The 57671-nt window shown below is 48.4% G+C and carries 58 protein-coding genes (2 of these 58 only partly in view); 24 read left to right on the top strand and 34 right to left on the bottom strand.

The window, feature by feature from the left end:
* Positions 1-388, top strand: the end of a protein-coding gene (gene trmA / locus CEQ48_RS19480; protein ID WP_089072323.1) for a tRNA (uridine(54)-C5)-methyltransferase TrmA. The gene continues 722 nt to the left of window position 1, outside the view; only the last 388 of its 1110 coding nucleotides appear in the window; the start codon falls outside the window, past its left edge; it ends in the stop codon at positions 386-388.
* Positions 389-424: 36 nt separating this feature from the next.
* Here trmA and CEQ48_RS19475 read toward each other — a convergent pair whose 3' ends face one another.
* Both CEQ48_RS19475 and fabR read right to left on the bottom strand, forming a co-directional pair.
* Entirely contained in the window at positions 425-796 is a 372-nt protein-coding gene (locus CEQ48_RS19475; RefSeq protein WP_089072322.1) for a YijD family membrane protein, read from the bottom strand.
* A gap of 39 nt (positions 797-835) precedes the next feature.
* The gene (fabR, locus tag CEQ48_RS19470) at positions 836-1477 is read right to left on the bottom strand and encodes an HTH-type transcriptional repressor FabR (RefSeq protein WP_000838364.1); all 642 of its coding nucleotides are present in this window, start codon (positions 1475-1477) and stop codon (positions 836-838) included.
* Between the two features lie 307 nt (positions 1478-1784).
* Between fabR and sthA the strand changes: the two genes are divergently transcribed.
* On the top strand, positions 1785-3185 hold the full coding sequence (gene sthA / locus CEQ48_RS19465; protein WP_089072321.1) for a Si-specific NAD(P)(+) transhydrogenase: 1401 nt from the start codon (positions 1785-1787) through the stop codon (positions 3183-3185).
* Positions 3186-3395: 210 nt separating this feature from the next.
* Here sthA and rpoH read toward each other — a convergent pair whose 3' ends face one another.
* The 4 genes from rpoH to ftsY form a co-directional block, all read right to left on the bottom strand.
* Positions 3396-4256 (bottom strand): RNA polymerase sigma factor RpoH, encoded by an 861-nt coding sequence (rpoH, locus tag CEQ48_RS19460; RefSeq protein WP_089072320.1) that lies wholly within the window; start codon positions 4254-4256, stop codon positions 3396-3398.
* 169 nt (positions 4257-4425) lie between these two features.
* Positions 4426-5418, bottom strand: a complete 993-nt coding sequence (gene ftsX, locus CEQ48_RS19455; RefSeq protein ID WP_089072319.1) for a permease-like cell division protein FtsX — start codon at positions 5416-5418, stop codon at positions 4426-4428.
* Positions 5408-6082 (bottom strand): cell division ATP-binding protein FtsE, encoded by a 675-nt coding sequence (gene ftsE, locus CEQ48_RS19450; RefSeq protein WP_000617864.1) that lies wholly within the window; start codon positions 6080-6082, stop codon positions 5408-5410. The genes ftsX and ftsE overlap by 11 nt, the downstream gene beginning before the upstream one ends.
* A 48-nt stretch (positions 6083-6130) precedes the next feature.
* Positions 6131-7306: a signal recognition particle-docking protein FtsY gene (ftsY, locus tag CEQ48_RS19445; RefSeq protein ID WP_089072318.1), complete on the bottom strand. Its 1176-nt coding sequence runs from the start codon at positions 7304-7306 to the stop codon at positions 6131-6133.
* Positions 7307-7509: 203 nt separating this feature from the next.
* On the opposite strand from ftsY, the gene rsmD reads away from it, so the two are divergent.
* Both rsmD and CEQ48_RS19435 read left to right on the top strand, forming a co-directional pair.
* Positions 7510-8109, top strand: a complete 600-nt coding sequence (gene rsmD, locus CEQ48_RS19440; protein ID WP_089072317.1) for a 16S rRNA (guanine(966)-N(2))-methyltransferase RsmD — start codon at positions 7510-7512, stop codon at positions 8107-8109.
* Positions 8106-8372 (top strand): DUF1145 domain-containing protein, encoded by a 267-nt coding sequence (locus tag CEQ48_RS19435; RefSeq protein ID WP_000645840.1) that lies wholly within the window; start codon positions 8106-8108, stop codon positions 8370-8372. The genes rsmD and CEQ48_RS19435 overlap by 4 nt, the downstream gene beginning before the upstream one ends.
* Before the next feature lie 48 nt (positions 8373-8420).
* Here CEQ48_RS19435 and CEQ48_RS19430 read toward each other — a convergent pair whose 3' ends face one another.
* The gene (locus CEQ48_RS19430) at positions 8421-9050 is read right to left on the bottom strand and encodes a lysoplasmalogenase (protein WP_089072316.1); all 630 of its coding nucleotides are present in this window, start codon (positions 9048-9050) and stop codon (positions 8421-8423) included.
* A gap of 878 nt (positions 9051-9928) precedes the next feature.
* On the bottom strand, positions 9929-10297 hold the full coding sequence (locus CEQ48_RS19415) for a DUF4145 domain-containing protein (RefSeq protein ID WP_089072315.1): 369 nt from the start codon (positions 10295-10297) through the stop codon (positions 9929-9931).
* A gap of 204 nt (positions 10298-10501) precedes the next feature.
* Between CEQ48_RS19415 and CEQ48_RS19410 the strand changes: the two genes are divergently transcribed.
* Positions 10502-10831 (top strand): DUF2500 domain-containing protein, encoded by a 330-nt coding sequence (locus tag CEQ48_RS19410; protein WP_001117042.1) that lies wholly within the window; start codon positions 10502-10504, stop codon positions 10829-10831.
* A 169-nt stretch (positions 10832-11000) separates the two neighbouring features.
* Entirely contained in the window at positions 11001-11471 is a 471-nt protein-coding gene (locus CEQ48_RS19405; RefSeq protein WP_000224703.1) for a Dps family protein, read from the top strand.
* 179 nt (positions 11472-11650) lie between these two features.
* Here the strand turns inward: CEQ48_RS19405 and CEQ48_RS19400 are convergent, their stop codons facing one another.
* The gene (locus CEQ48_RS19400; RefSeq protein WP_089072314.1) at positions 11651-12877 is read right to left on the bottom strand and encodes an EAL and HDOD domain-containing protein; all 1227 of its coding nucleotides are present in this window, start codon (positions 12875-12877) and stop codon (positions 11651-11653) included.
* 19 nt (positions 12878-12896) lie between these two features.
* Positions 12897-13514: a homoserine/homoserine lactone efflux protein gene (gene rhtB / locus CEQ48_RS19395; protein ID WP_089072313.1), complete on the bottom strand. Its 618-nt coding sequence runs from the start codon at positions 13512-13514 to the stop codon at positions 12897-12899.
* 74 nt (positions 13515-13588) lie between these two features.
* Here rhtB and CEQ48_RS19390 point away from each other — a divergent pair, with 74 nt between their 5' ends.
* The 4 genes from CEQ48_RS19390 (at position 13589) to CEQ48_RS19370 (ending at position 17967) form a co-directional block, all read left to right on the top strand.
* Entirely contained in the window at positions 13589-14605 is a 1017-nt protein-coding gene (locus tag CEQ48_RS19390; RefSeq protein ID WP_089072312.1) for an alpha/beta fold hydrolase, read from the top strand.
* Between the two features lie 114 nt (positions 14606-14719).
* Positions 14720-15547 (top strand): Cof-type HAD-IIB family hydrolase, encoded by an 828-nt coding sequence (locus CEQ48_RS19385; RefSeq protein WP_000213461.1) that lies wholly within the window; start codon positions 14720-14722, stop codon positions 15545-15547.
* A 282-nt stretch (positions 15548-15829) separates the two neighbouring features.
* The gene (locus CEQ48_RS19375; protein WP_089072311.1) at positions 15830-17374 is read left to right on the top strand and encodes a COG3650 family protein; all 1545 of its coding nucleotides are present in this window, start codon (positions 15830-15832) and stop codon (positions 17372-17374) included.
* Entirely contained in the window at positions 17371-17967 is a 597-nt protein-coding gene (locus CEQ48_RS19370; protein ID WP_089072310.1) for a tRNA-uridine aminocarboxypropyltransferase, read from the top strand. Before CEQ48_RS19375 ends, CEQ48_RS19370 begins: the two co-directional genes overlap by 4 nt.
* A 32-nt stretch (positions 17968-17999) precedes the next feature.
* On the opposite strand, the gene cdpA is transcribed toward CEQ48_RS19370, so the two are convergent.
* The 7 genes from cdpA to lptM form a co-directional block, all read right to left on the bottom strand.
* Complete coding sequence (cdpA, locus tag CEQ48_RS19365; protein WP_089072309.1) at positions 18000-20489, bottom strand: cyclic di-GMP phosphodiesterase CdpA; 2490 nt, start codon at positions 20487-20489, stop codon at positions 18000-18002.
* A gap of 109 nt (positions 20490-20598) precedes the next feature.
* Positions 20599-21318, bottom strand: coding sequence for a 5-amino-6-(5-phospho-D-ribitylamino)uracil phosphatase YigB (gene yigB / locus CEQ48_RS19360; protein ID WP_089072308.1), 720 nt, complete (start codon positions 21316-21318; stop codon positions 20599-20601).
* Positions 21319-21320: 2 nt separating this feature from the next.
* On the bottom strand, positions 21321-22256 hold the full coding sequence (gene xerC, locus CEQ48_RS19355; RefSeq protein WP_000786729.1) for a tyrosine recombinase XerC: 936 nt from the start codon (positions 22254-22256) through the stop codon (positions 21321-21323).
* The gene (locus tag CEQ48_RS19350) at positions 22225-22923 is read right to left on the bottom strand and encodes a DUF484 family protein (RefSeq protein WP_089072307.1); all 699 of its coding nucleotides are present in this window, start codon (positions 22921-22923) and stop codon (positions 22225-22227) included. The genes xerC and CEQ48_RS19350 overlap by 32 nt, the downstream gene beginning before the upstream one ends.
* Before the next feature lie 13 nt (positions 22924-22936).
* Entirely contained in the window at positions 22937-23767 is an 831-nt protein-coding gene (gene dapF / locus CEQ48_RS19345) for a diaminopimelate epimerase (protein ID WP_000545404.1), read from the bottom strand.
* Positions 23768-23778: 11 nt separating this feature from the next.
* On the bottom strand, positions 23779-25032 hold the full coding sequence (gene lysA / locus CEQ48_RS19340) for a diaminopimelate decarboxylase (RefSeq protein WP_089072306.1): 1254 nt from the start codon (positions 25030-25032) through the stop codon (positions 23779-23781).
* Positions 25033-25064: 32 nt separating this feature from the next.
* Positions 25065-25181, bottom strand: coding sequence for an LPS translocon maturation chaperone LptM (gene lptM, locus CEQ48_RS20640; protein WP_000726424.1), 117 nt, complete (start codon positions 25179-25181; stop codon positions 25065-25067).
* A 75-nt stretch (positions 25182-25256) separates the two neighbouring features.
* Between lptM and cyaY the strand changes: the two genes are divergently transcribed.
* Positions 25257-25571: an iron donor protein CyaY gene (gene cyaY, locus CEQ48_RS19330; RefSeq protein ID WP_001005953.1), complete on the top strand. Its 315-nt coding sequence runs from the start codon at positions 25257-25259 to the stop codon at positions 25569-25571.
* 105 nt (positions 25572-25676) lie between these two features.
* Here the strand turns inward: cyaY and CEQ48_RS19325 are convergent, their stop codons facing one another.
* Complete coding sequence (locus CEQ48_RS19325) at positions 25677-28214, bottom strand: class I adenylate cyclase (protein WP_089072305.1); 2538 nt, start codon at positions 28212-28214, stop codon at positions 25677-25679.
* A gap of 356 nt (positions 28215-28570) precedes the next feature.
* On the opposite strand from CEQ48_RS19325, the gene hemC reads away from it, so the two are divergent.
* From hemC to CEQ48_RS19300, 4 genes are all read left to right on the top strand, one after another.
* Positions 28571-29506: a hydroxymethylbilane synthase gene (hemC, locus tag CEQ48_RS19315; protein WP_157724708.1), complete on the top strand. Its 936-nt coding sequence runs from the start codon at positions 28571-28573 to the stop codon at positions 29504-29506.
* 76 nt (positions 29507-29582) lie between these two features.
* Complete coding sequence (locus CEQ48_RS19310; protein WP_198301213.1) at positions 29583-30350, top strand: uroporphyrinogen-III synthase; 768 nt, start codon at positions 29583-29585, stop codon at positions 30348-30350.
* The gene (locus tag CEQ48_RS19305; RefSeq protein ID WP_089072301.1) at positions 30334-31533 is read left to right on the top strand and encodes a uroporphyrinogen-III C-methyltransferase; all 1200 of its coding nucleotides are present in this window, start codon (positions 30334-30336) and stop codon (positions 31531-31533) included. Before CEQ48_RS19310 ends, CEQ48_RS19305 begins: the two co-directional genes overlap by 17 nt.
* On the top strand, positions 31530-32726 hold the full coding sequence (locus CEQ48_RS19300) for a heme biosynthesis protein HemY (RefSeq protein WP_055032081.1): 1197 nt from the start codon (positions 31530-31532) through the stop codon (positions 32724-32726). Before CEQ48_RS19305 ends, CEQ48_RS19300 begins: the two co-directional genes overlap by 4 nt.
* A gap of 63 nt (positions 32727-32789) precedes the next feature.
* Here the strand turns inward: CEQ48_RS19300 and hemN are convergent, their stop codons facing one another.
* The 5 genes from hemN to CEQ48_RS19275 form a co-directional block, all read right to left on the bottom strand.
* Positions 32790-34178, bottom strand: coding sequence for an oxygen-independent coproporphyrinogen III oxidase (gene hemN, locus CEQ48_RS19295; protein ID WP_089072300.1), 1389 nt, complete (start codon positions 34176-34178; stop codon positions 32790-32792).
* A 138-nt stretch (positions 34179-34316) separates the two neighbouring features.
* Positions 34317-34805 (bottom strand): DUF2489 domain-containing protein, encoded by a 489-nt coding sequence (locus tag CEQ48_RS19290; RefSeq protein ID WP_055033080.1) that lies wholly within the window; start codon positions 34803-34805, stop codon positions 34317-34319.
* A gap of 9 nt (positions 34806-34814) precedes the next feature.
* A complete protein-coding gene (gene yihI, locus CEQ48_RS19285; protein ID WP_089072299.1) occupies positions 34815-35363 on the bottom strand; it encodes a Der GTPase-activating protein YihI in 549 nt (182 codons plus the stop codon).
* Positions 35363-36001, bottom strand: coding sequence for a class I SAM-dependent methyltransferase (locus CEQ48_RS19280; protein WP_000555165.1), 639 nt, complete (start codon positions 35999-36001; stop codon positions 35363-35365). The genes yihI and CEQ48_RS19280 overlap by 1 nt, the downstream gene beginning before the upstream one ends.
* 203 nt (positions 36002-36204) lie before the next feature.
* Positions 36205-36822 carry a c-type cytochrome gene (locus CEQ48_RS19275; protein ID WP_089072298.1) on the bottom strand — a complete coding sequence of 206 codons (618 nt, stop codon included), beginning with the start codon at positions 36820-36822 and terminating at the stop codon, positions 36205-36207.
* A 151-nt stretch (positions 36823-36973) separates the two neighbouring features.
* Between CEQ48_RS19275 and yihA the strand changes: the two genes are divergently transcribed.
* Positions 36974-37636, top strand: coding sequence for a ribosome biogenesis GTP-binding protein YihA/YsxC (gene yihA, locus CEQ48_RS19270; RefSeq protein WP_000111629.1), 663 nt, complete (start codon positions 36974-36976; stop codon positions 37634-37636).
* Positions 37637-38142: 506 nt separating this feature from the next.
* On the opposite strand, the gene spfP is transcribed toward yihA, so the two are convergent.
* The 4 genes from spfP to hemB all read right to left on the bottom strand — a co-directional run bounded on the left by spfP (position 38143) and on the right by hemB (position 43463).
* The gene (spfP, locus tag CEQ48_RS20635; RefSeq protein ID WP_438356636.1) at positions 38143-38190 is read right to left on the bottom strand and encodes a small protein SpfP; all 48 of its coding nucleotides are present in this window, start codon (positions 38188-38190) and stop codon (positions 38143-38145) included.
* A gap of 193 nt (positions 38191-38383) precedes the next feature.
* Positions 38384-41188, bottom strand: coding sequence for a DNA polymerase I (polA, locus tag CEQ48_RS19265; protein WP_089072297.1), 2805 nt, complete (start codon positions 41186-41188; stop codon positions 38384-38386).
* Positions 41189-41884: 696 nt separating this feature from the next.
* The gene (locus CEQ48_RS19255) at positions 41885-42313 is read right to left on the bottom strand and encodes a GNAT family N-acetyltransferase (RefSeq protein WP_198301309.1); all 429 of its coding nucleotides are present in this window, start codon (positions 42311-42313) and stop codon (positions 41885-41887) included.
* Positions 42314-42419: 106 nt separating this feature from the next.
* Positions 42420-43463, bottom strand: a complete 1044-nt coding sequence (gene hemB / locus CEQ48_RS19250; protein WP_089072294.1) for a porphobilinogen synthase — start codon at positions 43461-43463, stop codon at positions 42420-42422.
* 176 nt (positions 43464-43639) lie between these two features.
* On the opposite strand from hemB, the gene CEQ48_RS19245 reads away from it, so the two are divergent.
* From CEQ48_RS19245 to glpG, 3 genes are all read left to right on the top strand, one after another.
* Positions 43640-44407: a TatD family hydrolase gene (locus CEQ48_RS19245; RefSeq protein ID WP_089072293.1), complete on the top strand. Its 768-nt coding sequence runs from the start codon at positions 43640-43642 to the stop codon at positions 44405-44407.
* 763 nt (positions 44408-45170) lie between these two features.
* On the top strand, positions 45171-45491 hold the full coding sequence (gene glpE / locus CEQ48_RS19235) for a thiosulfate sulfurtransferase GlpE (protein WP_089072291.1): 321 nt from the start codon (positions 45171-45173) through the stop codon (positions 45489-45491).
* Positions 45492-45497: 6 nt separating this feature from the next.
* Positions 45498-46331 (top strand): rhomboid family intramembrane serine protease GlpG, encoded by an 834-nt coding sequence (gene glpG, locus CEQ48_RS19230; protein WP_089072290.1) that lies wholly within the window; start codon positions 45498-45500, stop codon positions 46329-46331.
* 77 nt (positions 46332-46408) lie between these two features.
* Here glpG and CEQ48_RS19225 read toward each other — a convergent pair whose 3' ends face one another.
* Positions 46409-46819: a flagellar basal body-associated protein FliL gene (locus CEQ48_RS19225; protein ID WP_055032076.1), complete on the bottom strand. Its 411-nt coding sequence runs from the start codon at positions 46817-46819 to the stop codon at positions 46409-46411.
* A 203-nt stretch (positions 46820-47022) separates the two neighbouring features.
* On the opposite strand from CEQ48_RS19225, the gene CEQ48_RS19215 reads away from it, so the two are divergent.
* Positions 47023-47562: a chorismate lyase gene (locus CEQ48_RS19215; RefSeq protein ID WP_055032075.1), complete on the top strand. Its 540-nt coding sequence runs from the start codon at positions 47023-47025 to the stop codon at positions 47560-47562.
* Positions 47563-48417, top strand: a complete 855-nt coding sequence (gene ubiA, locus CEQ48_RS19210; protein WP_089072288.1) for a 4-hydroxybenzoate octaprenyltransferase — start codon at positions 47563-47565, stop codon at positions 48415-48417.
* Positions 48418-48493: 76 nt separating this feature from the next.
* Here ubiA and plsB read toward each other — a convergent pair whose 3' ends face one another.
* A complete protein-coding gene (gene plsB, locus CEQ48_RS19205) occupies positions 48494-50920 on the bottom strand; it encodes a glycerol-3-phosphate 1-O-acyltransferase PlsB (RefSeq protein WP_089072287.1) in 2427 nt (808 codons plus the stop codon).
* A gap of 319 nt (positions 50921-51239) precedes the next feature.
* Between plsB and lexA the strand changes: the two genes are divergently transcribed.
* The 3 genes from lexA to dinF all read left to right on the top strand — a co-directional run bounded on the left by lexA (position 51240) and on the right by dinF (position 54201).
* Positions 51240-51869 carry a transcriptional repressor LexA gene (gene lexA / locus CEQ48_RS19195; RefSeq protein ID WP_000803693.1) on the top strand — a complete coding sequence of 210 codons (630 nt, stop codon included), beginning with the start codon at positions 51240-51242 and terminating at the stop codon, positions 51867-51869.
* 84 nt (positions 51870-51953) lie between these two features.
* Positions 51954-52766 carry a class I SAM-dependent methyltransferase gene (locus CEQ48_RS19190; protein ID WP_001216392.1) on the top strand — a complete coding sequence of 271 codons (813 nt, stop codon included), beginning with the start codon at positions 51954-51956 and terminating at the stop codon, positions 52764-52766.
* Between the two features lie 79 nt (positions 52767-52845).
* Positions 52846-54201, top strand: a complete 1356-nt coding sequence (gene dinF, locus CEQ48_RS19185; protein WP_089072285.1) for an MATE family efflux transporter DinF — start codon at positions 52846-52848, stop codon at positions 54199-54201.
* Positions 54202-54306: 105 nt separating this feature from the next.
* Here the strand turns inward: dinF and CEQ48_RS19180 are convergent, their stop codons facing one another.
* The 5 genes from CEQ48_RS19180 to ubiB all read right to left on the bottom strand — a co-directional run.
* On the bottom strand, positions 54307-55308 hold the full coding sequence (locus CEQ48_RS19180) for a cytochrome-c peroxidase (RefSeq protein ID WP_000869717.1): 1002 nt from the start codon (positions 55306-55308) through the stop codon (positions 54307-54309).
* A gap of 311 nt (positions 55309-55619) precedes the next feature.
* Entirely contained in the window at positions 55620-56372 is a 753-nt protein-coding gene (gene tatC / locus CEQ48_RS19175) for a twin-arginine translocase subunit TatC (RefSeq protein WP_000099888.1), read from the bottom strand.
* Between the two features lie 89 nt (positions 56373-56461).
* Entirely contained in the window at positions 56462-56863 is a 402-nt protein-coding gene (gene tatB, locus CEQ48_RS19170) for a Sec-independent protein translocase protein TatB (protein ID WP_001963422.1), read from the bottom strand.
* A 3-nt stretch (positions 56864-56866) separates the two neighbouring features.
* Positions 56867-57115, bottom strand: coding sequence for a Sec-independent protein translocase subunit TatA (tatA, locus tag CEQ48_RS19165; protein WP_042989710.1), 249 nt, complete (start codon positions 57113-57115; stop codon positions 56867-56869).
* A 59-nt stretch (positions 57116-57174) separates the two neighbouring features.
* Positions 57175-57671 carry the 3' portion of a ubiquinone biosynthesis regulatory protein kinase UbiB gene (ubiB, locus tag CEQ48_RS19160; protein WP_000801146.1) on the bottom strand. Its footprint extends 1138 nt past the window's final position, so the window shows 497 of its 1635 coding nt (coding positions 1139-1635); its start codon lies off the right edge, out of view; it ends in the stop codon at positions 57175-57177.

The following is a 57671-nucleotide window of genomic DNA, read 5'->3' as shown; positions in this document are numbered from 1 at the left end:
CAAACCGTCTGTAGAAGCCGCGCAATTTAATATTGCCGCCAACCAAATAGACAACGTGCAGATCATCCGCATGTCGGCCGAAGAGTTTACTCAAGCCATGGAAGGTAAGCGCGAATTCAACCGTTTGAAAGATGCCGGTGTCGATTTACAAAGCTACCGCTGCAACACCATTTTTGTCGACCCACCACGCTCAGGCATGGATATCGACACCTGTAAGATGGTGCAAGGTTATGAGCGCATACTGTACATCTCTTGTAACCCAGAAACGCTGCAAGACAACCTGCAAATACTGGGTGAAACCCATCAAGTGGTACGCTTTGCCCTCTTCGACCAATTTCCTTACACCCACCACATGGAAGCGGGCGTGATGTTAGAGCGCAAAAAGTAACCGTATAAAAAACGAGCCAGAGGGCTCGTTTTTTGTTTAGCGTGGCTTACCGATGTAACCGAGCTTACGCCCAATCCAAAAGATCAGGATCAGCACCATGACGATGGAGAAAAAGTTTGACCCTTCTTGCGGGTACTGGGCTTTGATAAAAGCTGAGTGACCAAAGGCCCCGACGAAGAAACAAGCCAGACCGACTAATGGCACCTCTTCCGCCACCGGATGAGCCAAATACTCTTGATAAAGCATCTGAGCTGAGAGTACTAAAGCTATCAAAGCAAACAGAGAAAATGGCACTGAACTCATGGTGAGCCATGACAGCAAAGCATCACTGCACATTCCCGCGACCAGCGCCAGTATTAATGTTTTACGCTCTGCGCGAGTGGACTGAACATTGTTTTCTCTCGACATCTCTCTTTCCTTTTTCCTCTTTTATTTTGGATATTGCACTTATTCCAACGCGCCTTTCAGGCGATGACGTTCACGCTCTTTACGATACCAATGTGCCCCTTTGGCCAACATGCGCAGTTGCATGATCAAACGCTCGGCCAGTTCATCGCGTTCACGGCGATCCAAATCGAGCGCTTCTGCGCCTGAGCTAAAGACCAAGGTGACGGAAGCTTCTGCTTGAGTCATCGCCTCCTCCCGCGTCATCCCTGTGGCAACCAGATATTCGGTGAGCTCAGCGGCGAAATGTTGAATTTCACGCACTACTGCCGCTCGAAACTCACAGGAAGTGCCAGAACGTTCACGCAACAACAAACGAAATACGTTAGGGCTGCTCTCAATGAACTCCATAAAGGTTTCCACTGAAGTGCGGATCACACTGCCTTCTTTGACGATGCGCTGGCGAGCTTGACGCATCAACTGACGCAATAACAGACCACCTTCATCCACCATGGTTAAGCCCAGTTCATCCATGTCTTTGAAGTGACGATAAAACGAGGTCGGTGCAATGCCCGCTTCTCGGGCGACTTCACGTAGACTCAGGTTAGAGAAACTTCGGTCAGCGCTCAGTTGGCTAAACGCGGCATCAATTAAAGAGCGGCGCGTCTTTTCTTTTTGTTGTGCTCGGATTCCCAACGATTTCATTCCAATCAGTTCTCAGCTAAGTCGAAAAATGTGGTTCATACTATAACCTGATTGGTTGGCTTGTCTAAGCAACAAAGCTCGTCAGTATGAGACAGCAGCCATTTTCGCAACCGGATGCCAGATAATAATGGTGCTGATGCTAACTCAATGTAATCAAAAGCGATTGGAATCAAGCAAGGTTGAGTACCTGTTTTGCAATGAAGGCGTGATCCCCCCCACTCTCTGCACCTTGCAGCATGTTTCCAGGTCAGGGAATGCGTTAAAATCTCGCAACAGCAATGTTAAGCAAATATAACAAGGATTCACTATGGGACAGAAAAACCACTTTGACGTCATTGTGATCGGTAGCGGTCCGGGCGGAGAAGGGGCAGCCATGGGGCTGACCAAAGGGGGAAAAAATGTCGCTATCATAGAAAAAGAGAGCAGTGTCGGCGGAGGTTGTACTCACTGGGGCACCATCCCATCGAAAGCCCTACGTCACGCGGTAAGCCGCATTATTGAGTTCAATAGCAACCCGCTGTTTTGCAAAAACAACTCCAGCATTCACGCTACGTTTTCGACCATTTTAAGTCACGCCAAAAGCGTGATTGATAAACAAACACGCCTGCGCCAAGGCTTTTACGATCGCAATCAATGCACGCTGATTTTTGGCGCTGCGCACTTTATTGATGCGCACACCGTAGCGGTCAAAAAAGCCGATGGCAGCATCGACACCTACAGTGCCGATAAATTTGTTATCGCCACCGGCTCACGCCCTTATCATCCGAAAGATGTCGATTTTGGTCACCCGCGTATTTATGACAGCGACTCGATTCTGAACCTCGAACATGATCCTCGCCATATCATTATTTACGGCGCAGGGGTGATTGGTTGTGAATACGCCTCTATCTTCCGCGGCTTGGATGTCAAGACGGATCTGATCAACACCCGTGATCGTTTACTGTCGTTTCTGGATAATGAAGTCTCTGATGCGCTCTCTTACCACTTTTGGAACAGTGGTGTGGTGATCCGCAATGATGAAACCTACGACAAAATTGAAGGCACCAGCGATGGGGTGATCGTCCATCTCAAATCGGGTAAAAAAATGCGTGCCGATTGCTTGTTGTACGCCAACGGGCGCACCGGTAATACTGATAAGCTCAATTTAGAGTCGGTTGGCTTACAAGCCGATTCGCGAGGCCAGTTAGTCGTCAACGCCAATTACCAGACTCAAGTGGAACACATCTATGCGGTGGGTGATGTCATTGGTTACCCAAGCCTTGCCAGCGCCGCTTATGATCAAGGTCGGTTTGTCGCGCAAGCCATTATTCATGGTCAAGCGGCTAACTTACTGACGGAAGACATCCCAACCGGTATCTACACCATCCCAGAGATCAGCTCCGTGGGCCGTACCGAGCAAGAGCTGACGGCGGCTAAAGTACCTTATGAAGTGGGACGCGCTTCTTTCAAACATTTGGCGCGCGCGCAAATTGCGGGCAAAGATATTGGCAGCTTAAAAATCCTGTTCCATCGCGAAACCAAAGAGATTTTAGGTATTCACTGCTTTGGTGAGCGTGCCGCAGAAATCATTCATATCGGCCAAGCGATCATGGAACAAAAAGGGGAAGCCAATACCATTGAGTATTTCGTAAACACCACCTTTAACTACCCGACGATGGCCGAAGCCTTCCGTGTTGCAGCCTTAAATGGTCTTAACCGACTGTTTTAATACGCTAGAGTGTTTTATACCCAAACTACTTGGAGTTGCAGGTAGGCGGCAAGTGAGTTCACCCCATGAGCATAGATACACTATGTGATTGGGGTGAACGAACGTAGCCAACACCGCCGCAGCTTCAAGTAGGAAGGGTATATAGATAGAGACAAAAAAGGTCTGGTATTAACCAGACCTTTTCTTATCAAGCTGTTACGCAATGTGAAATCAGAACTCGCCCACCGCTTCTTTCAGCTTACGCATGGCGTTTTTCTCAAGCTGACGAATACGCTCCGCAGAAACACCATACATTTCCGCCAAATCTTGCAGTGTGGTTTTGTTGTCATCATCCAACCAACGAGCACGCACAATGTGTTGGCTACGCTCATCAAGACTCGCCAGCGCCATGCTGAGGCGCTGTGTGGTATGCACTTCCCAGTTTTCGGCTTCTAGGTTATCAGCTAAGTCAGAGTGCTTATCTTCGAGGTACAGCACAGGCGCAGTATAGGCCATGCCGTTTTCGTCATCCTCGGCGGACATCTCAAACGCAGCATCTTGGGCTGCCAGACGAGATTCCATTTCACGCACTTCAGCAGGCTCAACACCCAGCTCGCGCGCTACCGTTTCCACTTCGCTGTTATTAAACCAGCCAAGGCGTTTTTTCGATTTACGCAGATTAAAGAACAGTTTGCGTTGTGCTTTGGTGGTGGCGATTTTCACAATACGCCAGTTACGTAGCACATATTCATGAATTTCGGCTTTAATCCAGTGCACCGCAAACGACACCAGTCTTACCCCCATCTCAGGGTTAAAGCGTTTGACCGCTTTCATCAGACCGATATTGCCCTCTTGCACTAAGTCCGCCATTGGCAAGCCATAACCGGAATAACCACGAGCAACGTGAACAACAAATCGTAGGTGCGACAAGATCAAGTCTTTCGCAGCATCGATATCCCCTTTGTAATGTAATCGCTCTGCCAGCTCGCGCTCTTCATCAGCACTCAGCATCGGGTAACCGTTTACTGAACGGATGTAGCTATCTAAGCTGTCTTGGGAAACAAGAGCCATTGGATACGCTTGGTTAGTCATTCAATTCCTCATCATTCTCTGATCTGGATACGCTGTTTTACCGCAACAAGCTTGAACCTAAAATGAACAGGTTTCAAGTTTGACTGGTCATTATGCATAAACAAAAGGGCAACTCAAGTCAAGCTCTGCCTCAACCTTGAATCAGCCACCCATTTATGACCACCATCACTTAAACAGGTTCAATTTCTTTTAGATGGCGTTTCGCCGACACTTTCGCCGCCACGCAGCCTAAAAACACGCCGAGCATCAAAAGCAGTAATGATTCATCCCAGCCAAGGCCAATCAAACGGAAACGGCTGTCATACAATTGAGCGAGCGCTTCCACCGCACCATTGAGTAAAATCGTCATCAAGGCCGTTAATAGCCAAGCAGCCACAGCACCGAGTAAACCAAACCACATCCCTGAATAGAGATAAGGACGCAGAATATACGCATCGGTCGCACCGATGAGTTTCATGGTTTGGATCTCTTCTTTGTTGGCTTGTACGTTAAAACGTAGCGTATTGCCCACAATCAAAAAAACCGACATCAACATCAAGCTGGATAAGCTGATCACCACGATAGTCGCCAAATGGCGAATCGCATCTAAACGGGCAAACCAATCTTCATCCATACGCACATCGCTCACCCCCTCTTCTGCTTGTAGGGCTTTGGCAAGCGTTTGAATCTGCTCTCGACTGTCCACTTTGGGCGTCACCACTAATACCGCGGGCAAGGTGGCGTTATCGAGTAGGCTGATGGCTTGCTCAAAGCCTGCATACTGGCTTAAATCATCCAAACCTTGCTGCGGTGAGATGTATTTCACTTTGGCAATTTCATCACGCCGCTCCAAATCATCTTTCAAAACGATAATCCGAGGTTCTGGAGTATCGATGTGCAGATAAACACTGAGCTGAGAAGGTTCGGCGACTCGCTCAGCCACTGAGGCGATATTTTTACTCAGCAAGTACAAACTGGCTGGTAGCGCCAACGCCATGGAAATCACGGCCAAAGTCAAAATATTGCCCAGTGGACGTCGCCACAAGGCGGCAAACGATGCTTTCGCCTGTTTGAAATGAATGGCGAGAAAACTGTCGGTTTTGGCTCGCTTCACATCACGCGGTTTGCTTTTGGTACTTTTGGTAGTTTTGCTGATTTTTTGATTGCCCGGCTTAACGGCCATAATCCGCTACCTCACTTAAAAAACCCTGATTGAGTTCTAGATGACGATATTGCGGACGCGAATTCACCAAATGAATATCGTGCGTCGCCAGCAGTATTGTGACCCCAGCGCGATTGAACTCTTCAAACAGACGCAGTACTCGGCTGGAAAGCTCAGGATCAAGGTTGCCTGTCGGCTCATCAGCCAGTAGTAGCGTTGGGCGATTCACCACCGCGCGAGCAATCCCGACTCGCTGCTGTTCCCCACCAGAGAGCTGGCTTGGTAAGCAGCGGGCTTTATCGAGCAATCCCGTTTTATCGAGCGCCGCCGAAACACGACGTTTAATTTCATTTTCCGAGATCGATTCAATGCGCATCGGTAACGCGACATTGTCATAGATGCTGCGATCCATCAAAAGGCGATGGTCTTGAAACACAATCCCAATATTACGGCGTAAAAAGGGAATATCCTTGTTTGGGATCCGAGTAATATCATGTCCATTAAAACTGATTTTGCCATCGGTTGGACGCTCAATCGCACAAATCAGCTTAAGTAGGGTACTTTTCCCTGCCCCAGAATGGCCGCCCAAAAAGGCCATCTCACCACGCCGCAAGTGGAAATCCACTTTCTGTAGCGCTTGTCGTCCACCTCGATACGCTTTACTGACTTGCTGAAACCTGATCACGCCGTCTCCCCCTGACAAGGCTGGCACACTGTGCCAACTGAGATTGGTTTATTCTTCGCGGCTAAATAGCGCGTCGATAAACTCTTGTGTTGCAAATGGACGTAAGTCGTCAATTTTCTCGCCGACACCGATATAACGGATTGGGATCTGGAATTGATCGGCAATCGCGAAAATCACCCCACCTTTAGCGGTGCCATCAAGCTTAGTTAAGGTAATGCCCGTGATGGGTGCTACATCACTAAACAATTTGGCCTGACTGATCGCGTTTTGTCCGGTACCCGCATCCAGCGTCAACATGATTTCATGTGGCGCGCTGTCATCAATCTTCTTCATCACGCGCACAATCTTGCGCAGCTCTTCCATCAGGTTACTTTTGTTTTGCAGACGGCCTGCAGTATCCGCAATCACCACGTCAATCCCGCGCGCTTTCGCCGCTTCAATCGCATCATAAATGACGGAGGCGCTGTCGGCGCCAGTATGCTGAGCGATGACAGGCACTTGATTGCGCTCTCCCCACACTTGCAACTGCTCAACCGCTGCAGCACGGAAGGTATCGCCCGCAGCCAGCATCACTTTCTTACCTTGTGCTTGGAACTGTTTGGCAAGCTTACCGATCGTGGTGGTTTTACCCACCCCATTCACGCCCACCATCAAGATCACATAAGGCTTCTTCTCAGTGTCGATAACCAATGGCTGCTCGACCTGAGAGAGAATCTCGGCCATCTCTTCTTTCAGCAGACCGTACAGCGCTTCCCCATCACGCAGTTGCTGGCGAGAAGCTTTCGCGGTCAAATTAGCGATAATTTTGCTGGTCGTATCCATGCCGACATCGGCAATCAGCAGTTGTTCTTCGAGCTCTTCGAACAGGTCATCATCAATCTTTTTGCCTTTAAACAGGCCAAAGAAGCCTGCGCCAATATTCGCTTTGGTGCGGCTCAAACTGCGCTTTAAGCGCGCAAAGAAACTTTCGGTCGGTTTTTCTTGTTCAACAATACGTGCAGGTTCAACCGTGGCAGTTTCTGTTTCTTTTTCTGTTTCTGTTTCTGTTTCTGTTTCTGTTTCTGTTTCTGTTAACGCAGTTTCCGCTTGAATCGCCACCGCTTCAACATCGGCTTGGCTTTGTGGTTCATCCTGCGTTTGAGTATCCGTTGCAGTGGTTTGGCTTTTCTCTTCGTCACCAAATCCAAGCCATGACAACAAGCCACGCTTCTTTTTTTCCGTCATCTGGAGCTATCCTGAATCGCTTTATTTTAATACAGACTTTTCTTGGCCATTATTGCGGCCCCGAAAAGAAAAAATGACAAAGCAGTGAAAACTTTTTGCTTCGCTTGGTACACTTTGCCCAGTTTTTTATGTTAACTCGGGTTGTCACGCCAAATGGCTGACAAGCGAGGTATAGTAACACTTAATTAGCGGTCAAAAAATCTATGCAAAGACGTCGCCAGCCAAACCCATCACAAAAAAAGGCCCCTACAGGGCACGTTCGGATTATCAGCGGTCTGTGGCGCGGCCGAAAATTGCCCGTGCATGATGCCGAAGGACTGCGCCCGACGACCGATCGAGTGAAAGAAACGCTGTTTAACTGGCTTGCTCAAGAAGTGCCAAATGCTCGCTGTCTCGATCTTTTTGCCGGTTCTGGCGGGCTAGGCTTCGAGTGTGCATCACGCCAAGCCAACCAAGTAACCATGCTTGAGCTGAACCCGCTCGCCTTTCAGCAACTCAAAACTAATGTACAGAGCCTGAAAGCAGAAAATATTGAGCTTATTCACACGGATGCACTCGCCTTTCTGCGACAATCGGGTAAACCTTATGACGTGGTGTTTATTGACCCACCTTTTCGACAAGGTTTGTTACAGGAAACCACTCAGTTACTCGAGCAAAACGGTTGGCTCGCGCCACAAGCGATGATTTATATTGAGTGCGAAAAAGAGCTGCCACTGACGGAGTTGCCTCCTCATTGGCATCTACATCGAGAAAAGAGTGCCGGACAAGTCTGTTATCGGCTGTTTATAAGGGAAGAACAATGAAAGCACTACTCTGGTTAGCGAAAGCGGCGATTGGTTTTGTATGGCTGGTTTTGCTGTTCAACATCGTGATGCCTTTTCCGGGTAATGCCGCCATCGCACTCTACATCATGACAGCATTTTTGCTCTTCATGCATGGTTTGCAGATGTTGATTTTCATTGGTGCGTTTGGCGATAAAGTACCACTGAAGCGCTGGGAAAAGTGGTCAATTCTGATCTTTGGCATTTTTGCCCTGTTGGATATTCGCCGTAAATACATGATGTAAAAAAACCGCCGCGAGGCGGTTTTTTTACATCACAGACCGTGAATATGACTAAAACACGATCGACGCTGAGATCAAGGCTTGGGCAATCAAGTAGGAGCTGGAGATAAGAGTGTGCCCCCAAGGAAGTGGACGCCGATAATCGTGGATGGCTAATAACGTGGCCGAGAGGATATAAACCAGACATCCTAAGAAACCAGCGCCAGAAGCCACGGTGGCCTCTTGTAGCCACAGTTCACCCGCAGCCCACGTCATCTGTACTAACATCAACCCCATAATGGTGACAGGGAAGATTAAGGTATCAATTTGTGGCAGTAACAAAAAAAACGCCACTATGCCTGCCGCCACCAGTAATGCGGGCAACCACCACACCATACTCCCCGACAATTGCACCCAGAATGCTTTACTAAACAGCAGTTGCGCGACTAAAAACAGCACAAAGCTGGCTTTGTGGTAGCGATGATTTAGCCGCAGTCCATGCGCAAACATCGACACCGTCAAGCCAAGAGAGATGAAAATCACCTCTGGCGTGGCATGACTGTGTTGCTCCCACACAATAATTGTCAGTAACAGGAGGCTGAAGATTCGAAAGAATATCGCTTGCTTAAGCTTCTGATTTTTATAAGCAGAAATGCTGATAAACCCCGACAACACGACAGAAATCCAGCTCAACATGCTCATACCCCTAACTCAAACTGCCGCCAGTGTAGGGAACTGACTTTTGATGTCCAGTTATGAAAGTAAAAAGTTGGATCTTGCTAGCGAATCCTTACTTGAGCTGCTATATAAAATAGTAATTACTCAATAAAATTACAAAACAAGAAAACTTGCCACCAACCAAATCAAGATAACAAATCAACACCAAACAAACAAAACCCAATCAAAACAAAATAAAAAAACGAAAAATTAACCAAAACAAAACTGAAAAATAAAAACAAAAAACCCAATAAAAACAACAACAAAATAATCAAAAAATTAAAAATAACCAACAAAACAGATAAATGAAAAATAACTACCATTTTAAAAGATATAAAACCAGAGACAGGATAAAAACACAACTCAATTGATAACCAATCTCAACAACAAGAAAATAATTCTCATAAAGTGGTAATTTACTAAAACCTGACAATCGATCCCAAACAAACCGTAATAACCACAACCAGAACAAATAGCAACCTACCAACAAACAATAAAAAACACCATAAAATCAATAAAATAAACACAATGTTGAATTAAAAATCAGCATTTAGCTTATGATTAAAACAGCGTAAAAGTGTGACTTTTCTTACGTTAAAAATCACCTTACAAGCAAAAGAACTGTGTTTTTTTAAACTTTAGCCAACGATCTATTGATCAAGCTGGGTAAATGATCTATTCTTTTTTTACAGAATGAGTAATCAACCAAAGGAGCAGTGTTATGATTTCTTCATCTCAAAAACAAGGACTTGTTATGATCGCAGTAATCATTGGTTTAATGACACTGCCCATGATGTACTAAGTCAATGTTTTTAAAATAAAAAAGGACGCATCGCGTCCTTTTTTATTAGTTCAATGTTCGATTACTGAAAATGTTGAGATAACTCTTCCCAATGCCAGTAATAGAAAAATAGGGCTCCTAAGGTCATCAACATCATCAGCATAAAAGCAATTCGCCACACAAACTTCCCACTTCTTGGCGTGAGCCCATCTTCGCACTCTTGGCATACCGCGAGAAAAGCTTTGCGATCATCTAAGCGATAATCATCTTCATGCACCACTTTGTTGCGAATCGTCGCCACATAACGCAGCTTTTTAATCACGTCATGGGGTAAACGTTCTTCACAACTGGTAATCAATTGATGCAATCCCTTGCCTTCTGCATGGTATTGTTCGCGCAATAAGGTTTCGAGTTTGCGCGTTCGTAGAACAACTTGCTCAATTTCTGACATTTCCGCCCTCCTGCGCCTTCTCTCTTTATTTTCTAGCAGCCAGAGTCACATTATCCAATTGTTAGCCGTTCAATGGCTGATAAAGTGTGAGATAAGCCGAAAAAATCCCTTTGATTACTGCCGCACATCTCTTTCTCACCACAAACTGCTTGGAAAAATACGCCATTCGCTAAAATAGCGGCGTATTCAGAATAGGAGGCTGTTATGCCCTTCACTTTATTGATCAGTTTAGCGTTATTGATTATTGCGGCCGTTTGGTTTTTTAGCCACTTCTACCGCCGCCACATGCAAGGAGAAAATGCTCCACAGCGTAGTGCCGAAGTGACCATACTGGATAAGCAAGCGATCGACATTCCTCACCCTCTTCCCGGTCAAGATGACCAAGAGTTTTGGATTTACGTACAAAAAGGACGTTTAGGGCCAAAACGCGAGTTTCAGGTTGGCATTCATTACTATCATGCACTCAATCCGGGAGACAAAGGCGTACTAACTTACCAAGGACAACGCTTTTTGCACTTTGCTTTGAAGCGTTAAAGCCTGATTCGTGAGAACAGCCATTAAGACGATTAAACCATACTCTTTATAATGGATTAATAGTCTATGCCTATCAGAAAAATCAGATAATCCAAATTTCTTCCATGTCTGAACTACACTATTCTTTGTTCATCCCGATAGGGGAAATAAAAAACTGAGAGGTGTAAAAATGGCAACGAATTTGATTGGTCTTGATACCACACAAAGTCAAAAACTGGCAAATGCGCTCAACAACTTGCTGGCCAACTATCAAGTGTTCTATATGAATACTCGCGGTTACCACTGGAATATTCAAGGTAAGGAATTTTTCGAACTGCACGCTAAGTTCGAAGAGATTTATACTGACTTACAGCTAAAAATCGATGAACTGGCAGAGCGTATTTTAACGCTGAGCGCTCGGCCCATGCACAGCTTTAGCGGTTACCTCAAAGCGGCGCAAATCAAAGAGCATACCGACTCAATTGATGGTCGCAGCAGCATGCAGGGATTGGTGGATGGCTTTAGCATTCTGCTCCACCAACAACGAGACATTCTTGAGCTTGCCGGCGAAACCGGGGATGAAGGGACGTCAGCGCTGATGAGTGATTACATCCGCGAGCAAGAGAAATTGGTGTGGATGCTTAACGCTTGGCTGAAATAACTTACCACTCCGACACGCTCACTAAATATAAGGTGCAGGAAGGTTAATCTATTTGGTCGGTCAGCCTTTATCATCCTACACCCTCAGAGTCGGGCTGGCCGACCATCTCTACCCAAACCACTTGCCGTTGCAGCCAACATCGCTGCCGCGTCAAGTCGAAAAGGTGCATTAACTTATCACTAAATTAATCGATTGATGTCCTGGCTCCAACGCTGGGCTTCAATCAATTCTTGGCGTACATCCTCCAGATCAAAACCCAGTTCTAGGCAGTGTTGCTCCACACCTTGCCAATCGGCTTTTTCAAAACACTCTTCAAGATCGAGCAGAGTGCCCAGTGGCCCTTCACGCTCACGCAGTGCCAACTTAACGTCATCAGCCAGCGGCAGTTGCTCGACCAATTGCTCAATTGAGGTATCGAGCAAGGCATCCAGCACAGAAAACATACCAATCAGAAACGCTTGCTCACGATGCGCTTTAAAATGCGGATGCGTCGCCATCAACTGGCAAAACTGCGCTCTTTGTAATGATAAGTTGTAAAGCTCCTTGGGCTTTTTGGCGGAGATATAAGAAGCGACCGCCAAAGAGACAAAAATGCGCAGCTTGTCCTGTCCAAGATAAACCAAGGCTTGGCGAAATGAGGAGATGGAGACCGAAATCCGATCCGACATGGTATTGACGAAACGCAGCAGCTTGTAGGAGAGCGCAATGTCTTGCGCGACCAAGCGCTCCACTCGCACATAATCGACTTCAGGCTGGCAGACTTCGCGAAACAGCTGCATGGCAATCACATGCTCTGGGCTGATGTAGCGCTGTTTTATGATTTCTGGCTTACTGAAAAAATAGCCTTGAAAGAAAGTAAAACCCGCATGACGAGCTTGATGAAACTCATCTTCGGTTTCGACGCGTTCTGCCAGAAATCGGCGGCGGCTGCCTTTAGCCAAGCGCTCGCGCACAAAATCACACGCGCTATCCAAGCCCATCGCCATGATGTCGATTTTGACTATCTGTACGTAAGGTAAAAAGCGCTCCCAAGCCGGTGAATAAACAAAATCATCTAACGCGAGCAGATAACCTCGCTGACTCAGCTCTTGTACCGCCTCAAAAAGATCATCAGTCGGTTGGCAAGTTTCCAAAATTTCTACCACGATCTGCTCACGCGGCAGAGTCAGCGGCAAGCGCCTAATTAAGCTTTTATGCGGAAAGTTGATAAAACAGCGTGAGCGGGCAATTCTCGGATTGGTACCAAGGGATAAAAAGTTTTCGACAATCAAGCGATAAGTCGCACGATCGGCATCCATGTACTCAGGGAACGCGTTTTTTTCTCCATCTCGAAACAGCAGCTCATAACCTAACGTGTGTCGCTTTGCATTCAATATCGGTTGGCGTGCTACATAAGTCGTGTACATGGTTTCCTCAAAAGGTTGCTTACGCTTTGGCGGTGGCCAATAGCATTCCGCAGCCCATAAACATCGAACCAAACAGTTTATTCATTCTGGTCATTATGTTGGGTGAACGAATATAGCGGCCTAGCTGCGCAGCCAGCGCCGTGTATCCGAACATGACAATCGCATCAATAGTAACGGTTGTGACACCAAGAACCAAGAACTGTGGCCAATGATCTCTAGCGGGATCAATAAATTGCGGGAATAATGCCACTAAGAAAACGATTGATTTGGGATTGGTCAGGTTAATCAATACTGCTTTACGCAGCAGGGCGGCTTGTGAGAGTTCATGAGAAGCTGTGGTAGCCGTTAAGGGGGCTCTATCTCGCCATTTCTGAATACCCAGCCATACTAAATAAGCTGCGCCAATCCATTTGATCAGAGTGAACGCCAATGCAGATTGTGCCACCAAAGCGCCAATTCCGATGCCGACCAACACTATATGGCAAGCAAGACCGATTTGTAGGCCGATAATCGCCCCTAATGAGTGGCGTGTACCATAACTTAAACCATTGCTGATCGAGTTGACCGTGCCTGAACCGGGCGCCAGACTAAACACCACCGCGGTCAGTAGATAGGCAAGCCAAACATGGATATCCATTGCAATTCCTCATTCCTGACTTATGCTAGCCCAATGAGGTCAAACACTGATGCGCACAGCCCCATTGCCAACTTATGAACCCTGAAAAAAATCTTTATCCTTATACGCAAGAGTCGAGTTTGGAGCAAGCTCTCAACTTTGAGATAGCTCAAGTGTGGCACACTCGAAGCGAAGGAACCTATCGCAGTTTTGATAAAACGCACATTTATTGGTGTAGTCTCAAGCATCCTGAGCATCAAAAAGCCGTAATGATTGTGAATGGCAGGATTGAGTCTGCGTGGAAATATCAAGAGCTGTGTTATGACCTATTCCGCCAAGGTTTTGATGTTTATACCTATGACCACCGTGGTCAAGGACGGTCAGAACGTCTGACTGAAGATAGACAAATTGGCCATGTACATGAGTTTCAAGATTACGTGACTGACTTAAAAGCCTTGGTCGAGCATTTCGATCTCGGTCACTACCAAGAGCGCTTTTTATTAGCCCATTCTATGGGTGGCGCGATTGCTACGCGCTATATCCAGACCACTCCAGCGCACCCCTTTAGCGCAATGGCCCTGAGCGCTCCGATGTTTGGCGTGAATATGCCTTGGTATTTAAGGCCATGGGCTTTGCTCATCACTCAAATTATGGCCGCCGTTACCGCCAAACCCAGTTATGCGCCGGGTTATGGCTCTTATCACGCTAAACCCTTTCATCTCAACCTGCTCACACACAGTGAAACCCGCTATCAGTTGTTTCGTGAACTGTATGACGCGCATCCTGAACTGCAAATTGGTGGGCCGAGTCACCGCTGGATTTGGCAAAGCTTAATGGCGACCAAACAGTGTTTGCAGTTAACCCGACAAATCAAAATCCCCATGCTGATCTTACAAGCTGGCGAAGAAGCGATTGTGTGTAATCGGGCGCAAAACCGGCTCTTCAAAAAGCTGTCTCGCACCCAAAAACGTGCCGCTTTATGCCGCATAGCAGGTGCCAGACATGAACTGCTTTTTGAACAAGATGCCTACCGAAATCAGACGTTAGACCATATTTTGCGTTTTTTCGCCGACAGTACTATCGACCATAACAGACAGCACCATCGACCATAAAAATTGAGGAAAAGCGCAAAGAGAGGTTTACCCTCTTTTTCCGCATTTAATTCCACTACACTAAGCAACCTAAGGGTGACGGCTCATCCGGCCAACCGAGAAACAGAGAGTTTTATGACCACTTCAGCACACAAACATCCGTATAAAATCGTGGCGTCGGATCTCGACGGCACCTTACTCGCCCCGAACCATCAGTTGAGCGAATTTTCGAAACAGACTTTGAAACAGCTGCACGATAAAGGATTTACCTTTATTTTCGCGACAGGCCGTCACCACATTGATGTCGCGGGGATTCGTGAAATCGCGGGAATTCCTGCGTATATGATCACCTCAAACGGTGCGCGAGTGCATGACCAAAATGACCAACTGATGTACAGCAAAAATGTACCGCAAGATTTGGTGCAAGCCATCATCGATGTCGTTAAACACGATGAGCAGTTGTTCGTGCATCTGTACCGTAATGACGAATGGATGCTCAATAAAGAAGATGAGATCCTGCGCGACTTCCATGAAGACTCTGGTTTTACCTATCGCGTCTTTGATGTTAATAACGCCCCAACCGATGGCATCGCGAAAATTTTCTTCACTCAAGAAGACCAAGATCACGAACATTTGGTGCAGTACGAAACCTTACTGAATCAGCGCTTTGGCGATAAACTCAACGTGGCTTTTTCAACACCTTGGTGCCTAGAAGTCATGTGTGCGGGCGTATCAAAAGGCGATGCGCTGCAAGCTGTGGCCGAATCTCTTCACCTTAGCCTTGAAAACTGTATCGCGTTTGGGGACGGCATGAATGATGTCGAAATGCTCTCAATGGCCGGAAAAGGCTTAGTCATGGGCACAGCCCATGAAAAAGTGTTTAACGCCCTGCCGGATAATGAAGTGATCGGCAGTAACGCCGATGATGCGGTAGCGCATTACCTGCATCAGCATCTGTTTTAATCCCACCCACGTCTCACTCGGTGCCTATTGCGCTCAGGTTAAGCCATAAATGCGCATCACCTGAGCACCACTCAACGGCAGCCTAACGCTGCCGTTGGCTATTTTCTGCACCGTTCCTTAGCCACTCACCGCGCAAAATGGCGAAACCGCTCTCAAACAATACGCTCCTTTGTCTGCACTCTGTCAATTGAACCCTGTGACGGTTTAGCTTGTCTTTAAGTTTGTGCGATAATTTTTGCGACCAAACATCCCCATTCCATCTCGAGCCAAAGGAATTGATCAATGAGAGCTTTGCCCTTCTGCGCCATGTCGCTCGCTATGCTGTTGCAAGCGTGCACCAACACCACCTCCGTCAGTGTAGATCCTGACTCCACTCCAATTATTCCAGCGACCCTCGATAAACCGGAAACCATTCAACCACAAAGCTTTATGCTGCGTGGAGAGGTGGTCGTGGGCCATGAGGTGCGACGCTTTACGCCGTGTGGCAGCCATCAGCAATACTGGCTTAATCTCTCGCCAGAGCAACTGAATGAAGCGATGGCGCTGAATCGTAGTCCTTACCAACCTCTGTATGGTGAGCTTGTCGGCACACTCACACCACCAAGCCAAACGGGGTTTAACGGTGATTATGTGGCGCGAATTGAGGTGCAGAGCATCAATCAACTGAGCAATGAAAGCCGCGGCTGTGAGCAGCCTCTTAGCCCAACCCGTGCGTTTGGTAATGAGCCTTTTTGGTCAATGCGTTTTGTGGATGGCGGGCTGCAATTCCAACCTATGGGCGGTGAAAAGCAACAATTTTCGATCACACGCAGTCAACTGAGCCAAGATAAACGACGCTACCAATTTGATGGTGGTGAACTGCTGTTAGAACAAGGGCAATGTCGCGATGGTATGAGCGATAACCTTTACCAATGGCGCTCTAAACTCACCCTAAAAGGCGGCCAATACCAAGGCTGTGCGACCTTAGCTAATCTTGATCCTACCCTTGAATGGAGCGGCGTCTACTTTGCCAGCTCGACCGAACAGACGGGCTTTAGTGTCAACTTAACCTTGGAAAAAGATCACACCGCGCAGACTCGCTATGAGTATGCTAATGGCGAACCGGCTGTCGTGGAGCAAGGCTACTGGCAGCAGCTCAACCCCAATCAGATCCAAGTGGTGATGACTCGCCACCAGCAGCAGTACTTGCTCTCCGAGCGCATTTTCACTCGTGAGGGTTATCAGCTAACAGCGACACAAGAGAAGGTTGGTCAATCGGTTTATAACATCGCCGATGGAGGTTTAGTGCTGTTTCGCTCTCTGGTCGAGTTGAATGAAAGCGCTGCGCCCCCTGCCGTAGGACAAGCGGCCATTCATGCTCAGCAAATCGCAGGACGCGCTGACTATGAAGAGGATGTTGATCAGGCGATTCGCCGCTATTTTAACCTGCACCAAACGTCGCCAGACAATACTCAATATCGCTGGTTGAAGTACGATCTCAATGGTGATGAACAACCCGAACTACTGGTGCAACTAGACTGGTGTGGCACTGGCGGCTGTACTTTGCTGATCTTCGATCAACACAATCAGCAGTGGCGTTTCAATAGCCGCATCACTCTCGTACAAAACCCGATCCGTTTAGGCAAACAGACCCATCATGGCTGGCAAGACTTACTGTTCAATGTCAGTGGCGGCGGCGCGAAGCCCGCTATACACCGTCTACAATACAACGGCATCAGCTACCCGACGAACCCAAGTGTGGCCCCTGAAGCCAACGCCGAGCAAATCAGCCAAGTGGTGCTGTTTGCCGATGGCCTCTCGCCAAGACAGTCAGGCATTAAACTATGAATGCGGCGTGTCCGGACTGCGGGCTTAAATTTCAATGCCTCTGCTCCGCCGTCCCTAGCTTCCGCGCGCCGTTTCAACTCTCGCTGCTCACTCACGATAATGAGTGGCAGCGCGAAACCAATACTGGGCGCTGGCTGGCGAAATCCATGGCCGAGTGCCAAGCCTATACATGGAGCCGAGTCGCGGCTAATACTGAGTTACAAGCGCGCCTCACCCAACCCAACGTTCGCTCGTTTCTGGTTTACCCATCCGAAGAGAGCGTGGAATTAACCGATGCACTCCGCTCGCTACGCGAAGATGAGATCGCGCATTTTATTGTGCTCGATGCCACTTGGCAGGAAGCGCGCAAAATGGAGCGTAAAAGCCCTTGGCTAGGCGATGTTCCGAGAGTTCACCTTACCACCGATCACGTGTCGGCGTATCGGCTCAGGCGCAATCAACAGCCGGGCAATCTCTGCACCCTTGAGGTGGGATTAATGCTACTGCGCCATTTCAACGCCGAGGCTTCAGCTGAGGCCTTGGAGCAGTTTTATCACTATTCGATGAACGCTTTTAAAGCCGACAAAAGCGGTCATCGTTGGATTGAACGGTAAATATCAAGATGGGATGACGCATCTATCTTGCGTTAACTCAAGCGTGAAGGTCGACCCAAGAAATAGCCTTGTAAATAATCCACCCCCATATCTTCACTGATGCGACAAACCGTCTGGTTATGGACAAACTCCGCCACGGTTTTCGCATTCAGTACCTGACACAATTTCACGAGCTGCTCGGCAATCCGGCGCTGCTTCACATCCTGATCAATATTGCGGATCAAGCTGCCATCGAGCTTAATCACCTGCGGTTCAAGCTTCACTATCTCATCAATATTGGAATAACCACTGCCAAAATCATCGACAATGATGGTCGCGCCCAGCGTGCGGAAATGGTTACACACTTCAATCATCCGCCCGTAATCTTTGATTTGTTCGCTCTCCAACACTTCGAGCCCGACACGGGCAGGATCGGCCACCGATTTTATTGCCGCTTCCAAATGCTGCAAGGTGCGCTCGCTCATCAAATCTTGCGGTGAAAGATTGATCGAAAAAGCTTCTGGGCGATGACGCATCATATTGAAGGTATGCGTTATCATCTGCCGGCTCAAACGAGTGTAAAGATGGGTATCAGTGATGATAGGAAGAAAGTGACTAGGGAGGATAATTTCCCCTTCATCTTCAATCCGCACTAAACATTCGTAAGAGGCCACAATGTGACTGCGCGCCTGACAAATCGGCTGCGCATAGACCACCACATCATCACGCACTACCGCTCGACTGACGCGCGATAACCAATTCAGCCGTTCCTGACGAACGCTTTCTTGCACTTTTAATCGCGCCGCATTACAAAAGTGACGATTATTACTAAACGCGTTGCGTCGCGCTTCTATGGCACGCAGTAATAGCTCATCTGGCGAGTGCTCTGCAAAATCACCCTGACTGACTAACCCAGCGCACAACGAGATCGACAAATAATCCACATTCGGCAAACCGTAGGGCTCGAAGTTGACGTGCTCCAACTGCTCCACAAACTGATAGAAATGGCTATGAATGCTTTTCCCGTCCAGCTTGGCGCGAAAAACCGTTGCCCACTCGCCGACTCCAATCGCATACAAACCGCTCTGCCCCGCCAGTTTCTGATCCAAAAAGACCTGAAATTGTTCACTCAAATCGCGAAGCAGCTTATCGCCTACCGGATAACCATACTTCTCATTGATCTGATTGAAATTAGTCACTTTCAGGGCGATTAGGTGCTCATTGGCCGCGAAGTTCGCCAATCGCTCACGTAACACCACTCGATTGGGTAAGCCGGTACGTCGGTCACGCCGGTAACTCGCCGTCAGTAATGAGGTTTGAGCGCGGATCTGCTGTGCCAAATTGTCCGTCATGGCATCCAAATCGTGAAACGCATGGCGGATCAAATTAAACAGAGGGGACGTCATCCCTTCCGGATAACTCGGCAAAGGGATCGGGACAAAATCGTCACGCACTTCCCCTTCACGTAAGGCAAGAAACGTCATGCTATGGTGCATCACTTGCTGCTGACCATGCTCATACAGCAGTTCTCCCCAGCAGTAACAACCATCGGTCGGCGCCACCGCCTGGAGCGGTTGTAACTCGTGATTCTCATGCATGAAGTTTAAACGCAGCGCACAGTTAAACACCCATACTTGTTGACACTGCTTAGCTTGCAGCTGCTGAGCGGTGAGATAGACCCGCTCTAGAGTTAAACTCGGGTGATCAAAACAAAAGCGCACTTCATCTTGCAGCGCCAGTGGGCGGTTAAACCTCAGCCCGCCTTCCTCCGCCAGCCCGAGCGGCAGATAAAGATCTTGGTGGCGGCATTCCCCTTTCATCAGTGGAAAACTGATCAGCCAGTCATGGGGTAAGTCAGCTTGCGCGCCCAAATTGCGCTGATAAATCGCCTCTATCGGCTCATCATCCAAACGTAAGACCCGATCCCCCTCTACAGCAGTGACCCGATAGGTGCGCCCAACAGGCTGCCACTCCGTGTAACCACCAGTCTCGACATAAAGCGCTTCGCCATGCAGCGCAATGGCCACACTGGCGTTCTGGTAACAAGCCTCATCGAGCAAAACCCAGCGACCACTGGGAGTTTGTTTGGCGGCTCCTCCGGCGACGGGCACTGGCGATCCCTGCATGTCGCGTAAGGCAAATCGTGCGGCTTGCAAGGTATCCATCTGCCAAGAAAAACAGACCACCGCTCGAGACGTGCTATTGAGCTCGAGCTGGCGAGCTAAACGCTCCGCGTCGGCAGCCTCATCGTCACTGTAATCCACAACGGCACGGCTAAGATAAGTTTGCTCAAACACGGTGATTTGCAGCAACGTCACCTGATGGTGTACTTCCCCTTGGAAAATCACCTCTTCGGTACTGCACCCCAGCAGGCAAGCTTGTGGATAGTGGCAACGGATAATCCGCGCAAGCTGCAAAACCTGTTCACGGCTCAAAGGAGAGAAAATTTGCACTAAGATGGATTGTCCATGAGGAAGCTCAATCGCATCGAGTACATGATTGGCCGATGCTAAATCAGGGATGATACGCGAGACCGTAAACATAAATATCTGATAAGACAATAAAATGTTTAGGCATTATGCAATGCAATCGTTACCGAAGACTATACTCAATAACCATACAATGTGATTTTTGTGACCCGATATTATGCATCTAGTTAACTAGCAAAAGTAATTCCGATAGAAGCTCGATCTCCACGTCGGGTAATACGCTCGCTTTGGCGAGCCGACGAATACTCTGCCCTTGATCGTTAAACCAGCAGGCTTGAAAACCATTTTGCCGCGCCCCTAGCACATCGGTTTGTAAATGATCCCCGACATGCAAGATTGAACGGGGCTCAAGCTGAAGCTGTTGTGCTGCTTGTGCAAAGAGATCGGGATACGGTTTGGCACGGCCGTCTGGCCCTGCGCGCAATACCGTTTGGAAATAGCCACTTAAACCAATTTTTTCTATCTGGACATTGCCATTGGTGATCGCAATCAGCGGCACTTTAGCCGCTAACTGAGCCAACACCCGATGCGTTTCGGCAGGCACATCGACTTGATTACGCCAGCGCATCACTTGCTCAAGCGTCTCGCTCGCCGCTTGCTCCGCCTCTGGCTGCGCATAGCCTAATTCCAGTAAACCATGCTGCACCTGTAAATAACGCCATTGGCTCACATCATGGCACTGATCCGGAAAGCGGCGCGCCATATCCCGCTTCATCGCCAGCCACCAAGCCAAAGGACGCGTCGCCGTAATGGGATGCTCACTTAACAACCACTCAGTGACTTTTTCCTCGACCTGTTTGATCACCGGACGGTTATCGTAAAGGGTATCGTCCAAATCAAACGTCAGTGCTTGAATCGAAGCCAATGGGCGGTAAAACAGCATGGTTAGTCATCCTTATTCTTTTTGCGCGCCCGAGGATGCGCTTGGTCATACACCTGAGCCAGATGTTGAAAATCGAGGTGGGTATAGATTTGCGTTGTCGCAATGTTCTCGTGCCCAAGCAGCTCCTGCACTGCACGCAGGTTATTGCTCGATTCCAGCATATGGGTGGCAAACGAATGGCGCAATTTATGTGGGCTGATATGACTGGCAACCGCCTGTTTTTGGCCCCATTCGGCCATGCGTTTTTGCACACTACGGTGTGAAATACGGGTACCGAGTTTGGAAACAAACAGCGCCGTTTCTGCGCTATCCGCCAATTGACTGCGCAATTTGAGCCATTTACCGACCCACTCTTGTGCCTGTCCAGCAAACCACACCTTGCGCTCTTTGTTGCCTTTACCGATGACGCGGATCTCACCTTCGCTTAGATTAACGTCTTTGACATCAATCGAAACTAGCTCAGCCAAACGCAAACCCGCGCCGTACATCAGCTCCATGATCGCCCGATCGCGAATCGAAAGCGGATCATCATCGGTCACTTCCAGTAACTGCGCCATTTCATCGACATCGAGATTTTTCGGCAAGGTACGCTGCTTGCGCGGCGCAGAGACGCCTTTCGCAGGGTTAGCCTGAAGCTCGCCACGTAAAATCAGAAAATCTAGGAAACTGCGCAATGAAGACAAACGCGTCGCGATACTGCTGGCTTTCATCCCCTGCCTTTTCCCCTGCATCACCAATTGGCGCACCCACGCCGAATCAAGCTGTGTCCAATGGGTGAGCCCAACCTGTACTAAGTACTGGGTCATGGTTTCCAACTGCTGCTTATAGTTGCGCTGGGTATACAGGCTCAACCCTTTTTCCGTATGCAGGTAGGCGTAAAAACGCTCCAGCGGTTGAGCCAACGCATCAGGAAGCGGGGTGAGTTCGTCGTTCTTCATCGTGTGACTGCCAAGGTAATGTCTCGATCAGATGAGCTAAGACTAACGCCAGATGGCGCAAAAACAAGGTATCCATACTCGGCTGAAAGTGGCCGCCATCTTCACTGGCGAAGGCCAAAATCCCCAGCGGCGCTTGGCGCTGCAAAGGTAACACCACATACGAACCCATTTCTGGCGCGGGCCTATCCCCCAACAGACGTTGCCGATCCGCTTGGCGTAAGCGACCTAAATAAGCCGATTTGCCATTAAAATGATTGGTCGCAAAGCGCTGCCAATCCTCACTGGCTAAACCGTATTTTTCATCATGGCGCTGCAGCAGGCGCACGTAAGCACGCAGATTGAGTTCACGCGCTTTGGCTTCAATCGCGTGTAACACCGCTTGCAGCGACGAGCATTTTAGAATCTGCTCTTGCAGATCCATAAACTCATGGAAAGTACGATCGTTATTTGCCGCGAGTGACATCAAGGCGGTGATCTCCTCTTCGAGAGAGTCTATCCGCTGGCGCTGACGCGCTAACTGCACATGAGCGAGCGATACCGCCCCCGTTTGGGTCGGTAAGGCTAAACGTTCGACCAGATGAGGATGATGCTGAAAAAAATCGGGATGTTCATAAAGATACTCTGCCACCATTTGGGCAGTCAGAGCATCCGCCGTTACCTGAGACAAAATTGAACCTCAATTAGCAAGAGATTTGGCCATCGTAGATATGAGTAGCCGGGCCTGTCATATACAACGGTTTGCCGGGGCCTTGCCAGTGGATTTCCAGTTCACCACCGGGAAGGTGGACACGAACTTGCTCATCCAGTAAACCTTGCAAAATGCCTACCGCAACCGCGGCGCACGCGCCACTGCCACAAGCTTGAGTTTCGCCCGCACCACGTTCATACACGCGCAAATTGATCTCATCACGGCTCACGACCTGCATAAAACCGGCGTTGACGCGCTCAGGGAAACGCTCGTGCGATTCCAAAAGCGGCCCTAAGGTTTCTACCGCAGCAGTGCGGATATCGTCCACCACAGTTACTACATGTGGGTTGCCCATACTCACCGCGCCACAAAACAAGGTGTGTTCACCGACACGCAGAATATAGGTTTTTTCGCTCTGTTTGGCGCGAAATGGGATCTTGTTCGGCTCAAACTCCGGCACACCCATGTTCACGGTGATCAGATCTTCCTCTTCCACATTGAGTACCATTTTGCCTTTCTTGGTACTGACATGGATGGTGTACTTGTTGGTTAACCCTTTCATGCGTACAAAACGGGCAAAACAGCGCGCACCATTGCCACACTGCTCCACTTCGCTGCCATCGGCATTGAAAATGCGGTAATGGAAATCCGATTCTGGATCGTAAGGCGCTTCAACCACCAACAGTTGGTCAAAGCCGACTCCCGTATGGCGATCCGCCAGACGGCGGATCAATTCCGGAGAGAAGAAGACGTTTTGGGTAATACAGTCTACGACCATAAAGTCGTTGCCCAAACCGTGCATTTTAGAAAAATGGAAATGCATAGAAGATAACTTTACTCCGGTAATACCGATTCTAACGCCCACAAGCTGCTAAGCTCTTCACGCTGACGCACCAAATAGGTTTTATTGCCATCAACCATGACTTCAGCCACTCGCGGACGGGTATTGTAATTCGACGACATGGTAAACCCATACGCACCTGAAGAGCGCACCGCCAGTAAATCTCCCTCTTGCAACACTAAGTCACGATCTTTCCCTAGGAAATCACTGGTTTCACACACAGGGCCAACCAAATCATAAGTTTGCACTTCGCCTTGACGAGGACGCAGTGGAATGATGTCTTGCCACGCTTGGTATAGCGCAGGGCGGATCAAATCGTTCATCGCCGCATCAATGATCGCGAAGTTTTTGTGCTCGGTGTGTTTGAGAAACTCCACCTTAGTCACCAATACTCCCGCGTTAGCCGCAATCGCGCGTCCCGGTTCAAAAATCAGCTCTAAATCGCGGTGGCGCTCTAGGCGGTCCAGCAATGCCTTGGCGTATTCCGAAGGCTTTGGAGGCAGTTCATCACGATAAACCACCCCTAAGCCACCGCCGACATCCAAGTGGCGGATATGAATGCCTTCCGCTTTCAGCGAATCAATCAGTGCCAGTAAACGGTCAGTCGCATCAATAAAGGGGGCGAGAGCGGTTAGCTGTGAGCCAATATGGCAGTCAATACCGTGCACATCAAGATTTGGCAAGCTGTGGGCAAGGCGATACACCTGCGCCGCGCGGTCAAAGGTGATGCCAAATTTGTTATCACGCAGACCCGTTGAAATATAAGGGTGAGTTTGGGCATCCACATCAGGATTGATGCGCAGTGAAATCGGCGCTTTAACACCAAGCCCGCCGGCCACTTTATTCAGGCGCTGCAGCTCAGGCTCCGATTCCACGTTAAAGCATTTGATCTTCAATTGCAGGGCGCGCTTCATCTCAGCTTCGGTTTTACCCACACCAGAGAATACCACCTTGCTTGGGTCACCACCGGCGGCCAATACACGCTCTAATTCGCCAACGGAGACGATATCAAAACCTGAACCCAAACGAGCTAAAGTATTCAATACCCCTAAGTTAGAGTTGGCTTTCACCGCATAACAAATTAGGTGAGGATAATCACCGACTGATTTATCAAACGCGTGCCAATGGCGCTCAAGTGTCGCTCTTGAGTAAACATAAAGCGGTGTACCGTACTTGTTTGCCAAATCGGTGAGTGGAACTTGCTCAGCCCACAACTGACCATCTTCCTGATAATTGAAGTAATCCAAAATGCTTTCCCTTTTATTCTTAGTAGCGTGATTTACTGACTTTGCTCACTTTGTTTTGCATCATCAGGCATATACAGTGGCCCAGTTTGCCCGCATCCCGCTAACGCGAGAGCCGACAACAAAAACAGTGCAGTGAATTTCTTTTTCATTTTGCATATCGTGCTTATTGAATCAATGCCCCCTATAATCGCACCACGATTAGGAAAAGCAATAGGATAGATAGGATGAACGAAACTGAATTTCATCAACTCGTCGATAGCCAGCTAGAGCGTATAGAGGCCGCGATTGATGAGGCCGGCGCGGATATCGACTACGAAACGTCAGGCAATGTGATGACACTCGAGTTTGATGATGGCAGCCAAATCATCATTAACCGCCAAGAACCGATGCGTGAAATCTGGCTAGCCTCCAAATCAGGTGGCTACCATTTCAAATCGATTGATGGCGAATGGATCTGTTCAAAAACTGGGCTTGAGCTGCTCACTCTGCTCAAGCAAGAGTGTGATAAGCACGCCGATGAGCCGATTGATTGGGTTTAAGCACGAGAGTCGCTTAGGCATGCTGTCGCTGACGCATAATAAAAAAGAGCACGATTGTGCTCTTTTTTATTGATAAGGATTTAGAAAACCTGAGACGCCAATGAGTTAGGCATTGACCACTTGCGAAGGCTTGGAATACACGGCGCTGTCATTACGATATGGCACCACGTACGTTTCCCCCTCTTCTGGGTGGATGATTTGGTAATACTGCGGCAAGTTAAAATTGATGCTTTTCGCGCCGAGTTTACTGCTGTCATCCAACATCGAGGTATAGAAGCTGTTGACGCTGGCAATCATTTCGTCTTTTTCGCCATTAAACTGGTGATAGACTTCAATACGGTTGGCCTCATCAAGCACATAGATGTTGAAACCTTTCTCGGTATCTTCAAAGAAGAACTGCACCAAACCTTCACTGGCAAAACTATCCACCACCGCAGGCAATGGGTAATCTTGATCGCGATCGAGCATCAGTAAAGGCGAGCCCTTGAGCTTATTGGTTGAGATGCTGCGATAGAAATCGACCGAGTTCTCCAACTTCTGAACCGAAACACCACGGCGTTCAAAGAACAAACCATACATCTGATCGCCCATGCGCAGCGCTTTGAAACGACGACGTTTCTCTTGCTCCATCGGCTTGAGGCGCAAATCGATACACTCAGCCAACAGTTGATAAACCAAGTTACGCATCACGCCGCGCAAGTTTTTGCTGTAGCAGAACACATCCACCGATTCTGGCGGCAGCGCATCCTGATGCATTTTTCCAAGCACGGTTTTCAACGCATCAAGCATGGCCGTCTGGCCTTCAAAATGCAGGGTACGCACTTCTTGCCACGAGTTGCGATACACCAAATCGACACTGCCGACTAAGCATTTCTGCTCAGCACCAAAACTAAAAATATCGATATTTTTCAGGTCGACTTTCAGCGCTTTCCCACTCAGTTCACTGGTTGGGTCGTGCTCAAAATTGATGAACATGGCAAGCTGGCTAATCTCACAAGGATTGGCCAACGCTTGCATGGTAGGGCGACGCTTACGCAGCGAAAAGGTATTACGCAGATCGCTGACCATTTGGTAGAACTTGTCGATATCCAGTTGCGCTTCACGCACCACCGCATGCAAACGAGTCGACTCCGTGATCAGGCCATTAAAAAAGGCCCACGCCACCAATTTACTCAAGTATTCGTTGTGCTCAAGATACGGCTGACCAATCAAGCGCTGCGCCTGCAGCGGCTGCTTGTAGAGATACCAACCGGGCTTATTGGTGCGTCCGGCACAAACCTCAATAAAACTTAAATCGGGCTCATGCAGGTCTGGGGAAATTTGTGGGTTGAGCAGTGTGACTTTACCCGGCAGCACTTCAAACGCCGCGTACAGTTTACGCGCCAAAATCGAGATATCTTGTGGGCTAATGGCCGAGGTGATGTCATTACGACGCGCAAACTGGATCAGGTTACGATAACTGAGCATCAAGGCATCAAGCAGTGCGTGGTGTACGACCTTCACTTGCTCGACTTTCCAGTGACGACGATTATCGAGCTCGGCAATCAAGTCTGCGCTCCATTGCCATTCGCTGGTCAGTTCCCGTAAAGCTTCACGACGCCAAGGCATCGAGCCGACGCCCGGCTCACGCGACAACTTCTCATGGGTTTTGAGATAGAAACAGCGGCGCACTAAATCAAGGCGTGTGCTATCACCAATTCGCACCAAATAGCGCGTCACTTTCTCTAACATTTGATAGTAAGAGTCCATGCCGTACAGATCCGGTTCATCGGCAAAGAAGCGGCGCTTGCTGTCGATACTCAACAGTTGAGTGTGCGGGTACTCCCACGAATAGGCTTCAAGCAAAATGGCTTTGAGTACCGATTTATAAGGCGAGTCAATGCTCTTATACAGTTGCCACAAGTTCGCGCCAAAGTACTCTTCAGCCGGAATGCGGTTTAACTTGCCAAAATCGATCCACTCATTGCAGTTCAAATACCCATTTGAACAGAGCTCGTGAACATATTCGTCGTAGCACTCTTCCATTTCTGGTGGCACGATTTGCCACAGCAGTCGCTTGCCCGCCAAGCGCACCGCCGAGCGATAAAACTCATCCAATAACAACAAATGCTGTGATGAACCACAGTTTTCTCCGCTTAGCGCTTCGGAATGGTTATGGCGAAAACGCTCTTCATTCATGATGAAGAAATTGGCTTCAACACCCTGACTTTTCGCCCAATCGGTAATGAGCAGACATTTACTGGAGAGGTTATCGCGTGCCTCACAACTCATGTGAGCAGAGACACAGACCCAAATATCCAGATCGCTCGATGTGCTTTGACCGATCGATGAGGTGCTGCCCATCGTATACAAGCCTAGAATTGCCGGATTGTCAGTTTCAGTTGACGTTAACGGCTCGCCAAGCGTCAGCTGTGCATCATCGATGAATTGCTGCTGGATAGGATTGGCTTCAAACAGATGGATACCGAAAGGCGTATCAGCAGAAAAATAACCGGGGATCAGGGGATGATTAAATTGAAATAGTGCGGGAATGAGGTGGAAAACACGTTGACTTTGCAAATCCATAAGAGCCAGCGCACGTTCAATACGTTGCCGGTTTAGCTTATCAAGTCTATGGATTAAGGTCTGAGTATAAGCCTGCAAGTTTGCTTCCCTGATATGACAGATAAAAGCCGCTTTTTGGTTATGTTTTACGCGACCATGCCAACAAAACGTGATCAATCTAACACTTCTTTCCAGTTTGGTAAAGCGCTCTTGGAAGCACATCACACCAAACTAAACACTTATCAACACAAAACAGCATAAATGATTACAGTGTTGTTGCAAATTGCCGTTTTGTAAGTATCGCCAAGATAATAAATGCGAGTCTAATCACACAATCAAGCGGGAAAACGACATTCTTCTGCGCAAAATCGTTCCGACTCGAACTAGTTGTAAGCATTTTAAGCCCCAAGTGATAGGATTAGGCGATTTTAAACCAGATGGATAGGAACATCATAATGACCGAGACGCCGATTCGCATTGCAACCCGCCAGAGTCCACTGGCTTTGTGGCAAGCCAACTATGTTAAAGACGCCTTAATGGCAGCCCACCCCGGACTGCAGGTGGAGTTGGTGACTATGGTCACGCGCGGCGATGTGATTCTGGATACTCCACTGGCTAAAGTGGGCGGTAAAGGCTTATTCGTGAAAGAGCTGGAAATTGCCATGCTCGAAGGGCGCGCCGATTTAGCCGTGCATTCAATGAAAGATGTTCCGGTCGATTTCCCTGACGGTCTGGGCTTAGTCACCATCTGCGAACGGGAAGATCCGCGTGATGCGTTTGTCTCAAACACCTACGCCAAGATTGAAGATCTGCCCTCGGGCGCTATCGTCGGTACCTGCAGTCTACGCCGTCAATGCCAACTCAAAGCAGCACGGCCAGATTTAGTGATTAAAGAGCTGCGCGGCAACGTGGGGACTCGCCTAAGTAAGCTTGATGCGGGCGAATACGATGCCATCATTTTAGCGGCAGCAGGCCTAAAACGCCTTGAGCTCGAAAGCCGTATTCGTAGCTTTATTGAACCGGAACAGTCCCTACCTGCGGTTGGCCAAGGTGCCGTCGGTATTGAATGTCGCGTAGATGATCAACGCGTGCGCGCCCTACTCGCGCCCCTTAACCATGCAGATACCGCCGATCGAGTGCGCTGCGAACGCGCGATGAATCTCACGTTACAAGGTGGCTGTCAGGTGCCGATTGGTAGCTATGCACTGCTGGAGGGTGACAATATTTGGCTACGTGCGCTCGTGGGTGAACCCGATGGTTCGCAAATCGTGCGCGGCGAAATTCGCGGACTTCGCACACAAGCGGAACAACTTGGCATCACGCTAGCTGAGCAACTGCTTAGCCAAGGAGCCAAAGAGATCTTAGAGCGTCTCTATTGTGACCACGAGTAATGGTGACCACGAATAATAGTAAGCCTATGTCAGCACGCATAGACTGATTGCTTATCTCGCATTGATTGAGGGTGTTATGACAGTACTGGTCACTCGTCCTGATGAACAAGGCACAGAGCTGTGCCAACTGCTGCACCAGCAGGGCATCCCCGCCCTGCACCATCCGCTGATCGCCATCTCTGCCAGCCCTCAACTTGCTGCGCTGGCAGAAGATTTATCTTCATTCGATATCATCATTGCCGTCAGTCAACATGCCGTCATCTTCAGTGACCAATTTCTGCAACATCGCCGAATTTGTTGGCCAAATAACGCTATTTACCTTGCCGTTGGTCAAAAAACCGCGCATGTTTTCAGCAAAGCCTGCCAACAATCAGTAGACTATCCAGAAATAAGCGATAGTGAACATCTGCTGGCACTCAGTACGCTGCGTGATGTTGCAGGTAAGAAAGTATTGATCTTACGGGGTAATGGTGGTCGTGAACTGATTTATTCCACCTTAGTGGAAAGAGGAGCGACAGTGCGCTATCAAGAAGCGTATTGTCGACATGATCTGCCATTTGCCGCCGCCGAGTGTGTCCAAAAATGGCAGTTGGCGAAGGTCGACTCACTGGTGATCACCAGCAGTGAGCAGTTGGCTTTTTTTATCCGTCAGTTCGAGACATCACACTTGCCATGGGTGCAGCAGTTAACTTTGCTCGTACCCAGCCAACGGATTGCCACTCTCGCCCATCAACTAGGATTTCATCGCATCGTGGTCACGCTAAGTGCTGCTAATCGCGATTTAGTCGCGGCATTGATGCCCGAAAAACCAACAGGAACTCTGAGCAATGACCAACAACAATAAACCGCAACAAGAACCTGAAACCACAGTAAACCCAAGCTCGGCAGCGGTGACTCCCCCGGCCGCGCCCGACAAACAAGATAGCCCAGCGCCAAACCAACCGGCGACCAAGAAAACCTTGGACAGCACACCAGCTCAAGACAAGCCGCCACAACCAAACTCGCAAGGGAAAAAGTTGGCGAGCGTGGCGCTTCTGCTGGTGTTAGCGCTCGGCGCAGGTTTTGCCTATGTACATCAGCAGCAAAAAAGTGAATTTAACAACCAGTTGCAAGCCGTACACGCAGAGCTGAAACAAACCCGTGATGCACTCAATGTGCAGCTAGAACAAACCGTATCGCAAGCCACCTCACAAGCCACTGAAATTACTCACCGTGCAGAAACCGTGCTGGAACAACAGCAAAAAAGCATTGAGAGCTTGCAGCTCGCGGTGGCGGATATTAAAGGTCGTCGCCCGAATGATTGGCTCCTCGCGGAAGCCGATTATTTGGTAAAACTGGCGGGTCGTAAGCTGTTTCTTGAGCATGATGCGGAAACCGCAACCCAATTGATGGAAAGTGCCGACCAGCGCATTGCTGCACTCAATGACCCAAGCCTAACACCACTGCGTAAGGCAATGGCCAACGACATCACAGCACTGAAAAACATTCCACTGATTGATCGTGATGGTTTAGTGCTGCGTCTGATCAGTTTGCAGCAACAAGTCGACAGCTTACCGCTGGCTAATGCGATCCTGCCCGCCGATCAACCACAGGAGACTCCAGCCGTATCGGAAAACATCAATGATTGGCAAACCAACCTGAAAAGCTCACTCAAAGCCTTTGCCGATAACTTCATTACTTTCCGTTCTCGTGATGGCAACGTGATACCTCTGCTCTCCCCAACTCAGCATTTTTATTTAAAAGAGAACCTGCAAGCCAAGTTAGAAACGGCAATCAAAGGGGTGTACACCGAACAACAGACCCTTTATGTCACTTCACTGACTACCGCTGAACAGTGGTCTAACTCTTTCTTCAATGCTGGAGACAAAGCTGTGCAAGCGTTTAATGCTGAGTTAGCTTTGCTCGCAAAACAACAGGTACAAGTTAACTATCCCGTGAAACTGCAAACTCAGCAGCAGTTAGCCGATGTGATCACCGAACGCTTGCGCCGCAGTGTTTCTCCTATCACTACGGAGGCGCAGCAATGATTCGACTGATTTTCCTATTTGTCGTGCTCGGTCTTGGCCTGTTTGTCGGCACTCAATACGCTGGCCAGCAAGGTTATGTACTGATCTCAATTGCCAATCGCACTATCGAAATGAGTGTCACCACGCTGGTGATCTTTATCATCGCTGCGTTAGCCGCGCTGTTTGCCCTTGAATTTTTGGTGAAAAAAATTCTCTATACCAGTTTTCATACATGGAACTGGTTCAGCGTGCGTAAGCTACGCCGCTCGCGCCGCTACACCAACGAAGGAATCATCAAACTGCTTGAAGGTGATTGGAAACAAGCCGAGAAAAAAGTCACTCGCTGGGCAAACCATCACGATATGCCGCTGCTCTGTTATCTCGTTGCATCGGAAGCTGCGAATGGCATGGGTGATCGAGCGAAGCGTGATCACTATTTAGCACTTGCGGCGCAGCAGGACAACGCCACATTAGCAGTAGAGCTAACACGCGCGAAACAACAACTCAGCGATGGCGATAATACCGCCGCCTTGACCACCTTAACGCAACTGCAAAACAGCCATCCACACAACACTGTCGTGCTCAGCCTGCTTAACCAGTGCTACCAAGCCCTAGGCGAATGGCAGCCGCTGTTAGACCTACTCCCGAAACTGGTAAAAGCCAAACGCTTAAGCAATGAAGAAGCGCAGCAGCTTGAACTTACCGCTCAGCGTGGCATGTTACAAAGCATTGCCAGCCAAAAAGGCAGTGAAGGTTTGGTGCAGCATTGGGCGCAGATGTCACGCAAGTTAAAAGCTGAGCCTGAATTGTTGATGTGTTTCATCAATCAGCTCATTGAACGTAAAGCCGATTATGAGGCGTTCTCTGTGATCAAAGAGAGCTTGAAAAAACAGCCGACTGCTGAGCTGTATGCCCTGCTGCCAGAGCTCAATATCTCTGATCGCCATCCCCTGATCGCTGTGCTGGAAGATGCCCTGCGCCGCGATAGCAATAATGCGGAAGCACATAGCGCTTTGGGTCAACTGTATCTGCGTGAGAAACATTGGGCTGATGCGCAGAAACATCTCGAAAAAGCGCTGTCTCTACGTTCCTGTGTCTCCGACTATGCTTATCTAGCGGATGCATTAGAAAAGCAAAACTTCACGCGTGCGGCGCATGATGTCTCTCGTAAGGCACTCTCTTTGCTGGAGTCCCCTTCCGTTCAGTCATCCTGATATGGCGTAGCATAAGAAACAACAAGGCCACCGCATGCGGTGGCCTTGTGTTTGAATGCAGTCTTAAATGACTCGCGAGAACTGCTGCTGACGCGCCCGCTCACGCAGGTATTTATCAAAACACATACAGATGTTGCGAATTAACAAACGACCACGCAGAGTCACTTCAATCATTTTTTCATCCACCGTCACCAACTCGTCGTCAATGAAGGTTTGTAGCAGAGCTAAATCCTGACGGAAGTAGTGATTGAAACGCAGATTAAACTCGCGCTCAATCTCGGTTTTATCCAGTTTAAAGTTACAAATCAGCTGCTTAATCACTTCACGGCGCAGCAAATCATCTTGATCGAGCGCCACACCTTTCCACAGTGCATGACGCATCTCATTGACTTGTGCATAGTATTTTTTCAGCTCTTTCTGGTTTTGCGCATAGGCATCACCCACCATAGAAATCGCGGAAACCCCAAAGCCGACTAAGTCACACTCACCTTGGGTGGTGTAGCCTTGGAAGTTACGATGCAAAATACCGTTACGCTGGGCCACTGCCAACTCATCATCCGGCAACGCAAAGTGATCCATACCGATGAACTGATAACCCGCGCCCGTTAGCGTAGTGATCGTCTGCTGTAAAATCGCCAGTTTCTCTTCGGCGGCAGGTAAATCCGCATCTTTAATCTTGCGCTGCGCCGCGAACAGTTGCGGCATATGCGCGTAGTTAAACACCGACAAGCGCCCCGGCTTCATAGTGAGCACTTGCTGCAACGTCTGGGCAAAGGTTTCTGCGGTTTGTTTAGGCAAGCCGTAAATCAGATCGAGGTTGGTCGAGCGAAAACCAAGCTGTTTTGCACGCTCTACCAGAGCAAAAATAAACTGCTCATCTTGTTCGCGGTTCACCAGCTTCTGTACTTCTTTATTAAAATCCTGCACCCCGATGCTGACTCGGTTAAAGCCTTCTTGGCGCAGATGGTCAAGCACCTCTAACTGAATTTCACGCGGATCGATTTCAATGCTGATTTCAGCGTCATCTGTAAAATGAAATTCACTGCGTAGCAGCGTCATCAAGCGGCTAATCTGCGCATTGGTCAGGAAAGTCGGTGTGCCACCGCCAAAGTGCAGCTGAGTCACATCTCTTCCTGTCAGCAGTGAGGCGCGTTGGCGAATTTCATGCTCAAGCACATCAAGGTATTCATCCGCTTTGTGCGAGTGACGAGTAATGACCTTATTACAACCACAGTAGTAGCAAAGCTTGTGGCAAAACGGAATATGGATATAAAGCGACAGCGGGCGCTCTGGGTACTGAGTACAAGCCATATCAAAGTCAGCGATGGTGAAGGCTTCATGAAACTCAACCGCAGTCGGGTATGAAGTGTAACGCGGACCGGAGTAGTTGTACTTATCCAAAATGGCCTGATCCCAAACGATCTGTTGGCTGGGTACGACATACGACGACATAGTGAATCTTTCCGTTTTGCTCAATTCTTGACGGGCTATTCTGCCACACGACATTGACCGACGTCGGGCAGCAGAACAGGATTTGGCAACAAAATATTCGATTCTGCTAGCGCGATCACTCACCCTTTCGAGTTAGTTTCACACCATTTGAATCGCGATTTGGTTATTCAGCGGCTGGATACGCTGCTTGAGAGCAGTGAGTTCATCAATGATTGCCTCTTGCAGACGGCTTTCAGCTTTGGTGCGTTCCAGATTCTGCTTCATTCGCTCTTGTTTGGGTAATGCTTGGCGCGCATCACCGCGCGCCATGTCTTTCACCAAATGATAAAGCTCAGAGATTGCAGGATACTCTTGTTCAAAATTGATGCGCTGCTCACCTTGCACATAATCCATAATGCAATAAACACGGATACTGATTTCCGACAGATCGCACTGCCCTTGAATACCCGCCATGCAAAGGATATTAACGCTATCAAAGATGTTCGCATTACGCTTTTCAATCGCTAGCTGCTGATGTTGCAACTGCAGCGTTTGCTGTTTTTTCACTTGCCACAGCAAATAGGCCGCGTAACTGGCGAGCGCCACGATAATGGCACCACCTACGCTGGCAAGTAGCATCCCGTTCATCACTGCTCCTTAATCTTGGTACTTATCGACATCCAGTTGTTCAAACTCAGAGAGTAAATCCTCTTCCGTTTTGCGTTTTTTACTTGGTTTAGCTTGTGGTGCTGGCTCTTCCACTGGCTCATCGTCCAACAGACCCAGTTGATCCATCAGCACTTCGATGCGATCTAATTTCTCATCAACGTATTTCTGCAAGCCAATACCTAGCTTCTCACCGTTGTCGAGTCTATCCAGCAATACGCTCAGTTGCGCATCTTTTTCCAGCATCGCCAGCTCTTGCTCTGCCGCCAGTTTACGCTCTTGCTTGTTGAGTTTTTTCGGTGCTTCAACAACCAACGGAATAGGCTTTTTACTGCCCAAACGTGGGTCACGTTTCTGCGTCCCTTGGCGCACTTGGCTTTCAGTGCTTTCTGAATGACGGCTACCTGACTTTAAGCCTTTGCGCTTTTTCAGTTTTTTACGCAGACGGCTCTCCACTTCGGATTCGCTGCGTGTACGTACCACGACCAGTTGGTCGTTACTGTTGGTACCCGGTTTTCTCGATTTCTTTGAGCGACTCATTACTGGGGTTTCCTCAGTAAAATTACATCATTACCAATAAATTCAAGTTCGAGCTTATCCCGCTCCGCCAGATACTGAAATGTGGCACGACTGAAAAAGATCACGTGAGTGAGATCATTTTTGTAGTGCCAACCAGCAAATGCGTCCAAGTCTTTGACCATTTTTGTCATCAGACCAATCCAGCCGCCTGGCTTAACTAAATTTAACCATTGCTGCCACACTCGGTGAGGATCGTGCAGATGCTCAATCACCTCAGTCGCAGTCATAAAATCGTATTGGCGGTTTAACACCTCACTATCCGGATGATAGAAAATGTCGTACAACGCCACGGCGTGTCCGGCTTCTTCTAACATCAGCGATAAGGTGGGACCAGGCCCACAGCCAAAATCTAACCCTTGAGATTGGGGAGGCAGTCTCTCAAGCATAGGCGAACAGACTCGTGATAAAAAGCGTCGATAGCCTTCATCACTAGGAATGTTCTGATGCAAGTCATAGAAGCCTTTTTCTCGCTCCGCACTTAAGCGTTGCTCAGGATCGACATACACCAGCGCACACTGCTGACATTGAAAATAGCGACGATGCTTATCTACAAAATACGCTTGGCTGTTTTCACTGTGACATAACGGGCACGAATGCATGCTGACCTCCTCCAACGGGATGCGCAACATACCAGAAACTCCCCTTAGAGTGGAGTGTAAAAGGCGATTTTCTCATCAACCTAAACAAAAAACGCAAAATCACATGGAGTAAGGGGGGAGAGATAAGATTCTCAGCGCCAGAAAAGCAACAGCCCTAGTAAGGTCACTAGGGCTGTTTGGTATTTTTTGCTCGTATTGCCGAATTAGTGCAGGCCACCTACGTATTTCGATAGGATATCAATATCCGTATCTGTCAGCTTATGCGCCACATCACGCATCATCTCGTTCATATCGTTCGCACGAGTGCCTGAACGGAACTTTTCTAGCTGCGCTTTAATGTAGTCAGCATGCTGGCCTGAAATTTTTGGAAAGCCTGATAACTCCGTACCATTACCGCGCGGACCATGACACGCGATACAAGCGGTCAACCCACGTGATGCATCCCCAGCGGTATAAAGTGCTTTACCTTGGGCCACGACATCTTCCGGTGTGGTATTGCCAGAGATAGGCATAGAGGCATAGTATGCAGCCAAGTCAGCGATATCTTCATCGCTCAGTGGCATCGCCATTGCACTCATCACAGGATCATAACGGCCCTGTTTTCCGCCGCTGGAAGCACCCAATTTCAGTTCCTTGAGTTGTTTCTCAAGATACTTCTCATGTTGCCCTGCCAGTTTAGGGTAAATGGTTAACGGGCTGTTGCCGTCTGCACCGTGGCAGGCAGCACAGGTTAGAGATTTGGCTTTACCAGCTTCGATACTACCTTGGGCCCATACAGAGCAGCTGGCTAAAACACTCAAGATTAGCGCTAATTTCTTCATGACATTCCATTTATAATTATCAAGCTTCCAGTACCACTCTGGGGTACCTCTCATGGTACAATAGGCGACCTTATGCCGAGCACGGTTATTTTACACAATTTCACAAAAAAGTAATCAATCGACTACACAAAGTCGAGATGGAGTTAACACAGTGAGCGTAAAAATTCATTACCAAAACACGCATTTCATTACCAGTGCGCCTGATATTCGCCATCTTCCTGAAGATGAAGGTATCGAAATTGCGTTTGCAGGACGCTCTAATGCTGGTAAGTCAAGTTCCCTTAATCGCCTGACCAACCAGAAAAATCTGGCCAAAACCAGTAAGACTCCGGGTCGTACTCAGTTGATTAACCTTTTTAAAGTAGCAGACGGCTGTCATATCGTCGATTTGCCCGGATATGGCTTTGCTCAAGTCCCGCTAGAGATGAAGCTCAAGTGGCAGCGAGCCCTTGGTGAATACTTACAAAAGCGCCAAAGCCTAAAAGGCTTAGTGGTACTGATGGATATTCGTCATCCGATGAAAGACCTCGATCAGCAACTGATCATCTGGGCGGTGGAGTGCGGAATTCCAGTACAAGTGATGCTGACTAAAGCGGATAAGCTAAAAAGTGGCGCTCGTAAAGCACAAGTATTGAAAGTGCGTGAAGAGGCAAAAACCTTTGGTGGCGATGTGGCCGTTGATGCTTTCTCTTCATTAAGCGGAATTGGTGTCGATACTCTGCGCGCCAAACTGGATGAGTGGTATGCACCGGTGTTGGCTGCTATTGCCGAACAAGAAGAAGGCGAGCAGCCTGAATCGTCTACCGACCAATAGTATTAACACTATGTCACGACAAACCTCGCTCATGCGGGGTTTTTTATTACCACAATTCAGAGATGTCACTCAGGGCTGTCGATGGTAAGCCAACAAATATGAGGGAAAGCAACAAAATCCCCACCATCCTGGTGGGGCAACGGGAGAGAAAACGGTTTTTATTGTTATGGTCCAAGCATTCCGTAAACGCGGCTCTTTTTCAAGTCGGCACAAAACGCTCAAGATCAGATGACTCAAGATAGCTTAACCCTTACTGCTCTTGGCTTTCAGCATCGTTCGAAGGCCTAAATGCTGTGTTTTAGAGACTTGATTTCTCGTTAGAAATAATAAAAGTGTGAATGGTGTTTAGTTACAGAATGGAGTGTTTTTTGTCGAATCAATCCGCTTAAAGTACATAAGTGAACGACCACAAAATGGGCAGAGATATAGGCTAAAAGCGGGGCTATCAACGCGAAATAGCGCCCAATAAAAAACGCCCCAGTCAAATAGTGACTGGGGCGGCTGAATCAGCCTAATCCAATAACGTGAAACAAAAGGTCTGAAAGATAGAACATCTTACCTCTGTACCCTACGCGAGCTAATGTACAACAATTGGTCAGAATTGAAAATATTTTTTGTAGTTTTTTTTCATTAAATTTTAGTTAAACAACATAACTGTCTGAGCTAGGTAAACTTTTTTTAGCGATAAAAAAAGCCAGCGAACGTGCACTGGCTCATGTATTTCTTCAGTTTCGCTGGAAAATCGAGCTAGTGTGCCTCATCCCAGTTGTCGCCGTGACCAGCTTCAGCCACTAAAGGCACTGCAAGCTCGGCCGCTGACTCCATCAGCTGTTGTACTTTACTTTCAATTTCGGATAAAGATGACTCTTTAACTTCAAAGACCAATTCATCGTGTACTTGCATCAGTAATTTGACTCGGCCATCGCCTTCTCGCTCAATCCACTCATCCACCAACAACATGGCTTTTTTGATGATGTCTGCCGCGGTGCCTTGCATCGGTGCGTTGATCGCTGCCCGCTCAGCCGCTTTGCGGCGCATAGCGTTACGTGAGGTAATTTCCGGCAAGTGTAAGCGACGACCGAAGATGGTTTCGACATAACCCAATTGTGCAGCACGGCTACGCGTATCTTCCATATACTGCATCACGCCGGGATAACGCTCGAAGTATTTATCCATATACTCTTGTGCTTCACCGCGTGGAATACCGAGCTGTTTTGCCAGACCAAACGCACTCATGCCGTAGATCAAACCAAAGTTCACCGCTTTCGCTCGGCGACGCTGCTCACTGCTCACTTGATCAATCGGCACACCAATGATTTCTGCCGCTGTCGCCGCATGGATATCTTTCCCATCACGGAAAGCATCCAATAACGCCTGATCGCCCGACAAGTGCGCCATGATACGCAGCTCGATTTGCGAGTAGTCGACCGCCATGATTTTCCAACCGTGCGGAGCAACAAACGCTTGGCGAATACGGCGTCCTTCTTCATTACGCACTGGAATGTTCTGCAAGTTAGGATCGGTGGATGAGAGACGCCCAGTGGCCGTCACCGCTTGATGATAGGAAGTATGTACACGCCCTGTATTGGGGTTAATCATCTTCGGCAGCTTATCGGTATAAGTCGATTTGAGTTTGGCCAGACCACGGTACTCAATCAGCACTTTCGGCAGTTGGTAATCCAAAGCCAGCTCTTGCAACACTTCTTCATTGGTTGAAGGGGTACCGGATGGCGTTTTTTGCAATACAGGCAGCTTCATCTGCTCAAACAAAATGGTTTGTAGCTGCTTCGGCGAGCTTAAGTTGAACGGCTGACCTGCCAACTCATAAGCTTTTTGTTCTAATTGATCTAAACGTAACGCAATTTCTTGCGATTGGGCACTGAGCAGCATGTCGTCGATCATCACGCCCGTACGTTCAATACGTGATAGCACAGGTACCAGTGGCATTTCGATTTCGCGATACACTTGCTCAAGCTTAGCGTCTTGCTCAATCAACGGATGAATACGCTGATGCAGACGCAACGTCACATCCGCATCTTCTGCCGCGTATTGTGCCGCTTCTTCTAAAGCGATTTGGTTAAAGGTGAGCTGGTTCTTACCCTTACCTGCCACTTGTTCAAACGAGATACAGCTGTGCTGTAAAAAACGCAGCGCTAAACTATCCATATCATGTTTGCCGCCCACGCTGTTATAGACGTAGGATTGCAGCATAGTGTCGTGGCGAATACCACGCAGCTCAACGCCGTAGCGCGCCATCACGCTCGCATCGTATTTGAGGTTTTGGCCCACTTTGGCTTTGCTTTCATCTTCAAGCAGAGGTTTCAGCTGGGCAATCACCCAGTCGCGATCCAACTGCTGCGGCGCATCCAGATAATCGTGCGCGACTGGCAGATAAGCCGCTTCACCTTCGGCAACCGCAAACGACATCCCCACCAAATTGGCGACCATGTAATCAAGGTTGTCGGTTTCCGTATCAAAGGCAAACAGCTCGGCTTGTTGTAACTTCTCTAACCAGTGCTGGAAGTCTTGCTCGTTTAGGATGGTTTGATACTGGCTACGATCGATGTGGGCCGCAGGGCTTTCAGGAATCGCAGCCGCATGACTTGCTGCGGTTGACACTGTAACTGAAGAGGTTTTCGTTTGCTCGTCCGCCGTCACAACACCTGTACCACCATCAAGCAATTCGGTCAGCCAAGATTTAAAGGCGAGCTTACCGTAGAGCGACATCAACGCATCTCGATCTGGCGTTTGCTTTAGCAGGGTTTGCGGAGACTCCTCAAGCTCGACATCACATTTGATGGTGGCGAGTTGATAAGAGAGCTTGGCATTATCGCGGTTCTCTTCCAGCTTTTGTGCCATGTTTTTTGAGCCACGGAAGCCTAAAGCAGCGATTTTATCGAGGTTGGCGTACAGCGCTTCTAAGCCGCCAATCCCTTGCAAAAGTGCGGTCGCGGTTTTTTCACCCACCCCAGGTACGCCGGGAATGTTATCCACTTTATCGCCCATCAAGGCGAGGTAGTCGATAATAAGCTCTGGCGGGATACCGAATTTTTCAATCACACCTTGGCGATCCAGCACGACGTTGGTCATGGTATTGATCAGGGTAATATTATCATCCACCAACTGCGCCATATCTTTATCGCCGGTACTGATCAAAACAGGCATACCAGCTTGTGAGGCTTGGCGCGCCAACGTACCAATCACATCGTCAGCTTCTACACCTTCAATCGCCAACAGCGGTAAACCCATAGCGCGAATAACTTGGTGTAAAGGTTCAACCTGACAGCGCAACTCATCTGGCATAGGTGGTCGATGCGCCTTGTATTGATCGTACATCTCATCACGGAAGGTTTTTCCCTTGGCATCAAAAATCACCGCCATACGATCCGAAGCGAACTGGCGCATCATGCTGCGAATCATGTTTACCACACCATAGATGGCGTTGGTTGGGATTTCACCATTACTCATGGTGCCCGGGTAAGCATGAAATGCACGATAAAGGTAAGAGGAGCCGTCGATTAAAATCAATGGATTGTCAGGTATATGAGCCATAGAAGGATTATCCAAACGTAAGTAAATGAGCCTAGGATGCCACGACTACTGCTTGGATTCCATGTTGTTACCGTTTTTGGCTCATTCAGGGGATATCCGATCCACTTACGCAACCCAGCATTCTGTGGATAACTCTGTTTATAGATTTATTTACGCCGATTTAAAACCGATAAATTTACTGTATGATTAATTTTTAAGTTAATGTTTTTAAACAACAAAAAAAAGGATCGATTGAAAATAAAATGATCTTTTGCGGATCGTAAATTGTGGAAAAGACACTCGCTGCCCTTTTGCTCACTCTGCTTACGTGATGGATTGGCCAGTGGATGAGTGCAGTGAAACTTCATACTTGTCCACTCATTGCTGGGATAATATTAAGCTTCAGTGGATAACTTCATGGGCGAGAGTCATAAAAAGAAAAAGCGACACCCGAAGATGTCGCCTAGCAAACGAGGTCAAAGCCAATTTTTTGATTCGCTTTACCAAAAAGCTAAAAATTACACTGGAAGCAATGTGAGCAATGTCGTGTCAAAAAGAACCTGCTTAAGTTCGGCCGTTTCGCTACCACACATCGATGACTCGATAAAGGGTGACTTAACGTCCTGGTGAACCTTCACTTGTTCCCTAAGACGTGGTTAATAATAATAGTTCTCATTTAATAGTCAACACCCAAATGAGAAAAAATCTCATTTATTTTTAGATCACTTTAACAAAGTGGATTCGGCTCGCGACGATGGATTCTTTTTTCTCATAATCTTCAATGAGATAACCATTTTTTATCAACAGCCGTAACATGGCGGGAAACTGATTACGCGATTTCACTTTGATACGTTGATACCCCTGCTCTAACGCCCATTTTTCTTGAACGTCAAGTAAGCGCTGCGCGACACCATGCCCTCGTGCGGCAGGAGTCACACCGCCAAACCAGCTGTAGAACGTTTTATTATCGAGCTCGTAACCCATTTTAAAACCTAGCAATTCGCTCTCATTTTCTGCAACGAGCACTAAGCAAGTCTTATCGTTCAGCCGAGCTTGTAAGCTCTGTTCCGTCTCTTTCTGTGCAAACTCATGAATTTTTTCAACGATTTGTACAATTTCACTCAGGGAACCTTCACGAATTAGCATCATTTTTCCTCAAACAATCACCACCGCGAAAAGCAGTGGCTTAGGGATGTTAAAAAGGCTGACTTACGTCAGCCTTGATCTTTGCTTTATTAGCGCGGTGTATTCTTTATTTTTTAGGTAAGAATTGCGCAGCTTTTGCGCTATCTTCCGCCAACCACTCAGCCACCTCTTTCGCAAAGTAAGTCAAAATGCCATCTGCACCTGCCCGTTTGAAGCAGAGTAAAGATTCGAATACCGTTTCCCGCTCTTTCAACCAACCATTCATGATTGCCGCTTTGTGCATCGCATACTCACCGGAAACTTGGTAAGCGAAGGTCGGTACCTGCAATTCAGTTTTGACTCGACGCACCACATCCAGATAGGGCATGCCGGGTTTCACCATTACCATATCCGCACCTTCATTGATGTCCATCGCGACTTCATGCAAAGCTTCATCGGAATTGGCGGGATCCATTTGGTAGTTTTTCTTGTTGCCACCTTTTAAATTCGCAGATGACCCGACCGCATCACGAAATGGCCCATAGTAATTCGAGGCATATTTAGCGGAATAAGCCATGATTTGAGTATGAATGAACCCCGCCTCTTCCAATGCTTGACGAATACGCCCAATGCGGCCATCCATCATATCGGAAGGAGCTACCACATCCGCACCAGCTTGAGCATGCGACAGTGCTTGTTTCACTAGCACTTCAGTGGTTTCATCATTCAACACATAACCTTGCTCATCGATGATGCCGTCTTGTCCATGAGTTGTGAATGGATCTAACGCCACATCAGTGATCACGCCCATTTGCGGCACATGCTCTTTCAGCGCACGCACTGCGCGTTGAACTAAGCCTTCAGGGTTGTAAGCTTCGGCAGCACATAGGCTTTTTGCATCCTGATTGACCACAGGAAACAGAGCAATCGCAGGCACACCGAGGTTAGCGAGGTACTGTGCTTCTTCCAGCATTAAATCGATGGATAAACGTTCTACGCCAGGCATGGAATCGACTTTTTCACGGCGATCTTTGCCCATCAAAATAAACATCGGGTAGATCAGATCGTTCACCGACAACTGGTTTTCGGCCACAAGGCGACGGCTGAAATCATGTTTACGCAGGCGGCGTAAACGACGCCCAGGAAATTGACCTTGAATGGATACCGACACTCTATTCTCCTTCTTATGTGGTCAGTGCCTGAAAAATCAGGTGCTGAGGGAAGTGCTGGGCAAAATCATATCACTCTCGGCTCGGCATGCTAGCGGCAAAGCAGGAAAAAGCCAAAAATGACCTCGTGCTCACACTCACGTATACTCGCCACAAAACCGAATGTTGAGATGATCCGATGATTGATACCCATGCCCACGTTTATGCCAGTGAATTTGACCATGACCGCGATGAGGTGATCGCTCGCGCTAGAAAAGTCGGTATTGAAAAAATCTTGATGCCTAATATTGACCTCAATTCCATTGCGCCCATGTTGGCAACAGAAGAAGCCTACCCAGATCTTTGCCATTCGATGATGGGGCTCCACCCTTGCTATGTGGATGCCAATGTAAAACAGACTTTAGCGACCATTTATGAGTGGTTTTCTCGCCACACTTTTATTGCCGTGGGCGAAATCGGTATCGACCTATATTGGGATAAGACTTTTAAAGCCGAACAAGAAATGGCGTTTTTAACCCAACTCAACTGGGCAAAAGAGCTGGATTTGCCCGTGGTCATTCACACCCGAGATTCGCTCAACGAGACATTAGCATTACTCAAGCAAGCGCAAGATGGTCGCTTACGCGGTGTTTTTCACTGCTTTGGCGGCAGTGTTGATGAGGCAAAAGCGATCAATGATCTTGGTTTTCATCTCGGTATTGGTGGAGTCAGTACTTTTAAAAATAGCGGCATGGATCAAGTGATCCCGCAGCTCGATCTCAACTACGTGATTTTAGAAACCGACTGTCCTTATTTAGCCCCCGTTCCCCACCGTGGAAAACGTAATGAACCTATGTTTACCCATCTCATCAGTGAGAAAGTTGCACAGCTTCGTTCACTCCCTCTCGGTGAGGTTATCAAAATCACCAGCAACAACTCTAAGTTGTTGTTTGAATTAAATAAATGACAATATTATCAATTTAATTTCATATCATTTTATTGAACCAAGATCACTTTCATTTACTATGCAGCAAATGTAATATTCGTAGCAATTTTCCATAATTAACTTATATATTATGCTCAATTGTACTCACACGAATCATTTGCAACGTAAACGGCGCACACTTTGGCAAAAGCTGATTGGTATTAAAGAAGTCTACATCTGCAGAGAATGCGGACATATCATCAAGATCAAGTAGTGGCAGCTTTGCTGCGAGAGCATAGTGTCCCTGTTAACCTCTTTTTTGCACTAAGCTCATCGTCACTCAAGCTTCGATAAGTGAGCGAATGACTTGCCTACGCAGGTCATTCTTAGTTTCTGCCTTTCCCCCCTTCCAGTGACTTCTCACGAAACAGACTTAACTCAAACGTTCAATTGCGCTGCAGTGATCCGATTTTAGATCGCACTCGGGATCTCGTTGCGCAAATCAGTCTGTGGATAACTCTGTGACAAATTTCTTTATTCACTGTCATCAAACCGCCTATTTCAAGGCTTTATTACGATTCATCGATTGGGGATACTTTAAAAATTACCCACAGCAAAATCAGGATCATCGCTACATATTGTGGATCGAAAATCACAAAACCACTTTATCAACGCAATTCACAGGATTACCCACAGGTGCTGCCATTTTAATCACAAGTGGATAACCCTACTCTTGCCCAGTACTTGTCTAAACTTGAATAGGTTACAATTAGCCCGATTCGGCATGCCAAATGAGAGCAAACCTATGGACCATTTTTTACACATCGACGTTAATGCAGCACAAGCCATGATGGAGCAGAAACAGGCTCATTTAGTCGATATTCGCGACCCACAATCTTTTCAACTCGCTCATGCTAAAAACGCTTACCACCTGACAAACCAATCCATGGTGCCATTCATGGAACAAGCTGAGTTTGATCGGCCGGTTTTAGTCATGTGTTATCACGGCATCAGTAGCCAAGGGGCGGCCCAATATCTGGTTAACCAAGGTTTTGAAGAGGTGTATAGTGTGGATGGCGGTTTTGACGCCTGGCAACGCGCCAATCTTCCCATCGAAGCGAGTTAACCACTGATGCATTTACTGACCACTTTAAATAATCCGCGAGCGGCACAAGCGTTTATCGATTACATGGCCGCCCATCACATTGAAATTCAGATGATGCCGGATGCAAGTGGTCAGTTCACTCTTTGGGTAATCCAAGATCAACACAACGAAACCGCACAAGCTGAACTCGCGCTGTTTTTAGAGAACCCTTATGCGGAAAAATACCAAGCCGCCTCATGGGAAGTCGCTGATCAAAAGCGCCCCCAATTTCATTACGCATCGCCCAATTTACTCAGTCTGATTAAAGCCAAAGCTGGAGTGTTTACGCTGTTTATTATGGCGCTGTGTATCATCATCTTTACTCTGCAAACGTTTGGTGCGGGAGATGCAATGTTTAATGCATTACATTTTCCCGCTCTTGCTGGCCAGCAATGGCAAATTTGGCGCTGGGTTAGTCATGCTTTACTGCACTTTTCCGTCATGCATATTGCCTTTAACTTACTCTGGTGGTGGCAATTTGGGGGCGATCTTGAACAGCGCCTTGGCAGTGTCAGACTGATTAAGCTGTTTGTGGTGTCCGCGATTATCTCTGGTGCCGGTCAATACTGGGTTGAAGGCGCGAATTTTGGAGGCCTATCCGGTGTTGTCTATGCTTTGGCTGGGTATCTGTGGATTCTTGGTCAGCGCGCCCCCCAACTGGGTTTATCCATTCCAAGATCCTTGATGGGCTTTATGCTGATCTGGTTAGTGTTAGGTTATGTGCAGCCGTTTATGGCGATTGCCAATACCGCTCATTTAGCTGGCTTAATCAGCGGGGTCGTACTGGCATGGCTCGACAGCCAACGCGACCAGCAAGCGTAATTCCCGCCCTTCGCACCAGAGTAAAAAAGCGGCTTCAGCCGCTTTTTTACTCTTTAATCGATGAAGAAAGAACCAAACTATTGGTAGATATACTTGGTAAACAGTAAATCGGCGATCACTGTGCGGCCTACCTCAGGCAACAAGATATTATTGAGACGATTCACTAACGATTTACGTAGATCCTCACGCCCAGCTAGGGATTTGATGGTATCTTCGGTTTGTTTGCCCAGTAGCTCAACCACCGCATCGCGGATCAAAGGCTGATGCTGCTCGACAATTGGCAAATCCGCCGCGTTGGCGACCATAATATCAATACGCACTTGGATATAACCCAACTGGTTACCTTTGGTAAAAAAATTGGTGGTGAGATCGGGCTCTAAAGTGAAATAGGCCAGTTGAGGCACTGCCGGTGGATCTTCGGCATTGCTAGCAAAGGAAAGCATTAAGCTCAAAGCGAGCATTATTTGGACGACGTAACGTTTTAGCATATTTCTGTCTGCTCTTTATTCTGTTCGCAATACTCGAACCGCCGGAGTCTTGTTACAATAGAGCATCCATTTGGTAAATAAAATGCTTTCCGCGTTCGAACTCTTTGGTTTGGAATCAAAATCTGAGCTTTATTGTATACCCAAACTCGGTGGTATTGCAGGTAGCTAGGGTAATCGGGTAAAGCGTCAAATTGAATAATAGTATGAATCAATTAACTTCGCTCTATTTAGCCGCACTGAATCGCGTCACTTGGCAACAGCCTGATGACATTGAATTTCCAGACCCTTTAGCTCAGCAATGGCTACTCGAACAAGGCTCTCTTTCGCGCCTAATGGCGACGCAGTGTGAGCATCTGACCGTAGACTTATTAAGTAACCAAATCATGCCAGCGGACACCCTGAGCTATGATGAGACTCAGTTGCTCGCCTCTGAAGAGTATCTTCTGCGCCAAGTGATTATTTGTGGCGACCAACAACCTTGGGTATTCGGCCATACCTTGATCCCGCGCTCATCGATGCACAATCAGCAGTTTGATTTCACCCAACAGGGGAAAATTCCACTAGGTCTCACCGTATTTAGTGCGGATAATGTTAAGCGAGATGCACTGCAAGTTGGCTGGGTAGAGACAGAATTCGGACGACTATTAGCCCGTCGCTCTCGCTTATGGATGAACAACAAACCCATGTTAGTGACGGAGCTGTTTCTCGCCACATCCCCGATTTACTCTAAGGAGAGAGTGTAAATGACCGCTGTTAAAGCGCGCGCTTACTGGCAACTGATGCGCATGGATCGCCCGATTGGCTCCCTACTCTTACTTTGGCCTACTCTGTGGGCGCTGCTTTTAGCGGCACAAGGCTTGCCGGATCTTCGCGTCTTAGTGGTGTTTGTATTAGGCGTATTTTTAATGCGCTCGGCTGGGTGTGTGATCAACGATTACGCCGACCGCCATGTCGATGGCCATGTGAAGCGCACGAGCCAACGTCCATTGCCCGCAGGGTTAGTTTCGGCCAAAGAAGCCTTACTGTTATTTGTTCTTCTTGCTGTCAGCTCGTTCTTACTCGTGTTGACCATGAATACCCTAACTATCCAGCTCTCTGTTATCGGTATTCTGTTAGCCTTTGTTTACCCGTTTATGAAGCGCTTCACTCACCTGCCTCAACTGGTGCTTGGCCTCGCGTTCAGTTGGTCGATTCCTATGGCTTGGGCTGCTCAAGCAGATACGCTGCCTCCACAAGTCTGGGTGCTGTTTTTGATTAATGCGTTGTGGACGATTGCTTACGACACTCAATACGCCATGGTCGACCGAGATGATGATGTGAAGATTGGTATCAAATCGACTGCGATCTTATTTGGGCGCTGGGATAAACGCATTATTGGTTTGCTGCAACTGGCGACACTGGGCTTACTGGTTGCTTTAGGCCAAGGTTTAGCGCTTGGCACAAGCTACTACTGGGGTCTGCTGGTCGCCGCAGGGTTATTCGCTTATCAACAGCACCTGATCCGTTATCGTGAGCGCATGCCTTGTTTTCAGGCGTTTCTGAATAACAACTATGTCGGTATGGCAATCACCGCAGGCATCCTGCTCAGCGTCTGGTGATCCCAGCTTTAAGGGAAAAGAAAAGGCATCCGCAGGATGCCTTTTTCATTCAGTTCGATTGGCTAGAGCACTGTCGTTACGCGTCAACCTGACACAAGCTTTCTTGAATCGTCATGCGCACTTCTGGGTAGATCAGCGCATAAAGCTGGCGAGAGAGCGGCTTCGCCGTTTCTAATACGCAGCGACCCTGCTCATCGAGATATCCCTGCTCTTGCAACGTCACGAACAGCGAAGCAAATACCCCTTTGTCAAAGAACTCAGGCGCATTAATGCCATGCAAACGACCGAGGCGCTGCGCCACTTCCTGACTCTTCTCTTCCAGCTCGGCTTTACCCAAATGTGGGCAACTCACAAGCAGGTTCAGCGCAATCGCATAACGCTGCAGCGTTTCGGAGATAATGCGCCCCAGCAGCATCAGCACTTGAGTTTGCGCTTGATTCAAGGTGACCGTTTTACCTTCCACCGTAACCAAACCTTGGCGTGCTAGCTCCGCCACATAACGCAGTACCAGATCGTTGAGTTCTTCTGCCTCAAAACGCAAAAACAGCTCTTGTTTCAGGAAAGGATAGATTTGTGCAACGGTCGCTTGCACCTTTTCCAGCGATACGCTTTGCTGACGAATCAACAACTGAGCGATCAGCGATGGCAGAGCCAACAAGTGGATAATGTTGTTGCGATAATAAGTCATCAGGATCGATTGGTTACGATCCAGCGAAATAATGTCGCCCATGGTATCGGTTTCCACCACAAACTTATCCAACGACTCTGCATGTTCAACCAGCTTCTCTGCACTCTCACTCGGCAGCGTTGAAGTGGCTGAATACGGCACATTGCGCAGCAGTGATAAGTAACAATCCACCTGCTTAATCAGGTTGTCACGCGCCAAGGCACGCTGACGCGAAGCAAGCAGCGCCGTCGCACACAAGGTCATCGCATTCACCGCAGCCGCATCGTTGATGTGCGTCATCATACGGGTCGCGAGTTTATTCACCGTTGGAGTCATCCATTGCGGCTTGCTCTCGCCCATCGGGTCAATATCTTGCGTCCATTGCGGTACGGTTTCATTCAAAAACTGGTTGAGTGGGATCGGCTCACCGAAGTTCACGTAACCTTGACCAAAATTGCGCAGCTTACGCAGCGTGCGCAGCACTAAACCGGCATTCTCTTTCTCTTTACGTTTGCCGCGTAACTCTTTGGCGTAAGTACCCACTTCCATCACATGCTCATAGCCGATGTAGACTGGGACCAAAGTCACTGGACGATTCAAACCACGCAACATAGCTTGAATGGTCATCGCCAACATGCCGGTTTTGGCAGGTAATAGACGACCAGTACGCGAGCGGCCACCTTCGCTGAAGTATTCCACCGAATAGCCTTTCGCAAACAGCTCAGCAAGATATTCACGGAAAATCGTTGAATAAAGTGGCGCGCCTTTAAAGCTGCGACGAATGAAGAACGCGCCGCCGCGGCGGAAAATCGGCCCAGCAGGGAAAAAGTTCAGGTTAATCCCAGCAGCAATATGCGGCGGCACCATGCCTTCATGATAAAGCACATAAGAAAGCAGTAAGTAATCCATATGGCTACGGTGACAAGGCACGTAGACAATTTCATGACCATCTTGTGCCAAGCGACGCACGGTCGCCGCGTTATTGATGTTTAACCCTTGATAGATGCGGTTCCACAACCAACCTAAAATGCGATCGCCTTTTTTCACGAGCGAATAGGAAAAATCCGCCGCGATCTCATCCAGAATGTCGTGCGCTTCTTTGCGCGCTTTCTCAAGCGGGATCTGTTTGGATTTCGCTTCGTCCGCAATCGCTTTTTCAATCGCAGGAGAATTCATCAAGCGGGCAAACAGTTGTGCTCGCTGCGGCAAATTGGGGCCAGATGCCGCCAGTTTTTGCCGAGAGAAGTGAATGCGTGCTACACGAGCCAATTTGTGCGCGATCGAGGCATCGGTGCCGTGGGTGTCCGCCATGTAACGCATCGAAACGACAGGGCTAAAACGCACCAAGCAGTCACGGCCAGAAGCCAAGACGGCCAGCGCTTTCTCCGGACCATTCAACGCTTGCAAATAGGGTCTTTCTTGCCCTTCTTTGCCCGGTTTACGTCCCCACAAAACCGTTGCTGGAATCACCTGCACATCCAACTCACTGTCGAGCTTATGCTCGGTCAGCAGCTCAGAAAACAACGCAATAGAATCACTCGGCACATGTTGATCACTACTCAGCAGCGTTGGGCGCGAAGCAATAAACACATAGCGCTGGAAAGCTTTGCCATTCAGCATCAAAGGCTCTAAAGGGTCAGGCAGCCCAGCTTCTTTGGCATGTGTTTGCAACGTCAGCAAGTCGACGTTGGAGCGAAACGGTAAGGCGTAAATCACCGGTTTATGAGTATCGATATCCAGATCTTGGATCGGATTAGATGGAATCGCCGTCCCTTTCACCAGCACCGACATCGGTAACTTCAGTAGTGAACGGGATAATAGGTGTCCTGAAGACATAGAGTTCAAAGCCTCAAGATTCTTGAAATAAGCGCGACAGTACGTCTGCTTTCACGGCCAGCGTGAGAGTTCACCATCGTGCGGTATCGTTTTTTGCGCGCCAAGAATACCAGAAACTGGTCAAACCTTTTAATTTAATTGCTTACATGCGCAGCATTTCCGAGTGAAATGGGAGGCAGCCACACCGTCTTTGAAGCGATTATGGAGAACGCAACCCAGTGGCTAACTTCACAATCACACAAAAAACAAGCAATTGGCTTTGCAATTCTCATTGCACTGGATATACTCACAGTCAACTGTATAAAAAGACAGGTGACTCATGAAGCCGTTAACCCCTCGCCAACAAGAAGTGTTTGATCTGATCAAAAGCAAGATCGATGAAACCGGAATGCCCCCAACCCGCGCCGAAATTGCTAAAGAGCTGGGTTTTCGTTCGGCCAATGCGGCTGAAGAACACCTCAAAGCGCTGGCTCGTAAACAAGTGATTGAAATGGTGCCCGGAGCCTCACGCGGGATCCGCATCCTCGTCGATAACGCCGCAAACGAAGAAGAAGCCGAAACTGGCTTGCCTTTGATTGGCCGCGTTGCCGCGGGTGAACCGATTCTTGCTCAAGAGCATGTCGAAGCACACTACCAAGTCGATCCAAGCATGTTCCGCCCGCAAGCCGATTTTCTGCTGCGTGTGCATGGCGAGAGTATGAAGAACATCGGTATCCTCGATGGTGACTTACTTGCTGTGCACAAAACGCAAGATGTACGCAACGGCCAAGTCGTGGTGGCGCGCGTAGAAGATGACGTCACGGTGAAACGCCTTGAGCGCAAAGGTTCCAAAGTTTTCCTGCATGCGGAAAATGAAGAGTTTGCGCCAATCGAAGTCGATTTAGCCGCGCAATCGCTCACCATTGAAGGCATTGCAGTCGGCGTCATTCGCAACAGCACTTGGATGTAAGGATTGTTGAGATAAATTCTCAACAACTTGCCTTCTTATTTGAGATTCATTATCATCTTCCTATCCCAGCATAGGAAGATGAGCATGCGCCACTCAGATTCACCCACCTCAGACCCATACCAAGTTCCTGCGAATTTGGTTCAGCCACTTTGGCTGCGCAGCCGAGAAAGCTTGGTCGATAATGGCTTGGTGTATGATCCGATTGCCGCCAATGCTTGTCGTCGTTGCGCTTTAGCGCAAGACTGCCTGACGGGCGATATCGCTCAAAAGCAGTTACTGCATGTCACGCTAACTCAGCTTTGTGACCAACAAGTTCGCCACTTTCTTGATACTCATCCTGATGGCTGGATCATTAATGTCGGTGCAGGCCTCGACACCCGCTTTTATCGAGTAGATAACGGCCGCTGCCACTGGATTGAGTGGGATATTACTGAAAACCTTTTATGGCGTGAGAAGCTATTTCACCGCAGTGAGCGTTATCAACTGGTGTGTGGTGATGTGATGCAACCACAAGGACTTGCCGAACTGCCGATCCCCGAATTCGCTCCTGTGCTGTTGGTCTGTGAACATGCCTTGCTCGATTGCGATGCTCAGCAAGTGGCGCGTTTCGTGCGCTCTATCGGATTGCATTTTGCCAAAGCCAGCGCCTGCCTTGTGGTGGCGGGAGATAAAACCTCCAGCTATCTAGGCCAAAAACTGGGCTGTGAAGCTTATGCCCACGGGTTTACCTGCGCAGGTGATGCCATCATCAATTGCTTGCCGTGGGCGAAATCAGTACGCACTTTCTCACCACTGGATCGCCATTGTGATCGCTGGAAATTTTGGCAACGCGCGATTGCACGCTCCGGCATTTACAAAACACGCTTAACTCCTGTTGTTGTTAACCTAGATTGGTAACCCGCCATCTCGGTCATGTCATAGCCCAACTATCCCCACTCAGTTACACTAACCGCAAGTCATTACTGAGGTTTTCTGTGTGTCACTGATTTTGCAAACGTTGAAACAACCGAATGTGCATCGCCAAGTGCTGGCGATCGCGCTGCCTATGGTGCTGTCTAACATTACCGTTCCACTGCTCGGCTTGGTCGATGCCGCGGTGATCGGTCATCTCGCACACGCTTGGTATTTAGGCGGCGTGGCACTCGGCAGCACTATGATTAGCGTAACATTCTGGCTGCTCGGCTTTTTACGTATGTCGACCACAGGCTTAACCGCCCAAGCGCACGGTGCGCAAAATTCACAGCAGCTTGCTCGAGTTTTACTGCAAGGCAGCGTCATTGCATTGGGTTTAGCCACACTGTTTTTACTGTTTCATCGCCCTGTCGCCGAACTGATTTTTCACTTCAGCGATGCCAGCAGCGAAGTCAAAACCTACGCTGAAACGTATTTCTACCTTCGTGCTTGGAGTGCTCCAGCCGCACTCCTTAACTTTGTGCTATTGGGCTGGTTACTCGGTACGCAAAATGCCCGCGCCCCGATGTGGATGGTGATCATTACCAACCTGACCAATATTGTGCTCGATCTACTGTTGGTACTCGGGCTTGGGCTGAAAGTCGAAGGAGCCGCCATTGCGTCGGTTATCGCCGATTATGCTGGTCTCTTGTTTGGTCTCCTGTGTGTGGTGCGTTACTGGCGGCAGCATCAGCTCCCAGCCCCTTTCTCTTTTATCCCCTCTCTCAGCAAAGAGCTTTCCCGTTTAGTGGCGCTCAATCGTGACATCTTCCTCCGCTCACTCTGTCTGCAAGCCGTATTTAGCTTTATGACCTTTCAAGGCGCGGCGTTGGGAGATGACATCGTCGCTGCTAATGCGGTGCTGATGAGCTTTTTGATGATGATTTCCTACGGTATGGATGGATTTGCCTACGCGATGGAAGCCATGGTCGGTAAAGCAATTGGTGCCAAGGATGATCGCCAACTGCGTACTGCCATGATTAGCAGTACCTTTTGGGCTACCATGATCTGTTTGCTGTTAAGCCTGATCTTCTTAGGTTTTGGATCGGATCTGATCCAGATGATCACTAACATTCCGAGCGTTCAAGCAACGGCGGAACATTATCTGCCTTGGCTCGTCGCCATGCCATTAATCGCCGTGTGGTGTTTTCTATTGGATGGTGTGTTTATCGGCGCGACCAAAGGCAAAGAGATGCGAAATAGCATGGCTATTTCGGCCGTCGCCTTCTTTGCCATTTACGGGTTCATGACCCACTACGGTAATCACGCTCTGTGGCTAGCCATGCTCAGCTTTATGGCACTGCGTGGTTTTACCTTAGGGGCTACCTTTTATACTCAATGGCGCGCGGGGACTTTTTTACCGGCTCGCTTTTCCATTTAAACCACCTCCGATCGTTTAAGTAGCAGCTGTTTAGATATCGCCATCCCGAAACATAGCAAAGCCCGCTGGCAGGTAAAACACCGAGCCAGCAGGCGCTTACCTCAACTAATCAAAAGGCTGAGGCTTAGGTGTATTGTCGTTGGATGGCGGTAAAATGGGTAAAGCAAAGCTTGGTTGCTCTCCTGTTAAGGTATGCAAGAAAGCCACTATCTTACCGTTTTCATCATCGGTAAATTTACGCCCTAGCTGTAAACGCCCCATGATATCCACAGCGTCTTTAAGCGTGGCCGCTTCTCCGTCATGGAAGTAGGGATACGTTAACGCCACATTGCGCAGTGTCGGGACTTTAAATTTAAAGCGATCGGCGTCAGCGCCAGTTACCGCACTGAGTCCTTCGACTTTATTGTTGGTTTGATACGGTTCAATCAAACCCATTTTTTGGAACGAATTGCCACCTAACGCACTGCCGTTATGACAAGCCACACAGCCCGAGTTTTTAAACAATTCATAGCCTGCCAGCTCTTGAGCCGTTATCGCGCTATCATCCCCCATTAACCATTGGTCAAAACGTGAGTATGGGGTCACTAAGGTCTTTTCAAACTCCGCAATCGCTTCGGTCACTTGATCGATATCGAGGGTTGGCTTACCAAACACTAGGCGAAACTCACTCACGTAAGCTGGGATTGATTGCAACACATCAATGGCTAACGTATGCGTAAAAGCCATTTCACCCGGATTGGCAATCGGCCCACCTGCCTGTTCTTTCAGATCGGCCGCTCGACCATCCCAAAATTGGGCGATATTCAAACTGGAATTGAGCACAGTCGGTGAGTTGATTGGACCTTGTTGCCAGTTATGACCGATGGACGTTTTTAAGTTGTCACTGCCGCCCATGCTCAAGTTATGGCATGAGTTACACGAGATAAACCCTGACTTGGATAAGCGCGGATCAAAGTACAGTTTTTTACCCAACTCGGCTTTTCCAATGTGGATTTCCTGCGCAGGTAAAATGGGGGAAACAGGTTCGCTTCTTGGCGATGCCGCAAAAGCATACCCAGCGAAGGAGAGGGATATCGCTAAGCTCAGCGAGGTAAGAACGACTTTCATAATGGCTTCCTTGTTTTATGTTATTGGTTTTATTGTGGCTTTACGTTGCTGACATGTGTTACGGCTCCTGATGTGCAACTGAATCTATGCTCTAAGCGTTTACGAATCGCTTTAAATTAGAGCCTGCTTATATGAATAGTAGAAATTCGCCGCGGTGCGAACACTAACCAAGATAGATTTGCTTTAAATCAAAGATGGCGATGACAACATCATCAAAAAGCGAAATCGGTCAAACTTTGTGCTGTTCCAAAAACAAAGGGCACCGATAAGGTGCCCTTCTTGACTTTACGCAGCGCTCAAAGCACAGCTCTTTATTCTTCTTCCTCTTGTCCTTCATCGGCTTCATCACGGGTATAAAAACGAGCGAAGAACAAGCCGACTTCAAACAACAAGCACATAGGAATCGCGAGTAGCGTTTGCGAAATCATATCCGGTGGGGTTAGCAGCATGCCGACCACAAATGCCCCAACAATAATGTAAGGACGCTTTTCCGACAGGCTTTTAGGCGTGGTTGCACCCGTCCAGCACAGCAGAATAATCGCAACCGGCACTTCAAACGCGATACCAAAGGCTAGAAACAGCGCCAGTACAAAATCGAGATAACTCGCGATATCGGTCGCGAACTCCACACCACCCAGTGAAATGGCGGTGAAAAATCCAAACACCAGCGGAAACACCACAAAATAGGCAAACGCGACACCGCAATAAAACAGCAGCGAGCTAGAGACCAGCAGTGGGAAGATTAAACGCCGTTCGTGCTTATATAAACCGGGAGCCACAAACGCCCACACCTGATACAAAATGAAAGGCACCGCGAGAAACACAGCGGCAATCAACGTCAGCTTGAGGGGGGTGAAAAAGGGTGAAGCCACATCGGTCGCAATCATGGTTGCGCCCGCGGGAAGTCGCTCGACTAGGGGTTTTGAGACAAACTCGTAAATTTCATTCGAGAAATAGATCAAGCCAATAAATATCACCACCACAGCCGCCACCGCTTTGAGTAGGCGATTACGCAGTTCCAGCAAATGGCTGATCAAAGGTTGGGTCTGTTCAACGGAAGACATGCAAACCTCATGTAACAGATCAAAAAAGAGTTATCACATCAGTACTAAAACCTAGGATAACTCTTAATAAAGAGAGCTTAAAAAAGCGCTTATTCGGCCTTTTTTTCCGCGGGTTGCGGCGCACTATCGAGGCGAACATCGGGCTCTGTAGCCGAACTGGGGTTGCTACTGGTAGAGCTAGCTTCACTGCTCGGCGTTGCGGCGTAAGGACGCTGCACTTCCTGCGCGGCTTGCTTGAGTGATTCCACCGATTTTTGCAGTTCAGGAGATAAATTTTGCATCCCCATCTGCTCGGCTTTGCGCAGGTTTTCTTGCAACTCCTGCACTTTCAGCTCATGCGCTAACTCATCCTTCACGCTATTGGCCATGCTTTTCGCTGCAGAGACAAACTTTGCCACGCTGCGAATCGCATGGGGTAATCGCTCAGGGCCAAGCACCACCAGCGCCACAATAGCGATCAATACCAGTTCCCAAAAACCGATATCAAACACGACTTATGCCTGCTCTTTGTCTTTTTTCACTTCAGCAGACGCATTGGTTTTGGCCTGCTCAAGATTTTTGGTTTCGAAGTCAGCATCTTTTTGATTTGCTGCGCTGTTTGGCTCTTCTTCCGACATGGCTTTCTTAAAGCCTTTGACCGCGCTGCCCAAGTCACTGCCAATACCGCGCAGTTTCTTAGTGCCAAACAGCAATACCACGATCACTGCAATGATAAGAAGTTGCCAAATACTGATACCACCCATCTCTTTTACCTCGGGTTATGTGTGAACAAATCTTCGAACTTATCGACGCGACAAGGCGCTTACTGGCGATAAGCTCGCCAACTCAATAGCCAACATAACACGCCAATGGTCGCGCTACCGATCGCTAAAGGTTCTAATTGGTTGGAGATCCATATCGCCGAGCATACGACTAATGTGGCTCCAACACCAAACAAAAACTTTCCCGTCCCTTGTTGGCGTTTGGATTGGCGATAACCTTGATAAAGATTATCTAAACGCTGATTCAAGTTACGACCTTGCTTTAAGCTGTCATACAACAATTCTGGCAGCTCAGGCATTTTTTCAAACCATAAGGGCGCACGCTCTTTCAATGCATGCAAGAAAGCTTGTGGCCCCACTTGGTTAGCCATCCACTTTTCTAAAAACGGTTTGGCGGTTTGCCATAAATCGAGTTGTGGGTAGAGCTGACGCCCCAAGCCTTCGACATACAGCAGTGTTTTTTGCAGCAAAACTAACTGCGGCTGCACTTCCATATTGAAGCGTCGCGCGGTGTTAAACAGATTCAGTAACACGTGAC

Origin of the sequence: Vibrio tarriae, assembly GCF_002216685.1 — a bacterium.
GTDB lineage: Bacteria > Pseudomonadota > Gammaproteobacteria > Enterobacterales > Vibrionaceae > Vibrio > Vibrio tarriae.
Note: the sequence above shows the minus strand (reverse complement) of the source record. Positions and strands in the feature narration are given on the sequence as shown.

Coding starts and splice junctions, on each gene's coding strand:
- CEQ48_RS19475 (WP_089072322.1), bottom strand. CDS start 796: ATGTCGAGAGAAAACAATGTTCAGTCCACTCGCGCAGAGCGTAAAACA.
- fabR (WP_000838364.1), bottom strand. CDS start 1,477: ATGAAATCGTTGGGAATCCGAGCACAACAAAAAGAAAAGACGCGCCGC.
- sthA (WP_089072321.1), top strand. CDS start 1,785: ATGGGACAGAAAAACCACTTTGACGTCATTGTGATCGGTAGCGGTCCG.
- rpoH (WP_089072320.1), bottom strand. CDS start 4,256: ATGACTAACCAAGCGTATCCAATGGCTCTTGTTTCCCAAGACAGCTTA.
- ftsX (WP_089072319.1), bottom strand. CDS start 5,418: ATGGCCGTTAAGCCGGGCAATCAAAAAATCAGCAAAACTACCAAAAGT.
- ftsY (WP_089072318.1), bottom strand. CDS start 7,306: ATGACGGAAAAAAAGAAGCGTGGCTTGTTGTCATGGCTTGGATTTGGT.
- rsmD (WP_089072317.1), top strand. CDS start 7,510: ATGCAAAGACGTCGCCAGCCAAACCCATCACAAAAAAAGGCCCCTACA.
- CEQ48_RS19435 (WP_000645840.1), top strand. CDS start 8,106: ATGAAAGCACTACTCTGGTTAGCGAAAGCGGCGATTGGTTTTGTATGG.
- CEQ48_RS19430 (WP_089072316.1), bottom strand. CDS start 9,050: ATGAGCATGTTGAGCTGGATTTCTGTCGTGTTGTCGGGGTTTATCAGC.
- CEQ48_RS19415 (WP_089072315.1), bottom strand. CDS start 10,297: ATGTCAGAAATTGAGCAAGTTGTTCTACGAACGCGCAAACTCGAAACC.
- CEQ48_RS19410 (WP_001117042.1), top strand. CDS start 10,502: ATGCCCTTCACTTTATTGATCAGTTTAGCGTTATTGATTATTGCGGCC.
- CEQ48_RS19405 (WP_000224703.1), top strand. CDS start 11,001: ATGGCAACGAATTTGATTGGTCTTGATACCACACAAAGTCAAAAACTG.
- CEQ48_RS19400 (WP_089072314.1), bottom strand. CDS start 12,877: ATGTACACGACTTATGTAGCACGCCAACCGATATTGAATGCAAAGCGA.
- rhtB (WP_089072313.1), bottom strand. CDS start 13,514: ATGGATATCCATGTTTGGCTTGCCTATCTACTGACCGCGGTGGTGTTT.
- CEQ48_RS19390 (WP_089072312.1), top strand. CDS start 13,589: ATGAACCCTGAAAAAAATCTTTATCCTTATACGCAAGAGTCGAGTTTG.
- CEQ48_RS19385 (WP_000213461.1), top strand. CDS start 14,720: ATGACCACTTCAGCACACAAACATCCGTATAAAATCGTGGCGTCGGAT.
- CEQ48_RS19375 (WP_089072311.1), top strand. CDS start 15,830: ATGAGAGCTTTGCCCTTCTGCGCCATGTCGCTCGCTATGCTGTTGCAA.
- CEQ48_RS19370 (WP_089072310.1), top strand. CDS start 17,371: ATGAATGCGGCGTGTCCGGACTGCGGGCTTAAATTTCAATGCCTCTGC.
- cdpA (WP_089072309.1), bottom strand. CDS start 20,489: ATGTTTACGGTCTCGCGTATCATCCCTGATTTAGCATCGGCCAATCAT.
- yigB (WP_089072308.1), bottom strand. CDS start 21,318: ATGCTGTTTTACCGCCCATTGGCTTCGATTCAAGCACTGACGTTTGAT.
- xerC (WP_000786729.1), bottom strand. CDS start 22,256: ATGAAGAACGACGAACTCACCCCGCTTCCTGATGCGTTGGCTCAACCG.
- dapF (WP_000545404.1), bottom strand. CDS start 23,767: ATGCATTTCCATTTTTCTAAAATGCACGGTTTGGGCAACGACTTTATG.
- lptM (WP_000726424.1), bottom strand. CDS start 25,181: ATGAAAAAGAAATTCACTGCACTGTTTTTGTTGTCGGCTCTCGCGTTA.
- cyaY (WP_001005953.1), top strand. CDS start 25,257: ATGAACGAAACTGAATTTCATCAACTCGTCGATAGCCAGCTAGAGCGT.
- hemC (WP_157724708.1), top strand. CDS start 28,571: ATGACCGAGACGCCGATTCGCATTGCAACCCGCCAGAGTCCACTGGCT.
- CEQ48_RS19310 (WP_198301213.1), top strand. CDS start 29,583: ATGACAGTACTGGTCACTCGTCCTGATGAACAAGGCACAGAGCTGTGC.
- CEQ48_RS19305 (WP_089072301.1), top strand. CDS start 30,334: ATGACCAACAACAATAAACCGCAACAAGAACCTGAAACCACAGTAAAC.
- CEQ48_RS19300 (WP_055032081.1), top strand. CDS start 31,530: ATGATTCGACTGATTTTCCTATTTGTCGTGCTCGGTCTTGGCCTGTTT.
- hemN (WP_089072300.1), bottom strand. CDS start 34,178: ATGTCGTCGTATGTCGTACCCAGCCAACAGATCGTTTGGGATCAGGCC.
- CEQ48_RS19290 (WP_055033080.1), bottom strand. CDS start 34,805: ATGAACGGGATGCTACTTGCCAGCGTAGGTGGTGCCATTATCGTGGCG.
- yihI (WP_089072299.1), bottom strand. CDS start 35,363: ATGAGTCGCTCAAAGAAATCGAGAAAACCGGGTACCAACAGTAACGAC.
- CEQ48_RS19280 (WP_000555165.1), bottom strand. CDS start 36,001: ATGCATTCGTGCCCGTTATGTCACAGTGAAAACAGCCAAGCGTATTTT.
- CEQ48_RS19275 (WP_089072298.1), bottom strand. CDS start 36,822: ATGAAGAAATTAGCGCTAATCTTGAGTGTTTTAGCCAGCTGCTCTGTA.
- polA (WP_089072297.1), bottom strand. CDS start 41,188: ATGGCTCATATACCTGACAATCCATTGATTTTAATCGACGGCTCCTCT.
- CEQ48_RS19255 (WP_198301309.1), bottom strand. CDS start 42,313: ATGCTAATTCGTGAAGGTTCCCTGAGTGAAATTGTACAAATCGTTGAA.
- CEQ48_RS19245 (WP_089072293.1), top strand. CDS start 43,640: ATGATTGATACCCATGCCCACGTTTATGCCAGTGAATTTGACCATGAC.
- glpE (WP_089072291.1), top strand. CDS start 45,171: ATGGACCATTTTTTACACATCGACGTTAATGCAGCACAAGCCATGATG.
- glpG (WP_089072290.1), top strand. CDS start 45,498: ATGCATTTACTGACCACTTTAAATAATCCGCGAGCGGCACAAGCGTTT.
- CEQ48_RS19225 (WP_055032076.1), bottom strand. CDS start 46,819: ATGCTAAAACGTTACGTCGTCCAAATAATGCTCGCTTTGAGCTTAATG.
- CEQ48_RS19215 (WP_055032075.1), top strand. CDS start 47,023: ATGAATCAATTAACTTCGCTCTATTTAGCCGCACTGAATCGCGTCACT.
- ubiA (WP_089072288.1), top strand. CDS start 47,563: ATGACCGCTGTTAAAGCGCGCGCTTACTGGCAACTGATGCGCATGGAT.
- plsB (WP_089072287.1), bottom strand. CDS start 50,920: ATGTCTTCAGGACACCTATTATCCCGTTCACTACTGAAGTTACCGATG.
- lexA (WP_000803693.1), top strand. CDS start 51,240: ATGAAGCCGTTAACCCCTCGCCAACAAGAAGTGTTTGATCTGATCAAA.
- CEQ48_RS19190 (WP_001216392.1), top strand. CDS start 51,954: ATGCGCCACTCAGATTCACCCACCTCAGACCCATACCAAGTTCCTGCG.
- CEQ48_RS19180 (WP_000869717.1), bottom strand. CDS start 55,308: ATGAAAGTCGTTCTTACCTCGCTGAGCTTAGCGATATCCCTCTCCTTC.
- tatC (WP_000099888.1), bottom strand. CDS start 56,372: ATGTCTTCCGTTGAACAGACCCAACCTTTGATCAGCCATTTGCTGGAA.
- tatA (WP_042989710.1), bottom strand. CDS start 57,115: ATGGGTGGTATCAGTATTTGGCAACTTCTTATCATTGCAGTGATCGTG.